This is a genomic window from Cocleimonas sp. KMM 6892, from assembly GCF_035798195.1.
GTDB classification, from domain to species: domain Bacteria; phylum Pseudomonadota; class Gammaproteobacteria; order Thiotrichales; family Thiotrichaceae; genus Cocleimonas; species Cocleimonas flava.
In genome coordinates this window covers 230,686-288,356 of sequence record NZ_JAPFBV010000006.1, presented here as the reverse complement: position 1 = coordinate 288,356, position 57,671 = coordinate 230,686, and the positions used below count along the sequence as shown (strand labels likewise).

The 57,671-nt window shown below is 40.6% G+C and carries 57 protein-coding genes (1 of these 57 running past the window's edge); 20 read left to right on the top strand and 37 right to left on the bottom strand.

The window, feature by feature from the left end:
• From OO007_RS17105 to leuC, 5 genes are all read right to left on the bottom strand, one after another.
• Window positions 1-2,745 carry the 5' portion of a FimV/HubP family polar landmark protein gene (locus tag OO007_RS17105; RefSeq protein ID WP_325809704.1) on the bottom strand. 201 nt of this gene lie to the left of the window's left edge, so only the first 2,745 of its 2,946 coding nucleotides appear in the window; it begins with the start codon at window positions 2,743-2,745; its stop codon lies off the left edge, out of view.
• A 397-nt stretch (window positions 2,746-3,142) separates the two neighbouring features.
• Window positions 3,143-4,168, bottom strand: a complete 1,026-nt coding sequence (locus tag OO007_RS17100) for an aspartate-semialdehyde dehydrogenase (RefSeq protein ID WP_131906450.1) — start codon at window positions 4,166-4,168, stop codon at window positions 3,143-3,145.
• 5 nt (window positions 4,169-4,173) lie between these two features.
• Window positions 4,174-5,259: a 3-isopropylmalate dehydrogenase gene (leuB, locus tag OO007_RS17095; protein ID WP_325809703.1), complete on the bottom strand. Its 1,086-nt coding sequence runs from the start codon at window positions 5,257-5,259 to the stop codon at window positions 4,174-4,176.
• A gap of 229 nt (window positions 5,260-5,488) precedes the next feature.
• Window positions 5,489-6,136 (bottom strand): 3-isopropylmalate dehydratase small subunit, encoded by a 648-nt coding sequence (gene leuD, locus OO007_RS17090; RefSeq protein ID WP_325809702.1) that lies wholly within the window; start codon window positions 6,134-6,136, stop codon window positions 5,489-5,491.
• A 2-nt stretch (window positions 6,137-6,138) separates the two neighbouring features.
• Window positions 6,139-7,569, bottom strand: coding sequence for a 3-isopropylmalate dehydratase large subunit (leuC, locus tag OO007_RS17085; RefSeq protein WP_325809701.1), 1,431 nt, complete (start codon window positions 7,567-7,569; stop codon window positions 6,139-6,141).
• Between the two features lie 171 nt (window positions 7,570-7,740).
• Between leuC and OO007_RS17080 the strand changes: the two genes are divergently transcribed.
• Window positions 7,741-8,628: a LysR family transcriptional regulator gene (locus OO007_RS17080; RefSeq protein WP_325809700.1), complete on the top strand. Its 888-nt coding sequence runs from the start codon at window positions 7,741-7,743 to the stop codon at window positions 8,626-8,628.
• Between the two features lie 147 nt (window positions 8,629-8,775).
• Here OO007_RS17080 and OO007_RS17075 read toward each other — a convergent pair whose 3' ends face one another.
• On the bottom strand, window positions 8,776-10,044 hold the full coding sequence (locus OO007_RS17075; RefSeq protein WP_325809699.1) for a leucine-rich repeat-containing protein kinase family protein: 1,269 nt from the start codon (window positions 10,042-10,044) through the stop codon (window positions 8,776-8,778).
• Between the two features lie 348 nt (window positions 10,045-10,392).
• Between OO007_RS17075 and OO007_RS17070 the strand changes: the two genes are divergently transcribed.
• Window positions 10,393-10,887: a hypothetical protein gene (locus tag OO007_RS17070; protein WP_325809698.1), complete on the top strand. Its 495-nt coding sequence runs from the start codon at window positions 10,393-10,395 to the stop codon at window positions 10,885-10,887.
• Window positions 10,888-11,023: 136 nt separating this feature from the next.
• On the opposite strand, the gene OO007_RS17065 is transcribed toward OO007_RS17070, so the two are convergent.
• Both OO007_RS17065 and OO007_RS17060 read right to left on the bottom strand, forming a co-directional pair.
• A complete protein-coding gene (locus tag OO007_RS17065) occupies window positions 11,024-12,205 on the bottom strand; it encodes an acetyl-CoA C-acyltransferase family protein (RefSeq protein WP_131906457.1) in 1,182 nt (393 codons plus the stop codon).
• A gap of 331 nt (window positions 12,206-12,536) precedes the next feature.
• Window positions 12,537-13,337, bottom strand: coding sequence for a MipA/OmpV family protein (locus tag OO007_RS17060; RefSeq protein ID WP_325809697.1), 801 nt, complete (start codon window positions 13,335-13,337; stop codon window positions 12,537-12,539).
• A gap of 238 nt (window positions 13,338-13,575) precedes the next feature.
• Between OO007_RS17060 and OO007_RS17055 the strand changes: the two genes are divergently transcribed.
• The 4 genes from OO007_RS17055 to OO007_RS17040 all read left to right on the top strand — a co-directional run bounded on the left by OO007_RS17055 (window position 13,576) and on the right by OO007_RS17040 (window position 17,261).
• Entirely contained in the window at window positions 13,576-14,058 is a 483-nt protein-coding gene (locus tag OO007_RS17055; RefSeq protein ID WP_131906459.1) for a hypothetical protein, read from the top strand.
• Between the two features lie 143 nt (window positions 14,059-14,201).
• The gene (locus OO007_RS17050; RefSeq protein ID WP_325809696.1) at window positions 14,202-14,960 is read left to right on the top strand and encodes a response regulator; all 759 of its coding nucleotides are present in this window, start codon (window positions 14,202-14,204) and stop codon (window positions 14,958-14,960) included.
• Window positions 14,961-14,963: 3 nt separating this feature from the next.
• Window positions 14,964-16,724, top strand: a complete 1,761-nt coding sequence (locus OO007_RS17045) for an ATP-binding protein (RefSeq protein ID WP_325809695.1) — start codon at window positions 14,964-14,966, stop codon at window positions 16,722-16,724.
• A gap of 165 nt (window positions 16,725-16,889) precedes the next feature.
• Window positions 16,890-17,261: a VOC family protein gene (locus tag OO007_RS17040; protein ID WP_325809694.1), complete on the top strand. Its 372-nt coding sequence runs from the start codon at window positions 16,890-16,892 to the stop codon at window positions 17,259-17,261.
• 22 nt (window positions 17,262-17,283) lie between these two features.
• Here the strand turns inward: OO007_RS17040 and OO007_RS17035 are convergent, their stop codons facing one another.
• Both OO007_RS17035 and fusA read right to left on the bottom strand, forming a co-directional pair.
• Complete coding sequence (locus OO007_RS17035) at window positions 17,284-18,039, bottom strand: 3-hydroxybutyrate dehydrogenase (RefSeq protein ID WP_325809693.1); 756 nt, start codon at window positions 18,037-18,039, stop codon at window positions 17,284-17,286.
• A gap of 119 nt (window positions 18,040-18,158) precedes the next feature.
• Window positions 18,159-20,252: an elongation factor G gene (gene fusA / locus OO007_RS17030; RefSeq protein WP_131906464.1), complete on the bottom strand. Its 2,094-nt coding sequence runs from the start codon at window positions 20,250-20,252 to the stop codon at window positions 18,159-18,161.
• 405 nt (window positions 20,253-20,657) lie between these two features.
• Between fusA and OO007_RS17025 the strand changes: the two genes are divergently transcribed.
• The 5 genes from OO007_RS17025 to OO007_RS17005 all read left to right on the top strand — a co-directional run bounded on the left by OO007_RS17025 (window position 20,658) and on the right by OO007_RS17005 (window position 24,793).
• A complete protein-coding gene (locus tag OO007_RS17025) occupies window positions 20,658-22,157 on the top strand; it encodes a leucyl aminopeptidase (RefSeq protein ID WP_325809692.1) in 1,500 nt (499 codons plus the stop codon).
• A 71-nt stretch (window positions 22,158-22,228) separates the two neighbouring features.
• Complete coding sequence (locus OO007_RS17020) at window positions 22,229-22,681, top strand: DNA polymerase III subunit chi (protein WP_325809691.1); 453 nt, start codon at window positions 22,229-22,231, stop codon at window positions 22,679-22,681.
• Between the two features lie 21 nt (window positions 22,682-22,702).
• Complete coding sequence (locus OO007_RS17015) at window positions 22,703-22,960, top strand: hypothetical protein (RefSeq protein WP_325809690.1); 258 nt, start codon at window positions 22,703-22,705, stop codon at window positions 22,958-22,960.
• A gap of 205 nt (window positions 22,961-23,165) precedes the next feature.
• Window positions 23,166-24,242 carry a hypothetical protein gene (locus OO007_RS17010; protein ID WP_325809689.1) on the top strand — a complete coding sequence of 359 codons (1,077 nt, stop codon included), beginning with the start codon at window positions 23,166-23,168 and terminating at the stop codon, window positions 24,240-24,242.
• Between the two features lie 275 nt (window positions 24,243-24,517).
• Window positions 24,518-24,793, top strand: a complete 276-nt coding sequence (locus OO007_RS17005; protein ID WP_325809688.1) for a hypothetical protein — start codon at window positions 24,518-24,520, stop codon at window positions 24,791-24,793.
• 70 nt (window positions 24,794-24,863) lie between these two features.
• On the opposite strand, the gene ispF is transcribed toward OO007_RS17005, so the two are convergent.
• The 6 genes from ispF to OO007_RS16975 all read right to left on the bottom strand — a co-directional run bounded on the left by ispF (window position 24,864) and on the right by OO007_RS16975 (window position 30,611).
• Window positions 24,864-25,358, bottom strand: coding sequence for a 2-C-methyl-D-erythritol 2,4-cyclodiphosphate synthase (gene ispF / locus OO007_RS17000; RefSeq protein WP_325809789.1), 495 nt, complete (start codon window positions 25,356-25,358; stop codon window positions 24,864-24,866).
• An 83-nt stretch (window positions 25,359-25,441) separates the two neighbouring features.
• The gene (ispD, locus tag OO007_RS16995; RefSeq protein ID WP_325809687.1) at window positions 25,442-26,173 is read right to left on the bottom strand and encodes a 2-C-methyl-D-erythritol 4-phosphate cytidylyltransferase; all 732 of its coding nucleotides are present in this window, start codon (window positions 26,171-26,173) and stop codon (window positions 25,442-25,444) included.
• Window positions 26,166-26,561, bottom strand: coding sequence for an FtsB family cell division protein (locus OO007_RS16990; protein WP_131906472.1), 396 nt, complete (start codon window positions 26,559-26,561; stop codon window positions 26,166-26,168). Before OO007_RS16990 ends, ispD begins: the two co-directional genes overlap by 8 nt.
• Before the next feature lie 122 nt (window positions 26,562-26,683).
• A complete protein-coding gene (gene eno / locus OO007_RS16985) occupies window positions 26,684-27,991 on the bottom strand; it encodes a phosphopyruvate hydratase (RefSeq protein WP_325809686.1) in 1,308 nt (435 codons plus the stop codon).
• Window positions 27,992-28,107: 116 nt separating this feature from the next.
• Entirely contained in the window at window positions 28,108-28,941 is an 834-nt protein-coding gene (kdsA, locus tag OO007_RS16980; protein WP_325809685.1) for a 3-deoxy-8-phosphooctulonate synthase, read from the bottom strand.
• 23 nt (window positions 28,942-28,964) lie between these two features.
• On the bottom strand, window positions 28,965-30,611 hold the full coding sequence (locus tag OO007_RS16975; protein WP_131906475.1) for a CTP synthase: 1,647 nt from the start codon (window positions 30,609-30,611) through the stop codon (window positions 28,965-28,967).
• A 428-nt stretch (window positions 30,612-31,039) separates the two neighbouring features.
• Here OO007_RS16975 and OO007_RS16970 point away from each other — a divergent pair, with 428 nt between their 5' ends.
• Window positions 31,040-31,744, top strand: a complete 705-nt coding sequence (locus OO007_RS16970; RefSeq protein ID WP_325809684.1) for a putative 2OG-Fe(II) oxygenase — start codon at window positions 31,040-31,042, stop codon at window positions 31,742-31,744.
• A gap of 20 nt (window positions 31,745-31,764) precedes the next feature.
• Here the strand turns inward: OO007_RS16970 and OO007_RS16965 are convergent, their stop codons facing one another.
• The 3 genes from OO007_RS16965 to OO007_RS16955 all read right to left on the bottom strand — a co-directional run bounded on the left by OO007_RS16965 (window position 31,765) and on the right by OO007_RS16955 (window position 33,777).
• Window positions 31,765-32,562, bottom strand: coding sequence for a substrate-binding periplasmic protein (locus OO007_RS16965; protein WP_325809683.1), 798 nt, complete (start codon window positions 32,560-32,562; stop codon window positions 31,765-31,767).
• A gap of 158 nt (window positions 32,563-32,720) precedes the next feature.
• Window positions 32,721-33,035: an AzlD domain-containing protein gene (locus tag OO007_RS16960; RefSeq protein ID WP_325809682.1), complete on the bottom strand. Its 315-nt coding sequence runs from the start codon at window positions 33,033-33,035 to the stop codon at window positions 32,721-32,723.
• Window positions 33,028-33,777 (bottom strand): AzlC family ABC transporter permease, encoded by a 750-nt coding sequence (locus OO007_RS16955; protein ID WP_325809681.1) that lies wholly within the window; start codon window positions 33,775-33,777, stop codon window positions 33,028-33,030. The genes OO007_RS16960 and OO007_RS16955 overlap by 8 nt, the downstream gene beginning before the upstream one ends.
• A gap of 240 nt (window positions 33,778-34,017) precedes the next feature.
• Here OO007_RS16955 and OO007_RS16950 point away from each other — a divergent pair, with 240 nt between their 5' ends.
• Entirely contained in the window at window positions 34,018-34,332 is a 315-nt protein-coding gene (locus OO007_RS16950; protein WP_131906480.1) for a DUF1330 domain-containing protein, read from the top strand.
• An 85-nt stretch (window positions 34,333-34,417) separates the two neighbouring features.
• On the opposite strand, the gene radC is transcribed toward OO007_RS16950, so the two are convergent.
• Window positions 34,418-35,089 (bottom strand): RadC family protein, encoded by a 672-nt coding sequence (gene radC / locus OO007_RS16945; RefSeq protein ID WP_325809680.1) that lies wholly within the window; start codon window positions 35,087-35,089, stop codon window positions 34,418-34,420.
• A 120-nt stretch (window positions 35,090-35,209) separates the two neighbouring features.
• On the opposite strand from radC, the gene coaBC reads away from it, so the two are divergent.
• From coaBC to argB, 4 genes are all read left to right on the top strand, one after another.
• Window positions 35,210-36,433: a bifunctional phosphopantothenoylcysteine decarboxylase/phosphopantothenate--cysteine ligase CoaBC gene (coaBC, locus tag OO007_RS16940; protein ID WP_325809679.1), complete on the top strand. Its 1,224-nt coding sequence runs from the start codon at window positions 35,210-35,212 to the stop codon at window positions 36,431-36,433.
• Window positions 36,434-36,537: 104 nt separating this feature from the next.
• On the top strand, window positions 36,538-37,005 hold the full coding sequence (dut, locus tag OO007_RS16935; protein WP_131906483.1) for a dUTP diphosphatase: 468 nt from the start codon (window positions 36,538-36,540) through the stop codon (window positions 37,003-37,005).
• Window positions 36,977-38,398, top strand: coding sequence for a phosphomannomutase/phosphoglucomutase (locus tag OO007_RS16930; protein ID WP_325809678.1), 1,422 nt, complete (start codon window positions 36,977-36,979; stop codon window positions 38,396-38,398). Before dut ends, OO007_RS16930 begins: the two co-directional genes overlap by 29 nt.
• Before the next feature lie 91 nt (window positions 38,399-38,489).
• Window positions 38,490-39,377, top strand: a complete 888-nt coding sequence (argB, locus tag OO007_RS16925; protein ID WP_325809677.1) for an acetylglutamate kinase — start codon at window positions 38,490-38,492, stop codon at window positions 39,375-39,377.
• A gap of 50 nt (window positions 39,378-39,427) precedes the next feature.
• Here argB and OO007_RS16920 read toward each other — a convergent pair whose 3' ends face one another.
• The 3 genes from OO007_RS16920 to OO007_RS16910 form a co-directional block, all read right to left on the bottom strand.
• Window positions 39,428-39,793 carry a hypothetical protein gene (locus OO007_RS16920; RefSeq protein WP_325809676.1) on the bottom strand — a complete coding sequence of 122 codons (366 nt, stop codon included), beginning with the start codon at window positions 39,791-39,793 and terminating at the stop codon, window positions 39,428-39,430.
• Window positions 39,794-39,952: 159 nt separating this feature from the next.
• Complete coding sequence (locus tag OO007_RS16915; RefSeq protein WP_131906487.1) at window positions 39,953-40,435, bottom strand: Rrf2 family transcriptional regulator; 483 nt, start codon at window positions 40,433-40,435, stop codon at window positions 39,953-39,955.
• Window positions 40,436-40,649: 214 nt separating this feature from the next.
• Entirely contained in the window at window positions 40,650-41,105 is a 456-nt protein-coding gene (locus tag OO007_RS16910; protein ID WP_131906488.1) for a DUF1249 domain-containing protein, read from the bottom strand.
• A 23-nt stretch (window positions 41,106-41,128) separates the two neighbouring features.
• Here OO007_RS16910 and OO007_RS16905 point away from each other — a divergent pair, with 23 nt between their 5' ends.
• Window positions 41,129-42,793 carry an alpha-D-glucose phosphate-specific phosphoglucomutase gene (locus tag OO007_RS16905; RefSeq protein WP_243651608.1) on the top strand — a complete coding sequence of 555 codons (1,665 nt, stop codon included), beginning with the start codon at window positions 41,129-41,131 and terminating at the stop codon, window positions 42,791-42,793.
• A 164-nt stretch (window positions 42,794-42,957) separates the two neighbouring features.
• On the opposite strand, the gene OO007_RS16900 is transcribed toward OO007_RS16905, so the two are convergent.
• Window positions 42,958-43,443 carry a DsrE family protein gene (locus OO007_RS16900; protein WP_325809675.1) on the bottom strand — a complete coding sequence of 162 codons (486 nt, stop codon included), beginning with the start codon at window positions 43,441-43,443 and terminating at the stop codon, window positions 42,958-42,960.
• 415 nt (window positions 43,444-43,858) lie between these two features.
• On the opposite strand from OO007_RS16900, the gene OO007_RS16895 reads away from it, so the two are divergent.
• Both OO007_RS16895 and OO007_RS16890 read left to right on the top strand, forming a co-directional pair.
• Window positions 43,859-44,719, top strand: coding sequence for an NAD-dependent protein deacetylase (locus OO007_RS16895; protein WP_325809674.1), 861 nt, complete (start codon window positions 43,859-43,861; stop codon window positions 44,717-44,719).
• A 153-nt stretch (window positions 44,720-44,872) separates the two neighbouring features.
• A complete protein-coding gene (locus tag OO007_RS16890) occupies window positions 44,873-45,793 on the top strand; it encodes a Rossmann-like domain-containing protein (protein ID WP_325809673.1) in 921 nt (306 codons plus the stop codon).
• Between the two features lie 35 nt (window positions 45,794-45,828).
• Here OO007_RS16890 and OO007_RS16885 read toward each other — a convergent pair whose 3' ends face one another.
• The 13 genes from OO007_RS16885 to OO007_RS16825 form a co-directional block, all read right to left on the bottom strand.
• Window positions 45,829-46,176 carry a hypothetical protein gene (locus tag OO007_RS16885; RefSeq protein WP_325809672.1) on the bottom strand — a complete coding sequence of 116 codons (348 nt, stop codon included), beginning with the start codon at window positions 46,174-46,176 and terminating at the stop codon, window positions 45,829-45,831.
• Between the two features lie 53 nt (window positions 46,177-46,229).
• Complete coding sequence (gene parC / locus OO007_RS16880) at window positions 46,230-48,650, bottom strand: DNA topoisomerase IV subunit A (protein WP_325809671.1); 2,421 nt, start codon at window positions 48,648-48,650, stop codon at window positions 46,230-46,232.
• The gene (locus OO007_RS16875) at window positions 48,619-49,407 is read right to left on the bottom strand and encodes a 3'-5' exonuclease (protein ID WP_325809670.1); all 789 of its coding nucleotides are present in this window, start codon (window positions 49,405-49,407) and stop codon (window positions 48,619-48,621) included. Before OO007_RS16875 ends, parC begins: the two co-directional genes overlap by 32 nt.
• Window positions 49,404-50,300, bottom strand: a complete 897-nt coding sequence (gene cysM / locus OO007_RS16870) for a cysteine synthase CysM (RefSeq protein WP_325809669.1) — start codon at window positions 50,298-50,300, stop codon at window positions 49,404-49,406. Before cysM ends, OO007_RS16875 begins: the two co-directional genes overlap by 4 nt.
• Window positions 50,301-50,447: 147 nt before the next feature.
• Entirely contained in the window at window positions 50,448-50,828 is a 381-nt protein-coding gene (gene acpS, locus OO007_RS16865; protein WP_131906495.1) for a holo-ACP synthase, read from the bottom strand.
• Between the two features lie 14 nt (window positions 50,829-50,842).
• A complete protein-coding gene (gene pdxJ / locus OO007_RS16860) occupies window positions 50,843-51,595 on the bottom strand; it encodes a pyridoxine 5'-phosphate synthase (protein ID WP_131906496.1) in 753 nt (250 codons plus the stop codon).
• A 165-nt stretch (window positions 51,596-51,760) separates the two neighbouring features.
• The gene (recO, locus tag OO007_RS16855; protein WP_325809668.1) at window positions 51,761-52,450 is read right to left on the bottom strand and encodes a DNA repair protein RecO; all 690 of its coding nucleotides are present in this window, start codon (window positions 52,448-52,450) and stop codon (window positions 51,761-51,763) included.
• Between the two features lie 37 nt (window positions 52,451-52,487).
• Window positions 52,488-53,429 (bottom strand): GTPase Era, encoded by a 942-nt coding sequence (gene era, locus OO007_RS16850; RefSeq protein ID WP_325809667.1) that lies wholly within the window; start codon window positions 53,427-53,429, stop codon window positions 52,488-52,490.
• Window positions 53,426-54,121 (bottom strand): ribonuclease III, encoded by a 696-nt coding sequence (rnc, locus tag OO007_RS16845; protein WP_442784348.1) that lies wholly within the window; start codon window positions 54,119-54,121, stop codon window positions 53,426-53,428. The genes era and rnc overlap by 4 nt, the downstream gene beginning before the upstream one ends.
• A gap of 74 nt (window positions 54,122-54,195) precedes the next feature.
• Window positions 54,196-54,687 carry a DUF4845 domain-containing protein gene (locus OO007_RS16840; protein ID WP_325809666.1) on the bottom strand — a complete coding sequence of 164 codons (492 nt, stop codon included), beginning with the start codon at window positions 54,685-54,687 and terminating at the stop codon, window positions 54,196-54,198.
• A 90-nt stretch (window positions 54,688-54,777) separates the two neighbouring features.
• Window positions 54,778-55,479 (bottom strand): signal peptidase I, encoded by a 702-nt coding sequence (gene lepB / locus OO007_RS16835; RefSeq protein WP_325809665.1) that lies wholly within the window; start codon window positions 55,477-55,479, stop codon window positions 54,778-54,780.
• A gap of 110 nt (window positions 55,480-55,589) precedes the next feature.
• Window positions 55,590-57,395, bottom strand: coding sequence for a translation elongation factor 4 (lepA, locus tag OO007_RS16830; protein ID WP_131906501.1), 1,806 nt, complete (start codon window positions 57,393-57,395; stop codon window positions 55,590-55,592).
• Entirely contained in the window at window positions 57,395-57,661 is a 267-nt protein-coding gene (locus tag OO007_RS16825) for a glutaredoxin family protein (RefSeq protein WP_325809664.1), read from the bottom strand. The genes lepA and OO007_RS16825 overlap by 1 nt, the downstream gene beginning before the upstream one ends.
• Window positions 57,662-57,671 lie beyond the last annotated feature (10 nt).

The following is a 57,671-nucleotide window of genomic DNA, read 5'->3' as shown; positions in this document are numbered from 1 at the left end:
ATCAAAATCTGCGAGTAAGTTATCATCATCAAGCTTGCTATCTAATGTTTCACTAGCAACTGCTTTGTAAGCATGCTCACCTGGCATTATTTTATCAAAGTCATCTGAATCTAATTCTAGATTAAGATTTGTTAGATCATGACTCTCAGCTCTATCTAAGCCTTCTTCTAGAGAAACTTCAGAAAAGTCTTCAGCATCTAGTAACTTATCTAAGGAATCATCATCCATTGAGAACTCTAGATCATCTGACTTATCTGTTGCCACATCTAGAATTGAATCTGATGCTTTTTCAGTCAAGTCATCCATGTCATCGTCAATGTCGATACTAAAGTCATCATCAAGATCTATCATATTCGTATCGTCTGTATCGATGATATCAGTTTCAAAACCTTCTAGATCACCTACTTCAGCAACTGGATCGATACTATCGTCTTCGCCTAAAATATCGTCTAGATCGAAATCTTCCAGATCATCCAAGTCAGTGTCAATATCATCTAAGTCACTAAGTTCAGACATTTCTTCATCAAAACTTAGCTTCTCTGATTCATCCAGAATAGTGTCTTCGATTAAGTCATCATCAGACAGTGCGTTTGCCATATCTCCTACAACTTCTTCGGCTTTGTCGCCTGCAGATGCTACTGCTGTCCCGGCTATCATTGCGACTCCTGCTGCAGCTGCTGCTACACCACTTGCCTTAGGTAACGATGAAGTTTCGTATAATTTGCTATCAGGAAGTAATGCTTTACCCCATTCACAAATTTCGTCCCAGTAATTTTGTTTATCATCTGCATCCAAATCCATGAAGACCTTAGTTGCTTCTTCAAATGCATCCTTCTCACCTGCCGCTTTGTAATTTTCTAGTAGCTTAGCGTGAAGCGCTGCATTATTCGGGTAACTAGTAATCGCACGTTTTATTTCAGATTCAGCTTGATCATGTAAGCCGTACACTATGTAAACATCCGCTTCCTGAATTAGATCATCTAATTCGTTATCAGATTCAGCGCTAGTTGGCTCAGGATGATTCTCTTCTACATCAGCATGTGCTTCGATATCTTCATCGTGCATCACAAACTCAGATTCATCAATCATTTCGTTGTCATCAACAAACGTTGTTTCATCGTTTGCAAAATCTTCGGCTTGATCACCATGCAGACCGCTATCAATCATGCTTGAGAAATCTTCTACTTCCTCACCTTTAGATTTACGACGTCTCATGAAGGCCAGTCCACCTAACAGTGCTAGTAATGAACCACCACCTATACCAAGTGCAGTTGGCGAGCTGATCATACCCATGATATCGAAAGCTGATTCTTCAGCAGCTTCATTCTTAAACGGTGGCGTTGGTTTTACCTTAGGAGTGATTGGCTCAACCACTTCCGGTACATTATCAACTACCGCAGGATCAGGAGTACGAATTATTTCACCGTTCTCATTCGCTAGACTACCTGCAACTTGTTCCTGAATATCAGTACCTTGATTTTCAACAACTGGTTGAGGTGTTTCTGATGAATTTACAGGAGCAGTTTCATTATTATTTTCTACTGCCGCATCAACTGTTTGCTCAGTACTCTGCACTGGAGCAGGCTCACCATTCAGGTTAGCTTGTAAACCAGCGAGTTGCTCACTCTTAAGCGTAATCAAACGATTCTTTTTACGTAATAAAGATTCAAGTTCGGAAACTCGTGACTTCAATTCTTCGTTTTCATTTTGCTTAGAAGTCAATGACTCCGTTAACATCGCTAACTGCTTATTAAGTTCTGCTACAGAACCTTTACCAGAACCTGATGACTCACCAGATGCCTTATTATTCTTACCCATTACTTCTAGGCGGGCTGACTGATTAACAGACTTTGAACTGCCTTTTGCTTTTGCAACTTGTTCAGCACGTGCCGCTTTCCAAGACCTTGCCTGAGCAACAATCTGAGATTTTGCTGTACGAACAGGAGTGGATCTCGCTTCTTGAATAGAAGGACGAGCCATCAGAACACCTGATTTCAGGTTATTCATATTACCTTGGCTAAACGCTCTTCGGTTTTTCTCAAACAAGGCAACCATCATCTGCTCTTTACGAACACCTTGATAACCTAACTTGCCAGCAATTTTAGATAATGTATCACCGCGTCTTACGCGATAATTTCTACTCTGTGAAGCTTGTGCAACTCTAGCAGGTGCAGCAGCCGGTCTTCTAACAGGAGCTCTTTGAGCTTGTGCGGGAGCAGCTGCTCTTACTACGCGACGTGGTTGTTGTTGAACCTGACGTGGTTGAGCAGCGGGTCGTGTAATGCGACCTTGTGCTCTTGGTTCTGCTCGAACACCTGCGTTGTTGTTTGCGATTGCTGTATTAGGTCGCATTAACACTGGTGGATCAAGAAGAACCGTATATTCTTTAAGGAGTTGCCCATTTGGCCAGCTGACTTCTAATAAGAAGTTAAGGAACGGCTCATTAATAGGCTGATTAGAACTAACCAGAATAACAGGTCGGCCATTTTGTACAGTTGTTTTAAAACGAATACTGTTCAAAAACGCTGGTCTATCAATTCCCACTCTATTAAATACATCAGGAGAAGCAACTCTAACGCGTAGACTTTTCGCTTCTGCGACGCTTGTTGAAAGTAAGTTAATTTTACCCTGGAAAGGTTGATTCAAACTGGATTTGGATTCAATCTCACCTAGACTGAGTGCGTTAGAAGCTGTTGGGATAGCCATTGCCATGCAGATGGCTAGACTTAAGGCTTTCTTATTCACTTGTTATTCCCCTTTTATTATTTTTATCAACATTCTGAATCCATTCATTGCTTCAACAAACTTACGAAACATTCCTGAGACTCATTGCTCTAAACAGAGCTAATGGTTAGTTATATTTATTGTTATCGTATCTACTCATAGGTCTTTTAATTATTATTAATACTATGATGTAAATACTCCAGACCCCTAAATACTGGATACTGTGCACAAATATATCAAAATAAGGATGAATCAAAACTGAACGATTCACTTTATTGTCATTTTTTGTCCTTATTTGTCCTTATACAAAAAAAACCTGTCAGAAAGTGACAATTTCTGACAGGTTTTAACGTTGTAAGCTATATAAACCCTACTTATATACGAAGGGTCTACTAACACAAACGACTAACAATCTTGTTTAAATATAATCTCTGATGAGAACTTCAGCGATCTGAATGCTGTTTAATGCAGCACCTTTTCGTACATTATCTGCAACAACCCACATATTTAAACCGTTTGAATGAGAAATATCTTCACGAATTCGACCCACATACACAGGATCGTTATTCGCTCCTTCTGATACAGCTGTTGGATAACCGCCATCTTCACGACGATCAATGACTTCTACACCCTCAGTATTCTGTAACAACTCAGTCGCATACTCCGCCGAGATTTTGTCACGTGTTTCGATATGTACCGCTTCAGAGTGCCCAAAGAAAACAGGAACACGAACCGCTGTCGGATTCACTAAAATATCATCGTCCTCCATGATCTTGTTAGTTTCCCAAACCATTTTCATTTCTTCTTTGGTGTAACCGTTATCCTGGAAAACATCAATCTGAGGAATAACATTGAAAGCAATCTGCTTCGGATAAACCTCAACTTTCGCTTCTTTACCGTTTAATAACTGCGCTGTTTGTCCCGCAAGCTCTTCAATCGCAGGTTTACCGGAACCTGAAACCGCCTGATAAGTGCACACATTAATACGCGTGATTTTTGCCGCATCATGAATCGGTTTTAAAGCGACCAGCATTTGAATCGTCGAACAATTAGGGTTCGCAATGATTCCACGGTTGGTATATTCAGCAACCGCATGAGGATTAACCTCTGGAACAACCAATGGAATATCGTCGTCATAACGGAATTCAGATGTGTTATCGATAACAACACAACCTTGAGACGCTGCGATTGGCGCATATTCACGAGAAATTGCGCCACCTGGTGAAAATAAACCGATTTGCACTTTTGAGAAATCAAACGTCGCCAGATCTTCAACAACCAGACTTTTGTTTCCAAACTTTACACGTTTACCTGCAGAACGCTCACTTGCTAAGGCGTAAACTGTTCCCACTGGGAAATTACGCTCAGCCAGAATCTCCAGCATTACTTCGCCTACTGCGCCAGTTGCACCAACTACCGCTACATCGTATGTTTTATTAGACATGTTAATTATCCTTTTAGGGCAGCAACTACTGCATCGCCCATCTCACTTGTTGAAATCTTTTTCAGACCTTCGCTTTCTACGTAAATATCCGCTGTGCGTAATCCTTGCTTTAATACAGCTTCTACCGCTGCATCGATCTTGTCTGCCAACTCTGCTTTATCTAAAGAGTAACGTAACATCATGCTCACAGACATAATTGTCGCCAATGGGTTTGCAATATTTTTTCCTGCGATATCAGGTGCTGAACCATGAATCGGTTCGTACATGCCTTTGCCATTTGCATCTAAAGAAGCCGATGGAAGCATGCCGATTGACCCTGTTAACATTGCCGCCGTATCAGATAAAATATCACCAAACATATTGCCCGTGACCATCACGTCAAACTGCTTAGGATCTTTAACTAACTGCATCGATGCGTTATCCACATACATATGACTTACTTCAACTTCAGGATATTCCTTCGCAACACGATCAATCACTTCATGCCACAACTCCATCACTTCAAGAACGTTAGCTTTATCTACTGAACAAAGACGTTTACCACGCTTCATGGCAATCTGGAATGCAGAATGAGCGATACGCTCGATCTCAGACTCTTTATAGATCAGTGTGTTGTAACCTTGGCGCTCACCATTTTCCAATGTGCGAATACCACGTGGCTCACCAAAATAAATACCACCGGTTAATTCACGAACAATCATCATATCCAGACCAGCAACAATCTCAGGACGTAACGACGAAGCATCTGCCAACTCTTCATTAAGAATCGCAGGACGAAGGTTTGAGAATAATTGCAGATCAGCTCGAATTCCCAACAAGCCGCGCTCAGGTCTAAGGTCACGAGGTAACTCTTCGTATTCATAACCACCTACAGCACCCAATAAAATGGCATCGGCTTCTTTTGCTAACACTTGGGTAGCTGGAGGATAAGGATGACCAGCAGCGTCATAAGCTGCTCCACCGATATCACCGTTGGTAATTTCCACATCCAAACCAAAATCTGATTTAAGGGTGTCGATTACTTTGATTGCTTCTGCAACAATCTCTTTACCGATACCGTCACCGGGAAGTACTAAAATCTTCTGTGTCATTTCTCTATCCTTTCCAATCTTTAAAATTCTTTAATTAGTCGTTTGCTTTATCAACTAAACAACAATATTCAAAAAGTGCCTATAAGTAGGGGGGGGTGGCTTTTCAAGGCTCACCAAGAGCCAGAAAAGTCCATCGTAGATTCCATAAGGAATCGTCGATGTACTATGTGGGAGCTGGGTTTGTAGTCATTGAATCTCCTAATACACCCCCCTACTTTTGAAGTGTTTTTTAACTAAACAACCAAGGTGCAGTCTGTTTACGCTTCTCTTCATACGCTCTGATTTCATCGGCATGTTGTAAAGTTAAACCAATATCGTCCAAACCATTCAACAAACAATGTTTGCGCACCGGATCAACCTCAAAACTGGTAGCTTCAGCATGCAAATCATCTTTCTCGATCACTTGTTGTTTTTCAAGATCAATCGTTAGACTGTAGCCTTCCATTATTTCTGTTTCTGAAAATAGCGAATCAACTTTCTCTTCTGATAAAACAATCGGCAAAATGCCATTTTTAAAGCAGTTATTGTAGAAAATATCAGCAAAACTCGGCGCTATTACCGCACGTATTCCATAATCTTCCAGAGCCCAAACCGCATGCTCACGTGATGAACCACAACCGAAATTTTCTCGCGCCAATAAAATCGAACCACCTTGGTAACGCGGCTGATTCAAAACAAAGTCTTTCTTAAGTGCACGCTTGGAATGATCCATTCCTGGCTCGCCCGTTTTTTCATAACGCCAATCATCAAATAATGTCGGTCCAAAGCCTGTACGGCTAATCGACTTTAAATATTGCTTAGGAATAATCGCGTCGGTATCCACATTCGAACGATCCAATGGGATCACTAAACCTTTATGTACTGTAAACTTTTCCATGACTATACCTCCGCTCTTTCTAAGTCGCGCACATCAGTAAAGTGCCCGTTAATGGCAGCCGCCGCAGCCATAGCTGGACTTACCAAATGTGTTCTTCCGCCTTGTCCCTGACGCCCTTCAAAGTTTCGGTTTGACGTCGACGCACAACGCTCACCTGGCTCCAATTTATCGGCATTCATCGCCAAACACATGGAACAGCCCGGCTCTCGCCATTCGAAACCGGCATCAGTGAAGATAGTATCCAAACCTTCATCTTCCGCTTGTTTTTTGACTAAACCAGATCCCGGAACAACCATCGCCAAGGTTACGTTATCCGCAACTTTATGCCCTTTAACAACCGATGCCGCCTCGCGCATATCTTCGATGCGTGAATTGGTACAAGAACCGATAAAAATCTTATCGACAGCAATCTCATTGATTGATTGCCCTGCTTCAAGCCCCATGTATTTAAGTGCAGAAGCAATGCCCTGACTTTTAACCGCATCATCTTCTGCCGCTGGATCAGGCACTTTCGCATTAACCGACAGCACCATCTCAGGTGAAGTTCCCCAAGTTACTTGTGGCTCAATACTACCTGCATGAATACGAACGATTTCATCGAATTCTGCATCATCATCTGATTTTAAGTCTTGCCATGCTTCAACGGCTTTATCCCAAGTCTCGCCTGTCGGCGCATAAGGACGACCCTTGACGTAATCGATAGTTTTTTGGTCTACCGCAATCATGCCCGCACGCGCTCCACCTTCGATAGCCATATTACAAACCGTCATACGACCTTCCATAGAAAGATCCATAATGGCTTCACCAGCAAACTCGATCGCACAACCTGTGCCTCCCGCTGTACCGATTTCACCAATAATCGCTAGCACGATATCTTTAGCAGTGACACCAGGGCCAACTTTGCCGTCGACACTGACTAACATGTTCTTCATCTTCTTTTGAATCAAACACTGAGTTGCCATTACGTGCTCAACTTCAGAAGTTCCGATACCGTGTGCCAATGCACCAAACGCACCATGCGTAGACGTATGTGAATCGCCACAAACAACCGTCATACCGGGTAAAGTTGCACCCTGCTCTGGGCCGATAACATGAACGATTCCCTGACGGATATCATCCATCAAGAATTCATTGATTTTGTATTCTTCACAGTTCTTATTCAGTGTTTCAACCTGAATCTTGGCAACAGGATCAGAGATACCCGCCGTACCATTGCCGCGATGGGCTTTAGTCGTCGGTACATTATGATCAGGTACTGCAACAATTGAATTGGTGCGCCATAGATCACGATTTGCCAATCTCAAACCCTCGAAGGCCTGTGGCGATGTAACCTCGTGAACCAGATGTCTATCGATATACAATAATGAAGTACCGTCTTCTTCACGGACCACATGGGAATCGAATATCTTGTCGTAAAGTGTTTTTCCTGACATAAAATTTACCTTTCATTAACTAGTCGTAGGGCATTTAAACGTATAAAAAACCAACAGCGCCCAACTTATCTATCATTCGGGCGAGTTTACTCTTAATACTTATATAACTATAATTGTATATTTTCATAATTTTCATTCCAATTAGTTATATAGGATTTGCATTTCACTTTTATGGATATTTCAGCCTACAAAGCCTTCATCTCAGTTGCCGAATTAGGTACCTTTTCTAAAGCGGCGGAACACCTTTATATAACGCAACCGGCGGTTAGTAAACGTATAGCGCTATTAGAAGACCAACTCGGTAGCAAATTGTTTGACCGTGTTGGTAAACGCGTGATGTTAAACGAAGCGGGTCGCGCACTGTTACCAATTGCTGAACGCATTCTGCAAGACATGAAAGAATCACAACGCGTTATCGACAACCTCAATGGCCAGGTCAGCGGTGAACTATCACTGGTCACCTCACACCACATCGGCCTGCATCGTTTACCCGATATCTTAAAAAACTTTACCGAAAGTTACCCACAAGTGCGATTAGATTTAGCTTTTATGGATTCTGAAGACGCTTGCCACGAAATTGAAAAAGGCCATTTCGAATTGGGTGTCGTGACCCTCCCATTAAGTAATTCAAAACGTTTAAAAATCACGCCACTGTGGAATGATCCATTAACGATTGCCGTATCTCCCGATCATCCGCTAGTAGCAATATCCAAAGACAAGGCTATTAATCTTTCTGAACTTGCCAAACACAGCGCTATTCTTCCTGCGGTAGGCACTTACACCAGAAGTGTTATCGAGAAACCGGTGATACAGAAACAAGGTGCGTTAGATGTGATACTGGAAACCAACTATCTCGAAACTATCCGCATGATGGTCACCATCGGCTTAGGCTGGAGTGCATTGCCCAAAACCATGCTCGGCGATGATTTAACGGAGATAAAAGTAAAAGGTCTTAAAATTGAAAGAACACTTGGTATTGTGCAACACGCTAGTCGCAGCTTATCGAATGCTGGTAAAGCATTTATAGAGATACTGGAAAAGCATACGCCCGACAATTAGTGTTAAGTCACCCCTACTTTTGAAGGATATTACGTTTTTGTTTTTTTAAAAACGTAAATAGAATTTATTCAAAGCTAGGCTTTTTTTACAAAATAGTTTTTTACAGAACAGTTTTGTTAAAGATAACTTATCAAGCAAGAATCTAAATTAACCAGTAATCTTTCGCTCAAGATTCTTGTAAGTTTCACTGGCTTTATCTTCTTCCTGACACACACTCAATAAATCCTCAATAAAATAATTTAAAGCACGATGTTCAATCTGCTTAATTTGAGCCTGTTGTTTTTCATTCAGCATGTGATACATCGTCGCAGCACCAAAGTCTCCAACAATAATATTCGCTTTTTCATCAAACAAAGCATTGTGCGCATACAAGTCTCCATGACACACCTGACTGGAATGCAAATGGTGAAAGACATCTTCCATTTGCCCCACTATTTTCTGAATTTGCGCTATCGACAAGAAAAAATCATCAGGAAAGGTATCGCGAGTACACGTTTCAAAATTCGGTGGTTGACCCAGATTATCAAAATGCGGCGGAATCAAACTCATGATTAAAGCGAGATAGCTTTTTCCATTCAACCCGATTTCATTTACTTGAGCCAAAGACTCCACCAGATTTGGATGATTGCCTACTTTCAAACAGGCATTCAATTCATCTTTTGGATAACCATCACTAGTGACTTCGCCTTTAAATACTTTAACCGCAATATCGTTTTGAAACTGTATATGATACTCAGTTTGCTGCTGATTCCAGCGCGCTTTGGAAATCACGCCAGACGCGCCACGACCAAGTTCTTCTAGCAACTCATAACTATTTGAAGGTATTTCGGGAGCTGACTTGATCTCAATATCCGAATAACTAAATGGATTGCCCGAAAATGCAAACCACGCAAGTTTCGGCAAACCCAGCAATTGATCAGGACACTCCGTCAATTGATTCGCTGAGATTCGGACTAATTCTAAATTAGTAGATTTCGCTAAAGTTTGCGGTAACTCTGTTAACCGATTACCTGCCAATGCTAATTTTTGGAGTCGAGGTCGCTCGCCCAAAGAATCAGGCATTTTAGCAATCTGGTTATCCGTTAATATCAACCAACGTAATTTTGGCGGAAATGCGTTCTCAGGAACGTGTTTTATTTTATTCGATTTGAAACCAATCATTTCCAGATTCAGGCATTGCCCAAGCACTTCTGGTAATTCTTCGAAGTCATTATCTGAAACAAACAGGATTTTAAGCTTCTGCAATTGCACCAATTCTTCGGGTAATGAAGACAAGTTATTGTTGGTTAAATCAAGGATTTCCAAACTATCCGCCAGAGATAGAATCTCCATAGGAAATGACGTTAGATTTTCTGACAATGATAGACGTTGAATGCCTGAAAGTTCACCAGATTTTAATTGGGAAAGGGTATGCAAAATAATGAATCCAGAAATGGGTAGATACGAAAGGGCGGGAGTTTACTAGAAAACAGAGTAAATAGTGATAGCAATCAAAAAGGTCTCTATGCTAATTATCAGCTTAGATGTTATCCACCCCCCCCTACTTATAGCGGGTTTTTCATTCATCTGGCATAAATAGTGAATCTGTTAAATTACTGCTTACATTAATTTGTATACTAATTAAACAATTTCAAAGAAACAAAAATGCTAATTCTTTTTGTCGTAAGTCTGTTTTTCTTCTGGATGATTTATCGGGAGATCAAAAGCCATCAAGCACTGGATACCTTTTCCAAAGGTTATATAGCCGTGTTGTTTATACTCGGCGTGCTCTCGTGCAAACCGATTCTCGATCACTGGCGTTTTGAAAGTCTATTATCTTCTAAAGCCACGTTACTGGCTGATGGCAAACCCGCCCATGTTAAATGCGCTACGGTATTTCAATCGGTCTATGACAAGTTTGGGCTTGCCGGCACAGGCAATCCAGTAACGGGGGAAATCGTACTGCAATACCCCACCTGTAATGATTTACGTGATTATCTGGAAGATCCTGAAACGGCAAATACAAGAGAAATCACCAGCCTCCATGTGTTCACCCACGAGGCTATGCACGTTCGCGGCGAAATGAACGAACAAAAAACCGACTGCCAGGCCATCCAAAGAAATGTCAGAGCAGCCAGAATGCTAGGTGTGCTGCATCACGTCGCTGAACAAAATGCGCGAGATTATTACGATGGTGCATATAGGTTTCATCCCTATTTTAGTGACAAATGCGCGAAGGGTAAGGAGCTGGATGAAAACCTGAGTGAAGCGATTTGGTAATCTTTTCGTACTAAAGACAAAAGTCACCCCCCTACTTTGGGGTACTTTTTTACGAGTTTCCAAAAATATTAAAGATCACCCATAAAAAAGGGCAAACTATTGTTGCCCTTTTTTGATCAGTTGATATTGAATGTTATTACAAACGTTCAAATACCACTGCAATTCCCTGACCACCACCGATACACATTGTCACTAGTGCATGCTGGCCATCAACACGCTCAAGCTCGTAAAGTGCTTTAGTTGCAATGAAAGCGCCTGAACAACCGACCGGATGACCTAGTGCAATCGCGCCGCCATTTGGATTGGTCTTATCCATATCTAGCTCTAAACCTCTTGCCACTGCGATAGCTTGTGCAGCAAACGCTTCGTTTGATTCTACAACATCCATATCCTGAATCGTCAAACCTGCTTTTTTCAACGCTAATTTAGACGCTGGTATAGGACCTTCACCCATAATCTCATTCGGCACACCTGCAAGGGCGTATGAAACAATTCTTGCGATAGGTTTCTGTCCCGCTTTTTCTGCGGCTTCTGCTGCGGCGAGCACGAAGAATGCAGCACCATCATTGATACCGGATGCATTACCCGCGGTTACTGTGCCGTCTTTTTTAAATACGGTACGCATTTTACCCAGCGACTCCATGCTGGTACCCGGTCTTACATGCTCGTCGGTATCAAACGTCACTTCACCTTTACGTGTTTTCATGGTGATCGGAACAATCTGCGATTTAAAGCGACCTTCTTCAATAGCCTGCGTTGCACGACGATGTGATTCCACAGCCAATGCATCTTGCTCTTCTCGAGTGATACCCCATTTTTCTGCAAGGTTTTCTGCGGTTACACCCATGTGCCCCACACCGAATGGGTCAGTCAGTGCCGATGTCATCATATCAACCAGATGCGTATCACCCATACGCGCGCCTGTACGCATCGCAGGAGACATATAAGCGCCGCGTGACATAACCTCTACACCACCACCAACGCCGTAATCACAATCATCGAGCATGATGGATTGCGCGGTTGAAACGATTGCCTGAAGGCCAGAACTACACAGGCGGTTAACCGTCATCGCGACAGAATCCATCGGCAAGCCAGCTTGAATCGCAGCAACACGGGATACATAGGCATAACGTGAATCGGTAGGAATACAGTTACCTACGGTGACATAATTAATATTTGCAGGATCAACCGTTGAACGGTTAACCGCTTCTTTCATGACCTGTCCGGCTAATTCATGAGGTTCTATCTGGCTTAACGAACCACCAAAACCACCTACGGCTGAACGAACGGCACTTAACACTACGACATCACGACTCATTTTTGATTCTCCTCTTTGTTATTTATTGTCTTAAGTTTCAGTCAAAACTTGGCTGTAAATAAACCATAGCAAACAAATCATAAAAAAATTGGATTAACAGCTGATTATAGAGATAAGCACAAAAGCACTGTTTTCTTTTTAATCATTAAACAGCGCTATGCTAGGCTCGGTTAACGTTTAAACTCCGCAATATAAGAAAAAAACAAAAAATATGAATAAGAAATCAAAACAAGAAAAATAGATAAGAAAAAAGTAGGCTTCATGTTTCAAAACCTACTTAACTACTTAATATTTTTATCAAACGAACATGCCGCGCGTGTCAGTTTTTGAATTAAAACCAGTATGTCACACCAAGGTTAGCCACTACGTCATAATCCTTATCGTTGGTTAATGGACTATTACGCATCGCGTCATCTCGCTTCTCGTATACAAGCCCCGCATCAAATGAAAAGTGCTTGCTGAGATTCAGTTGTGATTCCACTCCAATATAAGGTGTCGTCGTAGCTGCCGCTTTATAGGCCGCCCGAGATGCTGTCGTTTCAGATGCCTTAACACCGTAATAGTAATCGGCGGTTTTGTTATTCTGATATTTAACACCGGCTACTCCTGCAACCTTAAACTCACGCTTACCATTCCAGTGATCTGCATGAGGCTCAATACCCCCAAATTTCAAATCAGCAGAAAAGCCTTTACTCGCGTATACATCACGGGTCGCCTCAAGCGCCAGTGGACCGTATTTGGTTTTGAGCATGGCACGTGCGCCAAGGTCGAGCGATGCTTTGCGCTTATCCATTCCTTTAAAGAATTTCAGATCTTTGGGATCGATGGCACCATTATTACTTTTGCCGATAATTTCGACGGCGTATTTATCTGTCTCCAACAGACTATAAGATAGCGCTTTGTTATCGATATTAAACTTCTCGCCACGATATTGAAGCCCCAAGGATGCGAAGGCATCGGTATCTTTTTGTTTATAACGACCGATTTCATTATCTACATTGAGTGACACACCCCAATCAGCAGATGCGTGAGTTGTCAGTAGGCACATGCAACTTGTAGCGATGATTAAACGTCCTTTTTTCGCGATAGCTCTAGTAATGCGTTGGTCGATGTTTTTTCTAAAGTGTTTCATGTTTTTTCCTCGTTAATAGTTTTGGATAAAAGTTAAATCTGAATTAAAAACTTCGAGGAAATAATAAGATGAAGCACACCCCTGATCTGTTGCTGCATGGTTATGCTTTTGTTGTGATTTGTAGCCGAGCAAGGGTGTTTGTTACAAACCGATACATTTCAATAACATTCTATAAACAGACGTTTTGATTGAGTTTTAGCATTATAAGGTTTCACTTTATTCGCTTAGGAAACCCAAAATGAAAACTCAAAGAATACTCATCTGCGCTGCACCTGTTATCGCTCTGACACTGGTTGCTCTATGTTTAACCGCGTGTTCAGGACAATCGCCCAGGGTAACCCCGGGTAAATTAGAGATATCAGAAAATGTCACGACGCATAAAGGCAAAATAACCAATATCATTCAATTATCCGAGAAAGAAGCACCGCCAGAAAAAGTACTAGTAGGCGTTATCTCAGGTGCTGTCATCGGACACGCGATTAGCGAAAATGGATCTGACGAAGCGCAGGAATTGGTTACGGCTATTGGCGCAATTGTGGGCGAGCATGTTGTTATGAACAACTATGGGAAAACAATTTACCGTTTACAATTACTTCTCGATAACGGTACGATCAAGGAGGTTTATGTACGTGGTGGCTCTTATACTATTGGAAAATATACCAAAGTAACCGTGCATAAACACCATGGAGATATTACTTCGCTCGTATCGTTACAATCATAAAAAATACGTGCCTATATTAATTCTTATTTACACCCCCCTACTTACGGGCACTTTTTTATTATACGAATACTCCTGTACTCTTATGGTAATAATTGTAGTAATAATGAATCGGTTTACGTAACTGTAACTAGCAATAACCAACAATGAATACTGAAAGCAAAACGATCAAACCCTATAACGACATCTTACTGGTAGAAGATGATGTCAGGCTGTCTTCATTAATCGCAGAATACCTTAGCCAGAATGGCTTAAAGGTTGCAACGCAATTGCGAGGAGATGATGCGGTTGACGACATTATTCAACAACAACCGGATTTAGTAATACTGGATATTATGCTACCAGGACTAGATGGTTTTGAAGTCTGCAAACAAGTGCGTGGAAAATATTCTGGCCCCATCTTGATGATGACCGCTAAAGACGAAGAGATCGATCAAGTAGTTGGCCTGGAAATTGGCGCGGATGATTATGTGGTAAAACCGGTACAACCCAGATTGTTGTTAGCGCGTATAAGAGCTTTATTGCGCCGAAGTGCACCCCTCGCTGAGACAGAAAAACATCAAAATAAAACGGCAAACAAACTCGATTTTGATTCATTGGTAATTACCAAAAGCTCGCGCAGCGTCACCATCAACACAAAATCTGTTGAGCTCACCACTACCGAATTTGATTTGCTCTGGTTATTGGCGAGTCAGGCTGGAGAAATTCTAAGCCGAGATCAAATTAGCGAAGCGCTTTCTGGTATCGAATATGACGGTTTAGATCGATCTATTGATATACGCATTTCACGATTACGTAAGTTGCTTGGTGATAACACCAGTAAACCACAAGGCATAAAAACAGTCCGTGGCCAGGGTTATCTTTTTGTGGCTGATGGCTGGGCGTCACTGCACAGCCAGGCTTGATCAATGATTAAATTATTCATCACTCTGTACATTATGGTACTGGCGTCTTTTGGCCTTTTCATAGGCTCTGGTGTGATGCTGGACTATTTGGGCGATAAACTCATCGCCAGCAGCAATATCGAAAGAGATATAACGCAGGGTACTTTTAATTTACTCGATCAATCTATTCATGGATTAAACGAAGGTCAAACCAGAGACTTGATTAAAGAGTATCAACGCGAATTTGGCGATGAGTTTGGCATAACAGATATTTCACAGATCACGCTGGATAAGAAACAAACCGTTAAACTTCAAAAAGGTGAAATCGTAATCCTCGATCATTCGACACATTCTGATGATTCATCTGACCTTGTAGAAATGGGAACTGATGAAGATATTAAGAATAAAAATGAGAACGAAGACGAAGACGCTCATAATATCCTGTATCGAAAAATACCAGAGTCGAACAAAGCCTGGAGAATAAATCTGGATATAGACTCTGCAGTTGCCATTAATGACCAAGGAGTAAGTACCACAATAAAAGGCGGGCAATACGCTGAAGGCATGCTGTATTTGATACAGAAAGAACTTTCTCAAGTTCCCTTAAAACAGTGGCCCGATGTGATCAAAGAGATTCAAATGCACTTTGGTCTTACGCTTAAATTAACTAATCTTGATGACATCAAAAAATCACTTAGCAACCCTGCTGAACAATTAGTAAATTTATTAGAAGGAAAAGTTATAAACAGCACCCAAGGGAGCAATTACACAACTTTTGTACAAAAAATAAAATCTGACATCCTAAGCAAATATCCAGACAATGGATCAAGCGCTAATGAAAATTTAGCGATTCAGGTCGGCCCCATAGAAATCCCGTGGTTTATCCGTAACTTGCCAACTCTGATCATACTTGCATTTGTTTTATCCATTGCAACAGCATTGTTTCTTTGGCTGTTGCCGCTTTGGTCTAATTTACAAAAAATCAAAAAGGCTGCCATTGAATTTGGAAACGGCAATTACGATACCCGTATTCCTACACGTAAACGCTCATCGATTGCTGATGTTACGACTGCATTCAACAGCATGGCAGAACGTACTCAAGACAGTATTCGATCGCAAAAAGAGCTCACTTCTGCGGTTTCACACGAGCTAAGAACTCCCGTAGCACGTATGAGATTTGCTCTGGAAATGCTGGAAAACACGGATGATCAAAAAGCCAAACTGCGTTACAGCTCTGATATCAATGATGATATCGACGAACTAGATCAACTACTCGAAGAGCTTTTAAGTTATGCCCGCTTTGACCAATCAACCACACGCTTAAATGTACGTATGGAAAAATTATCTCACTGGCTTACGGAGAGTATGAATAAGCTCATGCCATTAGCTAACGATAAAAAACTTAATTATCAAATTATTGGCATAGGCGCGAACGAAAGCGCATCTTTTGAACCACGTTTATTGTCCAGAGTCCTAGATAATTTGGTGCAAAACGCCATTCGTTACGCGAAGCACAACATTGAAGTGACTTTGTGCAAAGACAATGACCATTACTTGCTTATCGTCGAAGACGATGGTTGTGGCATCCAAAAGCAACAGCGAACAAAAGTGTTCGAAGCTTTTTCACGTCTGGATGCAAGTCGAGACAAAGCCACCGGAGGCTTCGGTTTGGGCTTAGCGATTTCAGATAAAATTATCAAAGCCCATAATGGAGAAATCAAAATTCGAGAATCTGCATTGGGAGGAGCCAGATTTGAAGTCTATTGGCCACTTAAGATACAGTAGACTAAATTCAATTTATTAGTGTCTAATTTCTAGCTATTTTAGAGATTAAAAAGCCACCCCCCTACTTTGAGGCACTTTTTTTACGCTATCTAAATATAGTTAAAAATATAGTTAAAAATATAGTTACAAATATAGTTACATTAGTTATTAAACCGAGGAATTCTCATGATCATCGACCACATAGGTATAGCAATATCGGATTATGAAAAAAGTCTTGCTTTTTACACCAAGGCCTTGGCGCCTTTAGAACTCTTTCTGGTAATGGAAGTTGAAGGTTGGGCAGGATTTGGCAATAGCAAAGAAAAGGCAGAATTCTGGTTTGGTCCAGACGAGAAAGCGCAGAACCCAATGCATATCGCATTTTTAGCTGAGAGTCGCCAAAAGGTGGACGAGTTTTATACTGCTGCAATAGAAGCAGGAGCAACATGCAACGGCGAGCCAGGAATTCGAGAAATCTACCACCCCAATTATTATGGTGCGTTTGTGATTGATCCTGACGGGCATAATATCGAGGCTGTTTGTCACAGCCCCGAATAGTGATTTACCAGAAGACAGGCTTCTATTTAGCCGTCCAACCGCAATCGATTTTCCAGTTAGATCCGGTAATTGATGAGCCTTTATCAGAACACATAACAAGTACCAGATTAGCTACTTCATCAGGCTCTATCAAACGTTTTATTGCAGCAGGTTCGAGCATGACTTTTTCAACCACTTCTTCTGCCGTTATATTGCGTGTTTGCGCCTGATCTGCAATCTGGTTTTCTACCAAAGGCGTACGCACATAAGCAGGGCTAAGTGCATTAACAGTAATACCGTACTCCCCACCTTCTAAAGCCGCTGTGCGCGTTAAACCAATCAAACCATGCTTAGCCGATACATACGCCGATTTAAACGGTGAAGCAATCTCACCATGCACAGAAGCGATATTGATAATACGTCCCCATTTTTGCTTTTGCATGGTTGGCCATGCATAGCGCGTTAAGAGGAAAGGTGCAGTCAGTAAAATATGAATCATTTCATCCCAGGTATCTTCGGGAAAATCTTCAATAGGTGAAATATGCTGATAGCCACCGTTGTTTACCAGCACATCAATTCGACCAAATGTTTTTAAGGTTTCATCGATAAGGTTTTTACAGGACTCACGGCTAGCTAAATTAGTCATAGTAAAATGACAGCCTAAATCAGCCGCCAACTGGTGACCAGTATCCTCATTTAAATCTGCGATAACGACATCATAGCCTTCACCAATTAACGCCTCGACACACGCTTTACCAATACCGCTTGCTCCGCCCGTAACTATTGCACATTTTTTCATTATTAAATCCCTATAAGACGTAAATTATTTAATTGCCATAAAAATATAGCAAAAAAAAGCCCCGACGAATCGGGGCTTTATTAATACAAACTATATAAACACGAATGTTTAAGAGTGTATTACTTCTTCTTTGCTTCAGCTCTTTCGTGAGCTTCTTTGATAACTTCTTCAGCAACATTCTTCGGACAAGGCATGTAGTGTGAGAACTCCATAGAGAACTGACCACGACCAGATGTCATTGTACGTAAATCACCGATGTAACCAAACATTTCAGATAGAGGCGCATCAACTTTGATACGTACACCTGTTGGACCTGGCTCTTGTGACTTGATCATGCCGCGACGACGATTCATATCACCAATAACATCACCAACGTGATCTTCTGGAGTGAATATATCGATCTTCATGATAGGCTCGATTAATTGAGCACCCGCTTTAGGCATAGTCTGACGGAAAGCACCTTTTGCTGCTAATTCAAATGCCATCGCAGATGAGTCAACCGCATGGTAAGCACCATCCATAAGCGTTACTTTTAGGTCCAAACAAGGGTAACCCGCAAGTACACCATTATCCATCATACCCAAGAATGCTTTTTCGATTGCAGGCCAGTATTCACGAGGAACATTACCACCTGTTACTTTAGATTCGAACACATATCCTTCACCAACTTCTGCAGGCTCAAGGATGTAGTCGATTTTACCGAACTGACCAGAACCACCAGATTGCTTCTTGTGTGTATAGCTGTCTTCAACGCGCTGTGTAATTGTTTCACGGTATGCAACCTGTGGCTTACCTACTTCAACATCTACACCGTGAGTACGCTTAAGGATATCGATTTTGATATCTAAGTGAAGCTCACCCATTCCTCTAAGAATTGTTTCACCTGAATCTTCGTCAGTCTCAACGCGGAATGAAGGATCTTCTGCAACCATTTTACCAATCGCAACACCCATCTTCTCAGAACCACCTTTATCTTTTGGTGATACTGCGATAGAAATAACCGGATCAGGGAAAACCATTGCTTCAAGTGTAGAAGGATGCTTTGGATCACAAAGTGTGTGACCTGTTTGAACATTCTTCATACCAAGAACAGCAACGATATCACCTGCTTGTGCAGATTCTAATTCGATACGATCATCAGCTGACATTTCAACGATACGACCAATTCTTTCAGTCTTACCTGTGAATGAATTCAATACAGTAGAACCTTTCTCTAGTTTACCTGAGTAAACACGTAAGAAAGTTAATGCACCGTAACGGTCATCCATGATTTTGAATGCTAAAGCACGTAATGGCTCATCAGCGCTAACAATTGCATATTCGCCTGTCTCTTCACCTTCTTCATCCGTTAACGGCTGAGGATCAACTTCAGTTGGATCTGGAAGATAATCAACAACTGCATCAAGCACTAACTGAATACCTTTGTTCTTAAATGCAGAACCTGTGTAAGTTGGGAAGAATGCTAGATCACGAGTACCTTTACGGATACATTTTTTGATAACGTCCATATCAGGCTCGTTGCCTTCAAGGTACTGTTCCATTGCATCATCGTCTTGCTCTACAGCAGTTTCAATAAGCTTTTCACGGTATTCTTCTACCTGATCAACCATATCTGCAGGAACATCCTGGATCTCGTATTTTAATGGATCGTCAGAACCATCCCATACCCAGGCTTTACGTGTAAGTAAGTCAACAACACCTTTGAAGTTGTCTTCAACACCAATAGGAAGAACCATCACTAAAGGATGCGCACCCAGTACGTCTTCAACCTGCTTTACAACTCTGAAGAAATCAGCACCAATACGGTCTAATTTATTTACAAAGATAATACGAGCAACTTCTGATTCATTTGCATAACGCCAGTTAGTTTCTGACTGAGGCTCAACACCACCAGATGCACAGAATACACCTACGCCACCATCTAATACCTTAAGTGAACGATATACTTCAACCGTAAAGTCAACGTGACCCGGGGTATCGATGATATTCATGCGGTGATCTTTCCAGAATGCACTTACCGCAGCTGACTGGATTGTAATTCCGCGCTCTGCTTCTTGTTCCATGAAGTCGGTAGTTGATTCACCATCGTGAACCTCACCAATCTTGTGAATTTTACCTGTAAGACTCAGGATACGTTCTGTTGTAGTTGTTTTACCAGCATCAACGTGTGCGAAGATGCCGATATTACGATATTTTGATAGGTCTGCTGACATGACTATACTCTGTGTTATTACTCTTAATTAAAAGTTGTAGTCAGGCTGTATATGAATCACAGCAATAACTACGCTTTGTTTAATGCTTATATTTTTTAGTGGCCGTATCAAATCAGCACACCAAATTATAGGCGAGTCGAAAAAACGCGATATTATATAGTAAAGCACTTATATGACATAGGAAAAAGAACAATCATTTTCTGTTTTTTTCTAACGGGTTTACTTCACAGAAAACTTATCCAGATAGCCAACTCAATATTAGCTTCATTATTCAGTTTATTCTTGAGCTTCGCTCCTTTAGAATTCCCCAATAAATAACCACCAAGCATTGTCGATTTTAAACATGAACTAGATTCATATTATGATTGATTAACATCTAAATAACATCAACTCACCGGATAAAAAATGCAATACACAATAAATAATTCTGACTCTCCAGCAAACAATCAAGACGATTGTATTGTCCTGCCTGTCTTTAGCGCCGATGAGAGCGCCGAACTTCACCTGGCTGCGAAAAAAGTAGATATAGCCTGCTCTGGAAAAATAAGCAAATTCATTGATACTGGAGACTTCAAGGGAACCCTTGAAGAGACTCATATATTTTATGCACTGGATGGCGTTAAAGCTGCAAGAGTAATGCTCGTGGGTTGCGGTGATAAAGATAAGTTTGATACAGCAAGTCTCAATAAAGCAACCAAGGCAGCAGCAAAAGCACTCAAGTCATCAACCCTATCTTCTGTAAGTCTTTATCTTGCTGATGCCTTCAAAGCGAAAGAAGTACAAAACGCGGTTACTCAAATTATCATTGCCTACGCAGACAATGAATATCAATTACTTGATTATAAAAGCGAGAAGAAAGACCCAAGCAAATTAGATAAAGTTAGCATCGCATTTACCAAACCATCAGATAAACTTTCTGAAAAAGCAGAGCTTGGTATCCAGCATGGAGCATCAATTGCGAAAGGCATGAAGCTATCACGCGATCTCGCCAATCATCCGGGCAACGTTTGCACCCCTACCTATATTGCCGATGAAGCAAAAGCTGTCGCTAAGGATTATTCATCAATCAGCATTGAAATCCTCGAAGAAGCTGACATGGAAAAACTTGGTATGGGGTCATTTTTATCTGTCAGCAAAGGCAGTGACCAACCTGGAAAAATGATTGTTCTTGAATACAAAGGCGCTAAGGACAAAAAGCAGGCACCTATTGCGCTAGTTGGCAAAGGAATAACATTTGACACAGGCGGAATTTCTTTGAAACCTGGTGCAAACATGGATGAAATGAAATTCGACATGTGTGGCGCTGCAGGAATGTTAGGCACTTTAAAAGCCTGTGCTGAGATGAAATTACCTTTAAATGTTGTTGTCGTTTTAGCTGCGGCAGAAAATATGCCGAGTGGCAGAGCATCTAAACCTGGCGATATCGTTACGTCCATGGCTGGAAAAACGATCGAAGTATTAAACACAGATGCTGAAGGTCGATTAGTCCTATGTGATGCCCTCACCTATGTTGGTAAATATAAGCCAGAAGTTGTAATTGATGCTGCAACACTTACCGGCGCCTGTATCGTAGCGCTAGGACATCATATTTGTGCGGTTCTATCAAACGATGATGATTTAGCCGGAGACATCATAGACGCAGGAAACTCCATTAATGACCGCGCTTGGCAATTACCGATGGGAGAAGACTACAAAAAGCAATTAAAAAGCTCTTTCGCCGATTTAGGCAATATTGGTGGACCACCAGCGGGAACAATTACAGCTGCATGTTTTCTAGCAGAATTTACTAAAGATTATAAATGGGCTCATCTGGACATTGCAGGAACAGCCTGGTCAGGAAAAGACTCCACCGGAAGACCTGTTCCATTGCTATCACAATATCTTATTAACAGAGCTTTCAATTAAACAGACTGCTACCTATTCTGTTACTTATTTAAAGTGATTCATTTGAAACAAAAACATAGCCTCGAAAATACATGACCGAAATAAACTTCTACGTCAGCAAAGAACAAGGACTAGAACATAGACTTGCTGTTGCATATCGTTTAATTAATCTAGCGATAAATAGAAATCTTTGTGTTCATATTCATACAGGCTCTGAATCACTGAGTAAGAAAGTAGATGATTTTTTATGGAGGAATGAGGCTACAAGCTTCATTCCTCATTCAATTATTTCTACCGAAGACAGCTCTACAGATGCTGATAAGAAAAATAGCAAACTAGACAAAATAAGTATTTCTCACAATTTTGAGCCAATTGAAAACTGTGACTATCTAATAAATATGTCGACAGAACGCCCTTCATTTTTCTCAAGGTTTACTAAAGTTGCTGAAATATTGGACACTGAGGATGAAATAATAACCGCCGGTCGCAAACGATATTCCTTCTATCGAGATCGCGGATATACTCTTGGATACCATAAGCTATGACTTTCGATTTATCGATTTATAATGAAAATAACCCTAAATATACCAATGGTGACCAACCTGGTTGTCGCTGGTGATCCCAGACTCAAAGCTAAAGCTGTTGCAGCTAAAAAAAAGAGTATGCGTTCGAGCACCTTACATATTGATGAATTAAATCAAAGAATAGACGAACTTGAGACAGCAATTGGTCAGGATAAGTCGGGACCTATTGGCAGAGCTTTTGCTATAAGGGCAGAAACTAATAGAAAGCCTAAATCCAAAAGAAAAGTTAACACTGAATAAATAAAAAAAATGATAAACCAATTTTCATATACCAGACATAAATCAAAAAAATATAATTACATTTTAGTTACAATAAATGCCTAATTTTATAAGATTAATATGAACATTTTACCCCAACAAGCGCACTGATATTAAACCATAACTTTTGAAATCAAATAGATTTCGAATAGTCATTTATAAGCAAATTTGATAGGATATCACTGCTATGAAAAATCTTGCCATACATCAGGCTTTACGTCTGGACAAATACCCTGAAGAAATGGCATGGCTTTGTTTTCCCGATTCCGAACTACCAGAAGGCACTACTGAGCTACTCCGCTTATGTACCTCAAAAAAACAATTAGAAGAATTTGCGAACGTACATAACCTGGAAAGTGATGAACTTCATCATGCCCTGCTTAACTTTGTAGAAAAAGCGATGGTAATAGATGGAAACAGTGACGAGAAAATACTGGGAACGAAATTAGTCAATTCTACATTTACCAATCGCAACCAATCAGAAGAAACATTAAAGCTGCACTATCAACTTTTAATGAAAATTTTTCACCCCGATGTAAATTCAGACCCTAAAGCTACTCACTTTTCAACGCTAGTTACCAATGCCTACACAAATTTAAAACAAAAGCGCAGCGATCAAGAAGAATTAATCACCGTATCTGAATACCGAAAACCACCTAAAAGTTTTTATAATGCAACTCAGAAAACAGAGATGCAAATTTCCAATACAAGAAGTGCAATGGCCGTACTTTCAGCCATCACCATCTTCACTTTAGTGGCAATGGTAGGACATTTTTATGATCCTGCAAACCCTGAACTTATCACCACTAATATAGAAAACCCAATTCAAGATCCAGAATCTATCGGGCAAACTAATCCAATTAGAAAAGCAGCGATTAACACGGCAATTGAAGTTTCTGACAGCAATTTGCAGTCTATGCTTCGAAAGCTCGAAAGTGCCTATGAAGATGGTCGCGTTGATATCATCAAACCAATACTTGCCAATACACCTGAAATAAAGAATCAAACAGATCAGCAACTCACTGATAAATTAGAAACGCTTTTTGAAATCACCAGTGAAAGAAAAATGGTGCTATTTGATTTTGACTGGAAAAATACTTCTGGTGAAGTCCAAGGCAAAGGAAAATTTCTTTCTCGCTACCACCTAAAAGGTGAAGAGCGATGGTTAACCAGAGAAGGCATTGCTACAATTACCCTTTTAAAAGACGGAAATAAATTAAGCATTAATCAGCTAGAGCTAGAAAACAGTTCGATTGAACAGTAATTCATTTTCCCACCCTCGTTTAGATATTTTATTATTAACTTTTTCAGTTACAGCGGCATATTATCAACGTTTTATATATTTCTGACATCCAGGTCAACTCACTTCAAAAGCTCCTTAGCAAGTATAAGCTAGAGCTTAGAATCACCAGCTCTTCCGAAGAAATACCAGGCAGTTACTGGGGAGACTCTGAAGCCGGTCTAATCAACAATCAACTGTTTGTTCGTAACGACACTCCGCTGCACTCAGCCCTTCATGAAGCTTGTCATTTTATTTGCATGGACCGCCAACGTCGAGAAAACCTCGATACAAATGCCGAAGGTGATTATGATGAAGAAAATGCAGTATGCTATTTACAGATACTGTTAGCCGATGAAATACCAGAATTGGGCAGACTAAAAATGATGTCGGATATGGATGAATGGGGCTATACATTCAGACTTGGTTCCGCTAAAAACTGGTTTGAGAAGGATGCAGAAGATGCTCTTGAATGGTTAGTTTCATTCCATTTATTAGATTCTTCGAATCAACCTAATTATCAGTTACGACAATAGAACCGCACGACCTTTCCTAATCAGGAACAGAAAAATACTCGATACATGCTAGCAACATACTCGCACTTTTCTATTTAGTATCTCTTTCGAATTTTTGCAATAAAGCAGAGGCATACACTGCAATACCCTCCTCTCTACCTGCAAAACCCAAACCTTCAGTAGTCGTTGCTTTGATGCTAATTCTATCAAGTGATACACCAAGGTCTTCGGCAATAACTTGTCTCATCGTCAATATATTCGGTGCCATTTTTGGGCTTTGCGCCACTATCGTACAATCACAATTTGATAGCTTATAGAATCGTGAAGTTACCAACTTGTAAACACTCTTAAGTAGCACTCGACTATCAATATTTTTAAAATCAGAATCATTATCCGGAAAGTGCTGACCGATATCGCCCAACGCTAGTGCACCAAGTAAGGCATCACACAAAGCATGAATAAGAACATCACCATCCGAATGCGCTAAAAGCCCACGTGTGTGCTCTATTGTTACACCACCCAATACAATGTGATCGCCTTCTGTAAAAGCATGTACATCATACCCATTACCAATTCTCATCATCAGCCATTACCCGTAATTTATTGTGCTTTTATCTATATGTTTCTGTTTATGTGTTTTTTATTTGCAGTACATTCTTTTAAATTAAGTTACTCGTCATCTGCACACCTATCTCTAAGGATAAAAGCGGCATACTGCATGTCTGAAGGATAGGTCACTTTAATATTTTCATGTCCGCCATTCACCAACTGCGGATGTTCACCAAGCGCCTCAAATGCAGATGCTTCATCGCTAACGGCAATAGATTTATTTTTACAAAATTCTAAAGCTCTCATTAAAGGACCAAGCTTAAATAACTGAGGTGTTAATGCATGCCAGAGGTTTTCTCTTGACTCTGTGTGTGAGATTTTTGCTTGATCAGAAAAACTTCGTTTCATCGTATCACGCACAGGTGTCGCCAAAATGCCGCCAACACTTTCACCAGAACGAATTTCAAGCAAAGCATCAATATCCAACTGTGACACACAAGGTCGAGCCGCATCGTGCACCATCACCCAGTTATCATCATCGAGTTTTTCTAACACTCTTAGATATTCAAGTGCCTGTTCAACCGAATCACTTCGCTCTGCCCCACCTTCAACGGTATAGATAGGCGTAGTTGTTGATTTGATGTTTAATTGATTCCAATAGGGATCATCCGAACTCAAGGCAACGATGATACCTGCGACATGCGGATGATTGATAAAACACGAAAGCGTATGCTCGAGGACCGTTTTACCTTCAATTTTCAGGTACTGCTTGGGTGTCTCAGCCTCCATTCTGGAGCCTACACCTGCAGCAGGAATCACTACCCAAACAGATGAGAGACTTGTATCAGTCATTACCTGTTTTGATATCTATACTAGAAGAGTCATTTCCAGAGTGTTTAGTAGTTGAATCTTTTTCAGCGCCATCTTCTGCTTCACCCTTAACATTCTCAGATTTTTTCTTAGGCTCCGGCTGAAGCACTACTTCGAAAAAAGTTTCACCCTTTTTAGTCATCCCGAGTTCACTACGTGCTCGTTCTTCCAATGCATCTTTCCCAGAAGCGACATCATCTAGCTCTGCCTGGATTTTACGAATCTGTTCTTTCTTCTCAGCATTTGATTGTTCTTGAACTACTTTGCGGTTTTCCAGCTTCCACAAATGCGGATAACTACCTGGACCAACCCATAAGCCAGCCAAGAGCAGCACAAGAAGCAATGAAAAGATAATTAACAAGGCCTTCATAGATCGGTTTCTAATAGTAAAATGGGAAATACTTTAACGCAGTATAATCTACCCCGGTTTTTTCAACAAACACGGGGTAAATTAATGATTTTTAGTTCTTAAACTAACGCTTTATTTAACGATTAAGAAAGGTATTTAAATGCAGATTTCCCTGCATATACACCATTGCTTCCTAACATCTGTTCGATACGAATCAATTGGTTATATTTTGCGATCCTGTCTGAACGAGACAACGAACCAGTTTTTATTTGACCAGCATTAGTCGCAACAGCAAGATCAGCAATTGTAGTATCTTCTGTTTCGCCAGAACGATGAGAAACAACCGCCGTGTAATTTGAGTCATGAGCCATCTTGATAGCTTCGAGTGTTTCAGTAAGCGTACCAATCTGATTGAATTTAATAAGAATAGAATTCGCGATATTCTTTTCAATACCTTCAGCAAAGATTTTAGGATTAGTCACATACAGATCATCACCCACTAACTGGATTTTATTACCTAAGCGTTGAGTAAGTACAGACCAACCATCCCAATCAGCTTCGTCCAGGCCGTCTTCGATGGTAATAATTGGGTATTGATTCACCCAGTTTTCAAGATAATCGACCATGCCTTCTGCATCAAAGCTTTTACCTTCTGAAGATAAAACATATTTTCCATCTTTATAATATTCAGAAGCCGCGCAATCCAGACCTAGATAAATGTCTTTACCTGCGCTAAAGCCAGCATTTTCAATCGCTTCAAGAATTACCTCGATAGCTTCTTCATTTGATGACAGGTCAGGTGCGAATCCACCTTCGTCACCAACGGCTGTATTCAATCCCTTTTTTGAAAGCACGGATTTCAAATTATGGAAAACTTCAGTTCCATAACGAATGGCTTCTGCAATGCTATCTGCACCCACAGGCACAATCATGAATTCCTGCATATCTACGCTATTATCAGCGTGTTCACCACCATTGATGATATTCATCATTGGAACTGGCAATTGAAACTTATTCTTACTTTCTTCACCAGAAGCAAACTCATTTCCAAGATATTGATACAGAGGCAACCCATTATCGTTAGCTGCTGCATGCGCTACCGCTAGAGAGGCACCCAAAAGTGCATTAGCGCCAAGGCGTGATTTGTTATGAGTACCATCTAGTTCGATGATTGCTTTATCGATGCCTTTTTGATCATTAACGTCCATGCCTTTAATGCAATCAGCAATCTCGCCCTCGATATTAGCAACCGCTGTTAACACACCTTTGCCCATGAATCTCGACTTATCACCATCACGCAACTCAATGGCTTCACGTGCACCCGTAGAAGCACCAGAAGGTACGATCGCACTTCCCTGCACACCATTGGCCAGCGTAACTACCGCTTCAACAGTTGGATTACCACGAGAGTCAATAACCTCTCTTGCTATAATATTTGAAATCTCAGACATGACGTCTCCAATTAATTATTAAATTCGAATTCTATTAATGGAAAAAAAGTGCCCACAAGTAGGGGGGTGTCTTTTTATTCTCTTATTTGGCTTATTCGTTTTTGCAAGACTTTAACTTAGAGCGTTTCTTCCAAAAACGGCGCAGACTTAACAGCCTGATCAATCTTGAGTAGCATTTCTAGCAATTCACGCATACGACCTGTTGGCCATGAATTGGGGCCATCACTCAAGGCTTCATCAGGGTTTGGATGTGACTCCATAAATACGCCGGAAACGCCTGCTGCTATAGCAGCTCTTGCTAACACTGGCACATGCTGACGTTCGCCATCAGACCTATCGCCTTTACCACCCGGCTGTTGTACAGAATGTGTTGCATCAAATACCACTGGGCAACCTGTTTCACGCATCGTCGCTAAACCGCGCATATCAGACACTAAAGTATTGTAACCAAAAGTGTATCCACGCTCGCACACCATGATCTGTTCGTTGCCCGTCGCTTTTGCTTTATCCACGACATTTTTCATATCCCAAGGTGCGGTAAATTGACCTTTTTTGATATTCACAGGTAATCCCTGTTTTGCCACATTTTGAATAAAGTTTGTTTGGCGACACAGTAGTGCCGGTGTTTGTAACACATCGACAACTGAAGCAACTTCATCCAGCGGCGTGTCTTCATGAACATCAGTAATGATAGGCAAGCCAAGCTCAGTTTTTACTTTTTCGAGGATGCGTAAACCCTCTTCCATACCAGGACCACGATAGCCATTGATGGATGAGCGATTCGCTTTATCAAATGACGCTTTGAATATATAAGGAATGCCTAGCTCGTCTGTCATTTCTTTTAAACTAGCCGCAATTTCCAGAGTTAGTTTTTCAGATTCGACAATGCAAGGGCCCGACAACAAGAAAAAAGGCTTATCTAGTCCAACGTCAAAATTACATAATTTCATATTATTTCCTAGCTTACCTTGTATTAAGTAGAGCTTTTCTTAGGTTTTGAGTCTCGATATTCTATTGCCGCCGAAATAAACCCGGTAAAGAATGGATGCCCAGTACGTGGATGCGAGGTAAATTCAGGATGCGCCTGACATGCAAGGAACCATGGATGATCAGGCAATTCAACCATCTCCACCAAGGTTTTGTCATGTGAATAACCAGAAATTACCAACCCATTATCGCTGAGCACTTTACTGTAATTATTATTGAATTCGTAACGATGACGATGTCTTTCTACAATCTCATCCGTCCCATAGGTTTTATGCGCCAAGGTGCCTTCTGTTAGGTAACACGTTTGGCCACCCAAACGCATGGTGCCACCCATATCAGAGTCTTCATCGCGAGTTTCTACTTCACCTTCTTCGGTTTTCCATTCGGTAATCAAACCAATGACAGGATCAGGGGTATTTTGATCAAACTCGGTACTGTTCGCATTTTCAAGGCCCGCTTTATGACGTGCATATTCGATAACAGCCAACTGCATACCCAGACAAATCCCCATGTACGGAATATTATTTTCTCGTGCATGCTGGATTGCGGTAATTTTACCTTCAACACCACGTGAACCAAAACCACCGGGTACTAAAATCGCATCGACGTTTTCGAGTTCACCTAAACCTTCTTTTTCAATTTTCTCAGAATCGATGTATTTGATTCTAACTTTTGATTCGGTTTGAATACCTGCGTGACTTAAGGCTTCATTCAATGATTTATAAGATTCTGTCAAATCTACATACTTACCCACCATCGCAATGGTTACTTCGCTTTTCGGGTAAGCCATACGATTAACCACCAACTCCCAATCAGAAAGATTAGCTTCTGGAAGGTTCTCGAGCTTTAGTTTTTCTGCAACTATCTGATCAAGATTTTGTGAGTGCAACCACAATGGAATCTTGTAGATATTATCCATATCAATCGCTGGAATGACCGCACGTTCTTCTACATTGGTAAATAATGAGATTTTACGGCGCTCATTATCTGGAATCGGCTGCTCACTTCTGCACATCAAGATATCTGGCTGAATACCAATCGAACGTAACTCTTTTACCGAGTGTTGGGTCGGCTTGGTTTTTAGCTCACCAGCGGCAGCTAAATATGGCACTAAGGTTAAGTGCATAAACAAGGCATTACTGCCCTCTTCTACACCCATTTGACGAATAGCTTCCATGAACGGTAACGATTCTATATCACCAACCGTTCCGCCAACTTCAACCATGGCAATATCGTAACCTTCTGCTCCAGCGCGTACAGAATTTTTGATTTCATCGGTAATGTGAGGAATAACCTGAACCGTTGCACCTAAATAATCTCCCTGTCGTTCTTTACGAATAACGGTGCGATAAATTCGGCCTGTGGTGAAGTTATTTAATTGAGTCGCAGTGAAGTTTACAAAGCGCTCATAATGCCCCAGATCCAAGTCCGTTTCTGCTCCATCTTCGGTAACAAAAACTTCACCATGCTGGAATGGACTCATGGTGCCGGGATCAACATTAATGTATGGATCAAGCTTCATCATGGTTACTTTTAAACCACGTGCTTCAAGAATAGTGCCTAGAGAAGCGGCTGCAATACCCTTTCCTAAAGAAGAAACAACACCACCGGTGATGAAAATATAACGAGTCATAAAAAGGTTTTCCGCATCTGATTAATTTTAGTGAAATCTTTGTGTGAGAATAATGTTAGTCAAGTCGTGCTCAAACCAGCTATTTTCTCACAAGATGTTTTCACTATATCTAGTAAAATATCAGGGGCGAATCGTATCATACCGTGTTGACAGTAGACAGTTTTAGCAGCCACTAAATGTGCTTCTTTTAAAAGAAATTATGAATACCTTATATAAGAATAGTCACCCCCCTACTTATAGGCGTTTTTTCCCTATTTTTACTGGTTAGATATTCACTGTGAATCATTCTCATCACCTTACTAACAAAACCTCAAGGTTAACTTTGACTAGCCTTGACCCTGACTTTTTTATACAAGTGCGTTGAGTTAAATTCCATTAGCTATTATTCTCACGATTCGTTTAAACAGATTAATCAGGCTAAACACCCCATGAAAAAACGCGCTCCACAAAAAAAGAATCCCAATCTTCATTTGCTCTGGCCAACTCCTATCCTGATTAAGAAATTCGGCCAACACCAAAAAGTAAATAAAGAGCTACTAGAACTGTTCGGCAAACATCGCAGCGCGCATCAAACAGTTAAGTCAGATATGTATGCCAGCTCTGATGATATCTACGCTCACTACAAGGATAATCCCGCGATTCAAAAACTGGTTAAATTCATTATGGACGGCGTTTTTGAGATAGCCAGTGAAGTGAATGCACCTTATTGGGGACAACCCAAAGATATTAATATCGAAATCACGGGATTATGGTTTCAAGTGGCGAATGGACACACTTTCCATGAAACACACGTTCATGGAAACTGCGCTTGGTCTGGCGTCTATTATGTACAATCCGGAGATGCAGACAAATCAGCGGAAGATGTAGAGAAAGGCAAAATGCCGAACGGTGTTACCCGTTTTTATGGTCCTAATATGGAAGCGACCGCAGGCGGTCATGGCGAATTTGGCAATGTTTACTTACAAGACACGCATTTTGACTCATACCCGGAAGATGGCAAACTGGTTGTTTTTCCGCCGCATATCAAACATATGCCTTTTCCTTATTCTGGTGAAGAAGATCGTGTCATTGTCTCTTTCCACGCACGAATTCATAACCCAGACGGATTTAAATATGGGTATACAAACGCTTAGAAATAATTGCTAAGCCACAGTTAAACTTTTTCAGGCAGCCAAGGTGGCAGTCTCACATCCCATTGTTTAAAAATTGCGCGTAATTCTCCGCTTTCGACAAGGGTCTTCATTCTTTTTTCGTAAATCTTTATTAACTCTCTGGATCTTTTAGAATTGTTGAATCTGGGGTATGTATCTATGGTATAGGCGACTTCTTTTCCAATATTGCTCATATCCGGGTTATTTTCTTTTATATAATTATCAGTCGTTAGTGAATCATCCAGAAAATAATCTACCCTGCCCGCCCTCAACAGTTCCCAACCCTGTTTTAACGTACCAATTTCACTCCATTCGACTTTTACATCAAGGTATTTGTGGAAACCGTAACCATACATCCAGATAACTTTTTTGTTTTCAATCGATTTTTGACCGTTCCAGTCAAATTTGTTTTTATCAAAAAGAGCAAGTGTATAGCTCATGTTCATGGGTTGCTTAGGATAAATAAAATCAGACAACTGAGGTGTTAAATAGGCATTCACCATAAAATCATAGTGACCTGATTTTACCTCATGGGTAGCTCTCCTCCATGGCGCAATGATAAATTCTAGTTGAATGCCTTCAGGCTCATAGATTTTCCTGAAGAGATCAAAATATAATCCAGTGCCATCCTCATTGGTATATCTATCCCAGGAAGGCGTGATCATTTTGACGGTTTTTATAACAGCGCTGTTAACAGACTTGTTATCAGCAGTACGTTCCAAAGCAACACTAGAGGCAAACGAAGTATGAATAAACTGGATAAAAATAAATAAAACAATATGGGAGAAACGTAGTTTCATTTAACACTCTTGACTCATAGTAGGAATATAAAATACTGTAAAAAATTTATTTTATAATCTTTGAACAACATTTTCTATTTTTACCAGAGATATAATGGCTTTTATGACAGATAAATCAATAACTAAGAAGTTATTAGTAAGATAATAAGTTCTTAAGGTTAATTTAAAACAAAAGCAATCGCATAGACCACTAAGCCAATGACAATTGTTTTAAACGTATGCTTAGTCACCCATGCCGTAATGACAGCAGCTACCAAGGCATACAAATAAGAATTAGTAAAAGCCAAATCCAGTTCCCCCTCATGAACCAGACTTGTTTGTGAAATAATCGCGGTAAGCACGGCAATAGGAACAAACTCTAATGCACGCCCCAACAAAGGTGGTATTTTAAATTTTCCCGCCATGGCGATTGGTAGATATCTGGGGATAAATGTTAGCGCCATCATGCCAATAATTAGCAACCATTCATTCATTCGCATTGTCCTTGTTAGGTCTTATTTCCACACTATCGTGCACGACTTTTGCATACTCATCGCGAGACAAAAACAACCCCACTAAAATCGCCAACAAAGATGAGAACAACAAGCCTGTTTGATGCGGCCAGTTAAAGGTCAGCAATGCAGAAATAAACGCCGTTCCCGCACACGCCCATTGTGCTTTGTTTTGCAAAATTGGCACAACAATACCCACAAAAGCCACCACCATGGCAACATCCAAACCCCACTTTGTAAGATCTGGGACCTGTTGCCCAAGAAACACGCCAATCAAAGTGCAGCATTGCCAATTAAAATACATGGCAAAAGCGGCACCTAAATAATATCGGTGAAAATGTGCCATTTTGGGTTCGTCTAGCAATCGCTTACTCAAGGTTGCATAAGCTTCATCAGTTAACCAAAACGACATAATTAAGCGCAACTTTTGTGGTAGTTCACCCACTAAAGGCATCATACTAATCGAGTACAACATGTGCCTGAGATTAACGATAAATACTGTCAGTAAAATAACAGGTAAGGCTGCACCTACACCGACTAATGTTGCCGCTACAAATTGTGAAGAGCCAGCGAAAACGAACAGCGACATGCCAATAGTTGCCAGAGTAGAAAGCCCATTTGCCTGGGCCAATGCACCATAGACAATACCAAAAGGTGCGGCAGCTATGAGTAACGGAATGATATCCCGCGCACCTTGCCAAAATAATTTCTTGGTTTCTTTCATAGAGCGCAAGTGTAGTGCATGAGAACGATTCAACAAGGTACAATTTTAATTTTTTTGAATCTGACAGTTCAATCTTAAATAGCTAAGCCACCCCCCACCTTTGAATGATATTAGGTTTTTGTTGTTTGAAAACGAAAATAGAATTTATGCTTTGCGGGGGCTCTTTTTTAACAATCATGAAAAATAATCAGATTTTTAGACTAGAATCTCCTAAACAATTAAATAAAGACGAGGTTGAGGATGGCAGATGTACCTGTATATATGGTGGTGAATTTACATATCACTGATAAAGATGAATACCGGAAATATGAGAAAAGCTTTTTCCCTATTCTGAAAAAATATGGCGGAGAGTTTTTAACCTATGATGATTCTGCAGAAACGCTAGAAGGCACTATACCTCGCGAAGGGCGCATGATTCTTTTCACTTTTCCCTCAGAACAAGCTGCCAAAGACTGGTACGCCGATGCGGATTATCAGGCAATTTCTGAACATCGCCGTGCGGGTACCAATATGGAATTTTTAACGATGGTTAAGGGATTACCACCTCGCGATTAAACACACCGCTTGATGAAAAATAAAATGGTCACCCCCCTACTTATAGGGGGTTTTTAGTTTATATCGACGCTACATTTATATTGCTTCAAAGCAGTCCACGCTCAGCAAATGAAACAATGTCATCACCAATAATAAAGTGATCGAGCACACGAACATCTATCAGCTGGAGCGCATCTTTAAGTTTTTGGGTAATGAGATTATCGCTTTGACTGGGTTCAGCCACACCTGAAGGGTGATTATGCGCGAGTACAATTGCAGCAGCATTATGATGCAATACCCGTCTAATCACTTCTCTAGGGTGAACACTAGCTGCATCAATCGTGCCTCTAAACAGCTCTTCGTATTCAATGACTCGATGTTTATTATCTAAAAACAAACAAGCAAAAACTTCGAACGGATATTGCTGAAGACGAGATTGTAAGTACTTTTTAACATCGCTGACATTGCTCATCGCATCGCCGCGATGAATTTTTTCTTCAAGGTAACGACGGCTCATCTCGACTACTGCCTGCATTTGTACAAACTTCGCTTGACCTAGTCCTTTCCCCTGACAAAAACTTTTTTCATCAGCACTCAATAGTGGACTTAAACCACCACTTTCGGCGAGCAAGTCACGAGCAAGATCGACCGCTGTTTTTCCTTTTATCCCCGTACGTAAAAATATCGCTAACAACTCAGCATCTGTTAATGCAGCAGCTCCTTTAACCAGTAATTTTTCACGAGGTCTATCTTCTACAGCCCAATCAGTTATTGCCATAAGTACGAGGGTATCCTTTTACTTTGCGTTTTAAACGAATCAAGACAAACAAATGAATTCAATTCATCTCGTCATGTAACATGCAAAATTCTCAGGTAATTTGGTATAATTAGCGTAATTATGTCATTTATAACGAATAAACAAATACTTATAGGGATAAGCGGTGGTATTGCCGCTTATAAAACTGCTGAATTAGCGCGCCAGTTGATCAAAAATGGGGCTGACGTCAGGGTGTGCATGACAAAGGCAGCCTGCGAATTCATCACGCCACTCACACTTCAGGCACTCACCGGCAATCCTGTACATACTGACTTGTTAGATGTCGATGCAGAAGCGGGAATGGGTCATATTGAACTCGCACGCTGGGCTGATCTCATTATGATCGCTCCCGTCAGTGCAGATTTCATGGCGCGCATTACCCACGGTCATGCCAATGATTTGCTCTCCACGATTTGTCTGGCGACCGATGCGCCAATTCATCTGGCGCCAGCAATGAATCGATTAATGTGGGCGAATGCAGCAACTCAACATAATGCTCAGATTTTGCAATCACGCGGCATGACTTTACACGGACCCGCTGAAGGCGAACAAGCTTGTGGTGAAACTGGCGCTGGTCGTATGCTAGAACCGCAACAGCTAACTGATATATTACTCTCCTTAGAAAATATAGAAGATTCAAAAGACCTAACGGAAAAGCCCCTTGCTGGTAAAACCGTTTTATTAACAGCAGGCCCTACTCGTGAAGCAATCGATCCCGTGCGCTACATAACTAACCGGAGCTCGGGAAAGATGGGTTATGCCATCGCCAGCGCTGCACAGAACATGGGAGCAAAGGTTATTCTGGTATCAGGTCCTGTTGCTTTAGAAGCGCCAAATGGAGTGGAAAGACATTTAGTCGAGTCTGCCAAAGAAATGCATGCGAAAACATTATCGCTGGCAGATAAGGCAGATATTTTTATCGCGACCGCTGCTGTGGCAGATTATTCACCTGCCAATATAGCCGATCAGAAAATCAAAAAATCTGAAGATGATTTATCGTTAAAACTGGCTTACAACCCTGACATTTTATTTGATGTATCTCATCAATTCCCTAATCTATTTAGTGTAGGCTTTGCTGCAGAAACCGAGCATTTAGTTGAGCATGCAAAAGCAAAAATGCAACGTAAGAAACTGGATATGATTGTTGCGAATCAAGTCGGTGCAAACAAAGCATTCGACAAGGACACCAATCAGGTAGAAATTATTCTAAAAGATGATGACCACGACAAGCAGATTTCTATTCCAGAAATGGACAAGTCAGAATTAGCATTCAAAATCATGAATGTGATTGCAGAAAATGCTTAACCTTATTTAACTATCGTTAAAGTTTTATTAAACCAATTTTTAATTTTCGACACTAAGCTTTACAAACATGTCGAAAAGCATGCAAACAAGGGCTAAACACAAAAATGCACGAACCAAATTATATCGTAGACTATAAAATTCTTGATGACCGTATCGGAGATACAATCCCTTTACCTTCATACGCAACATTGGGTTCTGCAGGAATGGACTTAAGAGCCTGTATAGACGAAGCGTTAGTGGTTAAACCTGGCGATACGCATTTAATTCCAACCGGTATAGCCATTCATATCGAAGATCCAACGCTGGCTGCAACTATTTTACCGCGCTCTGGTCTGGGTCACAAACACGGCATCGTATTAGGCAACTTAGTGGGTCTAATAGACTCTGATTACCAAGGTCAACTTTTTATATCTTGCTGGAATCGTGGTGACACTGAATACACCATCGAATCTGGAGATCGTATTGCGCAGTTAGTAATAATTCCCGTGATTCAGGCAAAACTAAATCTGGTTGAGTCTTTTGACGATAGCGAACGAGGAACTGGTGGCTTTGGACACTCTGGTCAAAAATAACGAAATCAATAAAGACATTTTCAAAGCCTATGACATTCGCGGTCAAATAGGCAAAGAATGGTGTTCAGGAAATAATTTTCATGACGCCTTTCTGATTGGACAAGCAATTGGCAATCAACTTTTAGAATTCGATTCACCCAATATCATCATAGGCCGAGATGGCAGACTATCCAGCGAGGCTATCGCCCAACAATTAATCAAAGGCCTTCTAGGCTCTGGCTGCAATGTTATTGATATAGGTTTAACGGCAACACCTGTTGTCTATTTTTGCTTGAACCAACTTGATATTACCAATGCTATTATGATCACTGGCAGTCATAGCCCATCTGATCATAACGGTATAAAAATCGTTTACGATTCTCATCCTTTATCCACTGCAGCGATTGAGTCTTTATATGTTGATATTACAGAAAACGATTACCCAAGAGTCACTCCAGGAAAGCTGAAAACATTTGAATCAGCCAATGAGCAATATCAACAGGCAATCAGCGAAGATATATCAATCCAGCGAAAACTGCGGGTTGGTATTGATTCAAGCAATGGCGCCACCTCGCTTTTTTCTGAGAATCTTTTTAATAATCTGGGTTGTGACGTCTATCCCCTATTTTGTGAATTGGATGGAACATTTCCCAATCATTCACCTGACCCTACGACACCTGAAAATCTTACCTATTTAATTCAACACGTTAAAGAAAACAATCTCGATGTTGGTATTGCCTTTGACGGCGATGGTGATCGCATGATTGCTGTAGATAATCTGGGCAATATTTTATGGCCGGATAGAATCATGATTTTACTGGCACAACATATCCTGCAATCCTTTCCGGGTAGTCGCATAGCCTACGAAATCAAGTGTAGTTATTTACTCCCCAAAGCCATTCGTACAGCCGGTGGACAAGCAGCAATTTGTGCTAATGGCCACTCAAAAATAAAACTTGAGATGAAGCGTTTAAATGCGATTATGGGTGGGGAATTTAGTGGGCACATTATTCTACGCGATCGCTGGAATGATTTTGATGATGCTCCTTATGTGGCAGCCCGACTTCTAGAAATTCTATCAAATACCACACAAAGCAGCGCTGAAGTATTTGCTGAAATCCCTAATCAATTTGCTACAGAAGAATACAAACTTAAATTTTCTAACTGCGCTGAATCAAATGCGCTAATTACAAAGTTTATTCAACATGCATCTTTTCCTGGCGCTGAACTCAATCTTATTGATGGCCTAAGAGTCGAATATGAGGACGCCTGGGCTTTCATTCACGCCTCAAATACCAGTTCCAGTATTGGGTTACGTTTCGAAGGCGCGACCGAACAAAGATTGCTTGAAATAAAAAACCAATTTAGAACAGTATTTACGCTGATTGAATATCACCATCCCCTGCCTTTTTAGTTATAATCCTGATCTATTACTACCTTCCCGTACTGTAGATACATTTCAACAGTATTTAGAAATGATTTAACCAAGAAGCGAATTTCATATTATGTCTGTCGAAGATGCCAATCAAACCGCCCATATTTTAACTGAAGCCCTACCCTATATTCAGCGCTACGCTGGTAAGACGGTAGTCATCAAGTATGGCGGAAATGCAATGACGGATGAAAATCTCAAGAAAAGTTTTGCCAGAGACATCGTACTGTTAAAGCAAGTGGGCATCAATCCGGTTATTGTTCATGGTGGCGGCCCACAAATCGGAAAACTGCTTGAGCAAATAGGCAAAGAAAGTAAATTCATTGAAGGCATGCGAGTGACAGATGGTGAAACCATGGATGTCGTTCAAATGGTTTTAGGCGGCCTAGTAAACAAACAGATTGTTAGTAATATCAATCAAGCAGGCGGAAGAGCTGTTGGATTAACGGGAAAAGATGGCAATTTAATTTTAGCTAAAAAGCTCGAAATGAAAAGCAAAGCCACTGAATCACACCCTTCTGAAATCATTGATTTAGGACTCGTAGGTTCCGTTGATAAAATTAATCCTGGCATCGTCACTTTGCTGGATAATGAGAAATTCATTGCTGTTATTGCTCCCATTGGCGTTGGTGAAGATGGCGTTTCATACAATATCAATGCCGACATCGTTGCGGGTGAAATGGCGGCGGTCTTAAACGCAGAGAGATTATTATTACTCACCAATACTCCCGGTGTTCTCGATAAACAAGGTGAGCTATTAACGGGCCTAAACAAACAAGATGTCTCAAAATTAACTGACGATGGAACAATCAGCGGCGGCATGCTGCCTAAGATTCAATGCGCGCTGGATGCGGTAGAAGCCGGCGTAGAATCAGCAAGTATCATTGATGGTCGCGTTCCTCATGCCGTTCTGCTCGAATTGCTGACTGATGAAGGCAAAGGCACGTTAATAAACAGGTAAGTTAACATCAGTTAAATGCAAGCGACACTATCAAAGACCTTTTTGATTGATTATCTGGGAGGTCTATCTGAAATCAACTTCGCTTCAGGCACTGACTCGATTATCGCGCTAACAATATCGAGCATTATTCCTTTAACCGGACGTACTGATATCCAGAGTAGATTCATTTTAAGGTTTAAATCCGCAAAAACGACCACTTCCTGATAACGATGCAAAACAGCGTTTAGTTTATCCAGAGTTTGTTTTTGATGATCAGAGGATGCCGCTTTTAACTTCGGAATCATAATCATGAAATCCCCCAGATAATTCCCATATTCATCTTTTGTGGGAACACGTTTCCATAACGGTGAATTAGGCTTTAACTCTAACGTTTGTTTGAGATTATGCTGCTGTTTATGATTAAGCGAATTGCTCATATATTTAGTATAAAAGCAGATTAGTTTAATTTCAGAAGTTTTTTGAAGAACTCAAAAGAATATGTATTTAACCAGGATTAATGGGTTAACTACATAAAGACCAATGCATCGCGACTATTGATCGAGATGCATTGTTGTATATTATGGATTAAGACGGCCTTAACTTGCCTTTGAAACAGGCGGGAACATATTAGCAATACGACTTGCTGTCGAATCCATTCTTCGCGAAATTTTACGCACTTCAGGATCTTTTATAAATTCCGACAAGCTAATTCCATCGAGAAATTCGTAGAGTCTTTCGCTCAAATCATTCCATAAATGATGGGTTAGACAACGCTCACCTTTATTGCAATCAAGATTTCCTTTGCAACGTGTGCTATCAATAGATTCATCAACAGCGACGACAATATCTGCAACACTGATTTGGTTAGCGGGTTTACCTAAACGATATCCGCCACCTGGGCCGCGAACACCTTCAACCAGACCTGTCTGTCGAAGCTTTGCAAAAAGTTGCTCTAAATAAGAAAGTGAGATTCCCTGGCAGTTTGAGATGTCGGCTAATGTCACAGGGCCATCCCTGTCGTGGATAGCCAAATCCATCATTGCGGTAACTGCATAACGCCCTTTTGTTGATAATTTCATGTCGATCTCCGGGTTGGTGTAGGACCTTAACGTCAGAAAGACTGCAAGAGATGCATTCGAACTGCACTAATACCCTACTAATTTACTAAGGATTTTAAACAACCAAGGATTTTTGTCAAGTATTAGCGCTGACCATTTGCTCAATTAATTTGATCTACTAATCAATTAATTTTCTGGATTAATTCAATATTATTAAATAAAAACTATTTTTATGTTAAATATTATTATTAGATTTAAATGAATGACCTTGATGTTCTAGGTAGCCTAACCACTTATATAGAAAACGATTTAAACGCCAACGGCATAATAAGACATTATCAAACTGTTTTTCCCATAGACGAATATCACGTCCTGTAATTCTACAATTACGGCTAACAACGTCGGCCTGTCGGGAGTCATGGTAAATTTGCACTTTTAAATCCGGACGCCTGTCCTCATCTTCGAACAGATAAGTAATCATTAAAAGTGTGGTATGACGAGAACGTTCAAGGACCTTTAAACTGACTGGAACGCTTCCCTCAACTCTGGAAATTGTTTCGTCAGGTAATTGTCGAATATCACCACAGAAGAGCCGAAGACGTATATAATTACCTTCATACATATTCATTAAATCAATGAATGAGTGCGGACGCGGGGTAAATGCGTCTGTATTTTTATTTTTTACTTCCATTCAATTATTTTAACATAACAATCATGTACTACAGCAAACCAATTAAACTTCAGCCAGTAAAAACACAACCTTTTACTGATCAAAAACCGGGCACATCCGGTTTACGAAAAACAGTTAATACGTTTAAACAAACTGACTATTTACAAAACTTTGTTCAGTCCATTTTTAACTGCCTGCCTGACCTCGCTGGATCAACGTTAATTGTTGGGGGAGATGGTCGTTATTATAACCGCGAAGCAATCCAGATTATTCTACGTATGGCGGCGGCTAACAGTGTTGGCAAGGTTATTCTAGGACAAGGTGGTATTTTTTCTACGCCAGCTGCATCCCACATGATTCGAAAACACAAAGCACTTGGCGGAATCATATTATCTGCCAGCCACAACCCTGGTGGCATGGATGGTGATTTCGGGATTAAATACAATATCAGCAACGGTGGTCCGGCTCCTGAAGAGTTTACCGAAGCCGTTTTTGAAGCCTCTAAAAAGATCACTGAGTATCACATCGCAGGGATAAAGGGCATTCCACTCGATATCATTGGTGAATATACGATTGATCGATTACAAATCGAAATTGTTGATTCTGTCGCTGACTACGCGGAATTGATGGAAAGTTTATTCGACTTCCCTAAAATCAAACAACTACTCACATCAGATAAATTCACGATGTGTTTTGATGGCATGTACGCAGTATGTGGCCCTTATGCAAAAAAGATTCTTGAAGGTCAGTTAGGCGCTAAAGAAGGCACGGTTATTCGTGGTGAAAGCTTGCCCAATTTTGGCGGCTGTCACCCTGACCCTAACCTTGTACATGCTAAACAATTAGTCGATTTAATGTACGATGCCGAAGAAACTGGCTCTTCTCCAAACTTTGGGGCGGCCTCAGATGGTGATGGCGATCGCAATATGATTATGGGTGATTATTTCTTTGTAACACCCAGCGACTCACTGGCAGTCATTGCAGCAAATGCTCACCTGATTCCTGCTTATAAAGGTGGCTTGAAAGGTATTGGACGTTCGATGCCAACCAGCCAGGCACCTGATCGTGTCGCGGAAAAATTAGAGATACCTTGTTACGAAACACCCACTGGCTGGAAATTCTTCGGCAATCTCTTAGATGATGGAAGAATTACATTATGTGGCGAAGAAAGCTTCGGTACAGGTTCTGACCACGTAAGAGAAAAAGATGGTTTATGGGCTGTTTTATGCTGGTTAAATATACTTGCTGAACGCGGTCAGAGTGTCGAAGACATCGTACGTCAACACTGGGCAGAATTCGGCCGTAATTATTACACCAGACATGACTATGAAAACATCCCTAGCGAAGCTGCTGACAAACTGATTCTCAACCTGCAGAATAATATGGACTCTTTGGTAGAGCGTGAATTCAATAACCGTAAAGTTATCACCGCAGACAATTTTACATATCACGATCCGGTTGATGGCAGCGTCAGTAAAAATCAAGGTATTCGCATCTTATTCGATGATGGTTCTCGTATTATTTTCCGACTTTCAGGAACAGGAACCGGTGGCGCTACCTTGCGTTTGTATATCGAGCGTTACGTTAAAGACATCAAGGAACATGATCTTGATACTCAGGAAGCGCTTTACGACTTGATTGAAACCGCTGAGTTGATTGCTAACATTATTGGTTTTACAGGCCGTGACGAGCCAACTGTAATTACTTAAGACAGTATTACTGAAGACAAACCTACAGTATTAATAGATAAGGACCTAAAAAAACGCCCGTAAGTAGGGGGGTGCCTAAGCAAGTTAGTATTGAAGCTGAGTAGTTTACTACCCAGCTTCAAATCACATTAGTCGATGAAACAAGCTAATCATCACGCTTATAATCAAGGCTTGATGTAAGTGTAACCTTGCATTTGTAGCTTTGATAATTCTGCAACACCACTCGGTACTATCTCCGACTCTTCAACGTTGTACAAATCATCACTGACGCTAACTTTTCTGCCTTTCACGGTATTGTTACACACATTAAACACGACACCCTGATCTTTTAATCCATCAATTCTGGCGGTCATTTTATCCGTTGCATTTGCATGTTTGAATTTAGGTAAACCTTCGAGTGAATCTGGCTCCAACAATAACGCCAATCCATTACCGTGCAAAACTACTTTAATATCCATATTTTCTGCACCGACAGCATTAATATGATTCTGAATATTCACTAATGCACCTCTTTGCTGTTTTGGATTATCATAATTTATATGGTAAACCACTTTTTGCTTTCCATAACCATTTTCTGCCGCATTGACTGTAGTAAAACTGGTTATCGTTAAAAATACTAAAGCTAAAATACTGGTCATTATTTTTTTCATGGTTGTTCTCCTAACGGGTTAATTTTCATTGTTTGAGTAACTAAATCTAAGCGAGCTTCGGTATTTATTATTGATGGCATTTCACTCTACCGATAAGTAAAAAAGCCTTCATACCCTATTTTTTGTATAGATAAAGCCTGAATATACGCCAAGCCCTACTCCCATATCAAATGACTGAAGCAACACCTGAGCGATCAAAATGGCTTTAGAAACATTTACCAGGGTTGATTCAACATCACTGTCTGCAAACATTCTGTATGAATGTACGTTTAGAATTTGTTTTTATATGCAGAAAGTCGTAAAAGTCTTCATAAAATTAGTCATGTTTCTATACTTTTAAACCTGTCTCTATACTATAGACGTATAAGCGACTGTTTTATTCCATAATTTTAATAATTAAGACTCATTTTAATTTATGCCTCAAGAAAGCACGAAAACCCAATATTCAAACACTGATCAGCTCATTACTGCGTTAAAAAACAAACGCAATATCTGGGTACTCAGTGGCGCAGGAATTAGTGCTCCATCCGGAATTCCTACCTATCGAGATAACAAAGGCAATTGGCAGGCCGGAAACCCTATTCAACATAATGAGTTTATAACCCAGGAATCATTCAGAAAACGCTATTGGGCACGAAGCATGGCTGGCTGGATTATTACGGGGCATGCAAAACCAAATGCGGCTCATCAGGCTATTACCCAATTGCAAGAAAGCGGACGTGTATCAAAAATTGTGACTCAGAATGTTGATAGACTTCACAGCAATGCTGGCGCTAAAGAAGTTATCGACTTACACGGACGGATTGATCAAATAATTTGTCTAGATTGTAACGACATCAGTAGACGTGCAGATTATCAACCAAGATTAGAAGAATCCAATCCCGCGTTAAACAGCTATATTGAACGAATCAGCAGCAAAGCATTGCCTGATGGCGATGCGAATATCGATGACTATGCGACCGATACGGTGAACATTCCACCTTGTGAAAAATGCGCTGGCACATTGATGCCCGATGTTGTTTTTTTTGGCGGCATTGTACCTAAAGAACGCGTTGAGCTAGCCTTTAAAACCTTGGCAGAAGCTGATTGTTTATTGGTGATTGGCAGCTCACTGAAAGTATTTTCCGGTTTTCGATTCCCGCGTTGGGCACATCAAAATGATCTGCCGTTATACGCTATTAATCAAGGCGAAATGCGAGGTGAAGAAATGTTTGATCTGGTTGTTCCAGAATCCTGCGAAGAGATTCTGCCAGAACTGGTTAATCAACTAATCTAAATACTCTGATTCACCCCCCCCCCTACTTTCAGCGGTTTTTTTTTGTTAAGACGAAAAACTAAAACAGCTGAAACGAGACAACAACTTTGACTAGTCGAATACCTGTTTACTTAATCTACTGTCACTTCTGTTTTCTTTTTTACGGACATTGTTATGGACATTAACAGCGAATACATAGAACTATTCACAGACATAGCTCAGCAAATCGAGCTGCCAAAGATTGAAGGTTTCTGCTTACCGCAATCGGATAACGATTACGAAAATACAAATCAAGAACACAATATAAAAGATATCGTTACTATCGATAAGAATCTAAAAAAGAAAGACGAATTTGGTGTGGTCATTTTAGAAGATGGCAGTGCCGGCGCTTTTTATACCAGTTTAGATGACACGCTCATTCAACTGGAAAACCACTTGGAAAACATCTATTCAAACATCAAAGACGAAAACCAAAGCACACTGAGTCTTATCAAAAAGTTTAATAGTCATTCACTGCATGAAAGAGCAATCGCTTTGGGCGCAATTAATGCGGTTAGCCAATTTATTATGGATAAAGCGGGTTATATTCCAACCAATAAAAATAACACCAGTACTGGAATTGATCAGGCCAGACAGGGAGAACGGATCGGCATGATTGGTTACTTCTCACCGTTAATCAAAAGATTGACCGAAAAAGGTATTGAGGTACTCGTACTTGAAAAAAATCCAGGTCGTGTAGAATTACAGGCAGGTGTGGTTTTAACCGAAAATGTAAAAGACCTGACCAGCTGCCAGCATATTCTGTGTACTGCTTCTACGCTCATCAATAACACGCTGGATGAGGTGTTATCACACAGCAAACAAGCAAAGTCGTTCAGCCTTATTGGCCCGAGCGGCAGTAGCCTTCCTGATATTTTATTTGAGCTTGGGGTAGATGCCATTGGCGGATATCATTTCACCGACATTCCCTCTTTGAAACAGGCATTAGCTCACAAAGAATCATGGGGTCATGCCGGTAATAAATACCAGTTAACCCCTGAAGATTATCCAGGTGTTGAAACGCTATTAAATAGGATTAAAAACAAGGCTAAATAAAATTGTAAGTCACCCCCCTACTTACAGACCTTTTTTTACAGATCTTTTTTGTTGCGCATAAATAGCAAGAAAACAAGAATCAAAACGATATTGAGTATATTCAAACCCACCAAAGCAAAGAATAAACTGGTGATTGGCAATGTTTCAAGCTGGGCGCTTGCTACACTGTTTTTATAACGAAGTTTTAACGCTAACTGCCTTTCTTGAAGCTTCTTGGAGTCTATTTCATCCTGACTGATTAAATCGTCTAACAACTGCAACTGGGATGATTGGCTTATCATCGCTCCCGACCTTTCACCTATAGGCAAAAAATCTGGAGCTTTGAATACAATCGCCATAGATAACAGGGATGTAAATAGTATCCAGCCCAGTAATATCTTCATAATTTATCTATCGCTATCAATATAGGTATTGCGCTACTCACTTGTATCTAGCGCTATTCAGCCTCTAAATGACTCACATTACGATAACCTTGTGGCAAAAGTTTACCCCGCTTACCGCGTTCAGCCTGATATTCAATGACTTCGGCACCTTGTATAGTTTTATGCTTTTTGCCCGCATGAATAATCAATTTAGCACCTTGTGGGAAAGCTATCATCGCCACCACACTTTCTTCGCCTTCTTTAAGGCGCTTGCTCGGCACATTGATGATTTTATTGCCTTTTCCGCGAGGTAGTTGTGGCAATTCATTGGCATTAATAATCAATAAATAACCTTCGCTAGTGACAGCCGCAATCATATCCGTTTCGATATCACTAATTACCGAAGGGTTAATAATTTTTGCACCTGCATTACCCAAACTTACTGTCGCCTTGCCTGCTTTTGCGCGACTTAGCATGTCTTCGAACTTACAGATGAAACCGTAACCGAAACTGCTTCCTAGTAAGAAATATTCTTCATTTTTTCCCATTAAGGAATAATTGAAAGTAGCGCCTTCTGCGGGTTTGAAACGCCCACTGAGTGGATCACCCTGCCCGCGCGCGGATGGTAAGGTATGGGCTGCTAGCGTATAGCTTCGACCCGTACTATCAAGCAAGACAACTTGTTGATTTGATCGCCCTTGCGCTGAAGCTTGATATTTATCGCCTTGTTTATAGCTCAAGGAATGCGGATCAATATCGTGACCTTTGGCCGCACGAATCCATCCCATTTGTGACAATACAACTGTAACAGGCTCTGAAGGGATTAATGCATTTTCATCAAGAACTTGTGATGCTTCACGTATAACAATCGGCGAACGACGATCATCGCCGTATTTCTCTGCGTCTTCTTTGAGTTCTTTCTTGATTAATGAAGTCAGCTTGTTAGGAGAATCCAATAAGCCCTGTAGCTCATCACGTTCTTTAATTAACTCATCTTGTTCTGCGCGAATCTGGAATTCTTCCAGTTTTGCCAAATTACGTAAGCGTAAGTTAAGTACTGCTTCTGCCTGAATATCACTGAGAGAAAAGCGCTCCATCAGGATTGGTTTAGGCTCGTCATTCTCTCGAATGATTCTGATGACTTCATCTATATTAAGGTGAGCCGTTAATAAGCCTTCTAATATGTGTAAGCGTTCAAGAACTTTGTTTAAGCGCCATTCGATTCGCTTGATAACCGTAGCACGACGGAATTCTAACCACTCAGACAATACGGCTTTCAAGTTTTTGACTTGTGGCTTACCGTCAATACCGATCATATTCATATTGACGCGGTAATTGCGCTCAAGGTCGGTACTGGCAAATAGATGTGACATTAATTGGTCGATATCGACACGATTCGAACGCGGTGTAATCACTAATCGCGTTGGGTTTTCGTGATCTGACTCGTCGCGTAAATCTGCCACCATTGGCAATTTCTTTGCACGCATTTGTTGTGCAATTTGCTCTAAGACTTTACCGCCTGAAGCCTGGAATGGAAGCGCGGTAATAATCACATCTCCATTTTCTTTTTCCCAGACTGCACGTTGTTTTATGCTTCCTTTGCCCGTTTCATACATTGAAGCAATTTCTTCAGGCGTACTGATTATCTCTGCATTCGTTGGGTAATCAGGCCCTTTGATGAATTCGCTTAGCTCTTCAATGGAAGAGGTTTTCTTCTTCAGTAATTGCAAACAGGCATTAACCACTTCACGCAAGTTGTGTGGCGGGATATCGGTCGCCATACCAACGGCAATTCCTGAACCACCATTTAGCAAAACATTAGGTAAACGTGCTGGTAATAATGATGGTTCTTTTAAAGTACCATCAAAATTATCAGCCCATTCAACCGTTCCCTGCCCTAATTCCTGCAACAAGACTTTTGCATAAGGTGTTAATCGAGATTCGGTGTAACGCATAGCAGCGAAGGATTTTGGATCATCCTGCGAACCCCAGTTACCCTGACCATCAACCAATGGATAACGATAGGAAAATGGCTGAGCCATCAGCACCATCGCTTCATAACAGGCAGAATCGCCATGCGGATGAAACTTACCCAACACATCACCAACGGTACGTGCTGATTTTTTATGTTTGGAAGCGGCAGATAGGCCCAGCTCCGACATCGCATAGACGATACGTCGTTGAACAGGTTTTAAACCATCACCAATATTGGGCAGAGCTCGATCCAAAATAACGTACATGGAATAATCGAGATAGGCTTTTTCAGTGTATTTTTCTAGCGACAATCTTTCTATACCATCGTCGAAAGAACCTCCGCCACTACCAGAGCCTCCATTCCCACCAAGGCCATCTCCATTATTGCCAGCGATGCTTTCGTCGTCTATCTTTTCGCTATCGATCTGTTTGTCTTCCATATCTTCTACATCAGCGCCTAATAGGTCCAATTGTGTTTCATCTACCATTTCAAATATTTTTCCAAGATTTTGAAAATTCAAGCAAGTGTTCTTTGCCAGAGTTATCTAACTTTTCTTTTAACAGCGTGTACTCAGCATCTAATTCATCGTTATCCAACTCTCCGCGCATCAGTTGATAACGCAAATAAACCAGATAGGTGTTGAGAACATCTGTTTCACAATAGTTGCGAATCCCACTCAAATTACCCTTTTGATATTCATCCCACACCAAAGAGCCATCCATACCCATTTTTCCGGGAAACCCTAAGAGCATCGCAATATCTTGCAACGATGCCGCCGCATTATGATTATAACTAGCAAGCACATCCATTAAATCGGTGTGACGCTCGTGATAACGACTTAGATAGTTGTCGTAACGAAACGCACTATTGTTATCCCCCTTTTCCCAGTACCCGGGGGCACTAACTTTATTTTTTAACGTTCTGTAATGAATCACGGGTAAATCGAACCCCGTGCCATTCCATGAAACTATCCTCGGAGTTCGCTGCTCTATTTCTTTAAAGAACAATGACAGTAAATCGGCTTCGCTACTATTTTCATCACCCAGACTTCTGACCGATACTTCATGCCCCTTATCATCGCCCATACCACGATAAACGACTGAGATAGCCACAATTTTTTGTAAATGAAGCGGTAAAAAGTCACTGCCTGTTTTTTGTTTTCGTAAGTGAAATAACGCTTTTGCAGTACTTTCATCATCCAGCCCTTGAAGGTCATGGATAATTTTTCCACCTGCGATATCGGGTACTGTCTCTATATCAAACACCAGTACATTCATGAAGGAAAAACTCCTGTTGATATGTATCGATCACCTCTGTCACAGATTATGGCAACGATGGTGGCATTGCTAACTTGCTCTGATAATTTTAGGGCTGATGCAACCGCTCCACCTGAAGAAACGCCGCAGAAGATACCTTCTTCGGTAGCCAGTCGAAGCATAGTGGATTCTGACTCTTTCTGGGTGATGTCGATTTCAATATCTACCACGCTAGCGTCGAATATTTCAGGGAGATATTCTGGAGACCAGCGTCTGATTCCAGGAATTTCTTCATCATTCGTTTTGGGACGGACTCCTACAATTTTTACGTCTTTATTTTGTTCGTGCAAATAACGACCAGTACCTGTAATTGTCCCTGTTGTTCCCATTGCACTGACAAAATGTGTTACTTCGCCTTGAGTATCTCGCCAGATTTCAGGGCCTGTTGTTTCGTAATGCGCTAAAGGATTATCTTGATTGGCAAATTGATTCAGCAACAGGCCTTCTCCATCCTGTTGCATCTGCATGGCTATATCTCGTGCGCCTTCCATGCCACCTTCTTCTTTGGTGACTAATCTGAGTTCAGCACCATAAGCTTTCATTGATGCGCGTCTTTCGGCACTGAGACTCGCAGGCATCAACAATTTCATTTTGTAACCACGCATAGCTGCAACCATTGCCAAGGCAATGCCTGTATTGCCACTGGTCGCTTCAATCAACGTGTCGCCAGGCTTTATATCACCACGCTCTTCTGCACGCTTAATCATGCTGTAAGCCGCTCTGTCTTTAACTGAACCTGCTGGATTATTCCCTTCTAATTTTGCAAGAATCGTATTCGAAGTGTTGCCAGGTAATCTTTGCAGTCTTACCAACGGTGTGTTGCCAATAAGGCTTTCAATAATTGGATATTCCATCTGTGTTTCCCTGTGCCCCTCGTTAAAACTAGGAGTATAAATAAAAAGTGCCTATAAGTGGGGGGGTGTATTTTAAATAATAATGCTGATCTGGTTTCGGTTCGCCTAACTTAGCTAAACGTGTCTTAATCGATAACTAATGTTTATCTAGCTTTCTAAGATAACATAAGCAACTGCATATTTTTTCTCATCGCTGAGTGTAATATGGTGCTTCTTTACACCGAGCTTGTTGGCAATGGCTAATGTTTCCCCATAAAGCGTTAATACTGGCTGACCATCTTTTGTGTTGCTAATTTCAATATCATGAAATGACACCCCGCCAGCGATACCTGTACCCAAAGCTTTGGATACTGCCTCTTTTGCGGCAAAACGCCTTGCGACATACGAAACAGGGTTTTTAAACTCCTTATAAACCTCTAATTCGTTTTCATGCAGAATTCGCTCGATAAACCCGGTCGGAAACTTATCCATCAATCGTTTGATTCGTTTGGTTTGAACGATATCTGTACCTATACCTATAATTCCCATACGTGTACGACTATTTAACCTAAATCTCTTGCTTCTCGCATAATTTGTAGCATTTGACGGGTTGCTCGACTAATACCCACAAAGACTGCGCGCGAGACAATGGAATGCCCAATATTTAATTCTCTTATCTCGGGGATTTTAGCGATCACGGTTGTATTCGAATAGTCTAATCCATGACCTGCATTGACTTGTATACCTAGTGAGTGAGCAAATTCTGCTGCTTCAACAATCCGATCAAACTCACGAGCTTGTGCATCACCTTGCGCATTTGCATAGGTTCCTGTGTGCAGTTCGATAACGGGGGCACCCACATCATTAACACGTTTAATCTGCTCGATATCAGGTTCGATAAATAATGAAACACGGATTCCTTGCTCTGATAACGTTTTGGTACATTTTTGAATACGGTCAAATTGTCCAATGATATCCAGACCGCCTTCAGTAGTTAGCTCCTCTCGCTTTTCAGGAACAATACATGCATCTTCCGGGTTAACGTCACAAGCAATACCAACCATTTCATCAGTTGCAGCAAGTTCTAGATTCATGCGGACATTTATCTGTTTACGGATATCGTAGACATCTTGATCCTGAATGTGACGGCGATCTTCTCTTAAATGAATAGTAATCGCATGAGCGCCTGCTTCTTCTACTAAAAAAGCCGCCTCTAAAATATCAGGATACGCTGTTCCTCTAGCCTGTCGTAACGTTGCGATATGATCGATATTTACCCCAAGCTCTAATTCTTCGTGTATTGCCTTATCCTGCATCACATTCCTTCTTTTATTTAATCTAAGTATTTTTTAACTTTTTCTATACGCTTATATAAGATGAGACACGACAAAGTCAAAGCTATCGATTCGTCTACGCTTATTTGTGTTGAATTATAGGTTAAATCCTTCAAAGGGTGAATGTTTTCGGTATTTCTCTTATTGCTATAGTTTCAATAATTTACGCGTATTAATGACTCGAGGAGACAAGCTAGAAATTACCTTATCTAAAAAGGGCCTCAACTCTGCCCAATACTTGACGTCCATTGATTGCATATCTTTTATTTGATGTAGTAATTGGGCATGAATAATCGGGATATCTGAACTTACGGGATAATTCATATCTATTTCTGTAATGCCTTCTGCCGAGGAGAACGAATACTTAACATTCTGCTTAATCGCTTCCTCTGATAATTCGATATTATCAATTGGAAAACCCATGATATGTAACATATATACTTCAAATCGCATCAGTATTTGACGGTTTATTTGAGTATCACCGAGTTTATGCAATGTGTATTTATAAGCTGAAAAAAGCTCACTCTGGGGGACATGCTGCTGTGTGAGCAACAATAGGAGTTCATTCAAATAAAGTCCCATCATCAATTCTGAGGGAGGAATCTCATGTCTGCCACGTTCATCTGCTTCAACTAATGTCTGAACATCCCCTTTGCCTATCCATTGCAAATGAAGATATCTAAATGGCTCTGTATTTCCTTTAACAATTTTACCGCGTTTTTTTGCGGGTCGAGCGACACAACAGATACGCCCATAATCTTCCGTGAATATATCGAGCAATAAACTAGTATCACGAAATGGGCGTCTATTTAATACATAACCAAAAGATTTTTGCATTTCAAATACTTAGAAATCAGTATTTGAGAAATACTGGTTATAATTCACGATTAGAAATAATACCTAATTCGTTTAAATGCCTTGGGTTGTTTTGCCAGTTTTCTTCAACTTTGACCCATTGTTTGAGCATTACTTTTTTCATCAAAAACTCTTCCAGTGACCGACGAGCTCCCTGACCAATACGCTTTAAGGTTTCTCCTTTTTTACCAATGATGATGCCTTTCTGATTTTTCCTATCCGTCCAAATAACCACTTCAATTGTTACCAAGTCGTCAGTCTCTTCGTATCTCTCAATTTCAACAGCTGTGGTGTAAGGTAACTCTTCGTGTAAATTGAGCACCAACTGTTCGCGAATTAATTCTCCACAGATGAAGCGCACTGATTTATCGGTAATATAATCTTCAGGGTAGATAAACTCAGACTTTGGTATTACTTTTAGCAATGATTCAATAACAATATCGGTATTGATCCCTTTCGCCGCAGATACTGGAATCAATTCGGCAAAATCTCTTTTTTTAGACACCATTTGCAAGAACTCAAAGAGTCTTTCTTTCTCTTTGATACGATCCACTTTATTGATTAAAAGTAACACCGGTTTAGTTGTATGCTTTAGTCGGCTGATGACAAAATCATCTTCTTCTGTCCACTTCAGCGCTTCAACGATAAAAATAATAGCATCCACATCTTCTACAGCGGCAACGGCCTCACTATTCAGCGTTCTGTTGAGTAGGTTTTTAGAATTTAAATGGATACCCGGGGTATCTGTAAAAATGATTTGGTAACCGGAATGAGTGTCGCCTTGTACCTCCGTCACAATCCCGCGAATATTAGTTCTCGTGGTTTGAGGCTTATTTGCGATAGCTGAGATTTTATATCCGACCAAATGATTAAGTAGCGTGGATTTGCCAACATTTGGACGACCTATAATAGACACGGTTCCACATTGCGTATCTACAGGATTTATCACTTCACGACTCACTTGGTTTTTTCCTTTTTCTTAGAGAATAGTTCTTTCACGATATCATACGCATTTTGAGCGGCTTGTTGCTCTGCTTTCCGTCTGGAACTAGATATCCCTTTAGTCTCAATATCCAGAGATTCTATAATACACTCTGCCGTAAATACCTGACGATGGTCATCACCACTTGTATCTATCAAAGCATAACTTGGGATTTCTAATTTACGAGATTGCAAAAGTTCTTGCAGGCGACTTTTAGGATCTTTTAACGAATCCTCGGAAGGTAGCTCATCAAAACGGTTAGTATATATTTTCAATACAAAACGTTTAGCTTCCTCAATACCCTTTTCAAGATAGACGCTGGCAATAACAGCTTCCAGAGTATCAGATAAAATAGACTTTCGCCTAAATCCCCCACTCTTTAATTCCCCTGCACCCAAACGCAAAAAATCGCCCAACGATAACTCGTTAGCGATTTCAGCTAAAGTATTTTCATTCACTAAAGAAGCGCGAAGGCGAGATAGATAACCTTCAGAAGCACGAGGCATTCTTGCATACAGCTCATGCGTAATAATAACGCCTAGAACGCTATCACCCAAAAACTCCATCCGCTCGTTATGTGTATTATTAGCACTTCTGTGGGTCAACGATTGCACAAAGCAATCAGTTGCCATGTGTTTATGACCTAAAAGGTCTATAAGTTTTGATCTCATAAATATCAGATTTATACAAAAAAATGATATTTATCTTAACACGCGTCCTACAACACAACTAAAACATAGTTTCATTAAAACTTAATTGTATCTTTATCACGACTAGCCTTTAAATCATTAGAATCAATATCAACTTTCACATCAGGTTCACCTAATATTACAGAGTGTTTAAACTTGATTAAAAAATTTAAATTATAAAACCAGTTTTCTGGAACATCATAAGTGACAGTGAGTACTTTCCTATTGTTACCTTTTTTTAATTTTGTCAAAGTAAATGGGTTCTTGACTCTCTTTGATTTATCTTTACTGCCATAATAACTATACTCCAAGCTTCTTAGACTATTTAGATTTAAATACTTTTCAACTTTTGAATAAATCACCCTCTTATCAGCATTTTTTATACCAGGCTCTGAAGCAATATTCTTCATCAAACCCTTAACGCTATTAAATTCTACATAATAGGGTGCGACTTTAACGACCGCACTAGCCAAAAGTATTGCAACTCCAGCTGCTAACAACCAAGAAACCATTGTTGCACCACGTTGCTTATTTTTATTAATTATCATTTTATTATCTCTTTTAAATTACAACTTTATTCGAAGATAATATGACATAAACATAGTGAAGCTAAGCTTAACCATTTTACAATGATGGAATTAATCGACAGAAGCACCGATACGAGAGGCTTTAAAACCATCGCCACCGTCTGACCAGTCCCAATGCATCCAGACAAATGATGCTTTGCCTACTAAATTCTGCTCGGGAACAAACTTCCAGAACCGACTATCGCTACTATTATCTCTGTTATCCCCCATCATAAAGTAATGACCTTCAGGGACTTGCCATTCTCCAGCTTGAGAAAAACCAGGAAAGTTTATTAATTTATGTTCGACGGAGTTTTCCTCCGATTTGTTTGCTGAATTATTAACAGGTAAAAACTCTTTTAATTGGCTGACGTTTATATCTCTTCCGAGCCTGTCCTTGGTTAGATATTCTCCATCATTTTCATAGATAACAGGCTTATCGTTTATGATAATTTTCTTATCTGCAGTCCAACGGATTTTATCGCCGGGTAGACCGATTAGTCTTTTAATATAATTGATTTTTGGATCAGGAGGGTAACGAAAAACAACTACATCGCCGCGCTCTGGCTCGCCTATATCTAATATTTTCTTATACGTAATAGGAAGTCTCACCCCATACGCATATTTCTTTACCAAAATGAAATCGCCGATTTCCAAGGTTGGAATCATGGAACCAGAGGGAATACGAAAAGGTTCTGCCACAAATGATCGTACAACGATAACAATCAATAAAATTGGGAAAAATGACCTTGAATAATCAAGTAGTAAAGGCACCTCCCCACTTTCATCGTCTTTTTTAGGTGCAAAAAAATAATAAAGTAAAACTATTCCTGTAAATAAGGTAAGGCAAACAAGAATTACTTCTAAATTAAGATGAACGCCCATCAATTTTCATCTCGTTTAAGAACTGCTAAAAATGCTTCTTGGGGTATCTCTACATTCCCCACTTGTTTCATTCGTTTTTTACCAGCCTTCTGTTTTTCTAATAATTTTCTTTTACGAGAAACATCTCCACCATAACACTTGGCTGTAACATTTTTACGTAAAGCCTTCACATTGGAACGAGCAATAATATTCCCGCCTATAGCTGCCTGAATCGCAACATCAAACATCTGACGCTGAATTACTTCACGCATTCGTTCTACTAATACTCTTCCGCGCGACTGAGAAAAATCTTTATGTACGATAATCGACAATGCATCTACCGGCTCACCATTAATCAAAATATCCACTTTAACTAGAGGAGCTGGTTCAAAGTGATCGAGTTCATAGTCAAAAGAAGCATAACCTCGGCTGACTGATTTGAGGCGATCAAAGAAATCCAACACGACCTCACTGAGCGGTAAAAGATAATCAAGCGTAACTTGGTTACCTAAGTACTTCATTTCTTTCTGAATACCGCGCTTCTCAATACAGAGGGAAATCACATTACCCACGTATTCTTGTGGCACCATGATAGTGCCACGAATGATTGGTTCGCGTATTTCTTCAATATAGTTAACCGCTGGTAATTCAGCCGGATTATGAATACTAATTGTTTCGCCTTTAGTCGTTTCCACTTCGTAAACTACTGATGGTGCTGTGGTAATCAAATCCAGGTCATATTCACGTTCGAGGCGTTCCTGAACAATTTCCATATGCAACATACCGAGGAAACCAAGGCGAAAACCAAAACCAAGTGCCTGTGATGTTTCTGGCTCATAATGTAAAGATGCATCATTTAAATGCAACTTATCCAAAGCATCACGCAAATTTTCGTAATCATCTGCACTGACAGGAAACATACCGGCAAAGACACGAGGTTGAATTTCTTTAAAACCATCCAAAGGCTTTTCTGCCGGATTTTTGACCGTTGTAAACGTATCACCTACTTTAGCTGCTTCAATATCTTTGATGCCTGCAATGACATAACCTACTTCACCAGCAACCAATTCATTTTTTTCAACGCGTTTAGGTGTAAATATGCCAACATTATCTACTTGGTATTCTGCCTTAGTTGACATTGGCATCACTTTAGATTTTTTGCCAATCTTACCGTCAATGACTCTGACCAATGAAACAACGCCGAGATAATTATCAAACCAGGAATCTATAATTAATGCTTTAAGTGGCGCTTCAGGATCACCTTGTGGCGGAGGAATTCGTTCCACTAATTGCTCTAACAGGTCTTCAATACCGATGCCTGTTTTACCACTGACATGAATAGCATCAGTCGCGTCGATACCAATAATCTCTTCGATTTCCTGAGATACACGAAATACATCAGCAGCAGGTAAATCAATTTTATTTAGAACCGGAACGACTTCCAAATCAAGATCGATCGCCGTGTAACAATTAGCCACACTTTGCGCTTCAACACCTTGAGATGCATCGACGACTAATAATGCGCCTTCACAAGCAGATAAGGAGCGAGAAACCTCATAAGAGAAATCCACATGACCTGGTGTATCAATAAAATTCAGATGATATGTTTCGCCGTCTTTCGATTTAAAGTCCAGCGAAACACTTTGCGCTTTGATTGTAATACCACGCTCACGCTCGATATCCATCGAATCAAGAACCTGATTATCCATTTCACGCTCAGTTAATCCTTCACAAACCTGAATGAAGCGGTCTGAGATGGTTGATTTGCCATGGTCGATATGGGCGATTATGGAAAAGTTACGAATATTCTGATTTGCTAAAGCCATTATGAATTCTTTGCTAGTGCTTGTCTTACGGCAATTTCATCAAAAAAATGATAAAAAATCACCTCATCTTGGTAGGTTACCACTGGAATGTCAGCATGATATTGCTTACGCATCACCTCCGTTACCTGAGGATCATTATCGATATCAATCTGCTTAATTTCATACCCCAACTCTTGTTGTAGAGTGATTAAAGAGTCTGTTGCTTGATCACACAGGTGGCAGCCATCGCGATAATACACTATTAATTCTTTAGAGAGTATGGACATTTTGATATTA

Excerpts from the sequence above, each read along its gene's own strand:
- kdsA (WP_325809685.1), bottom strand. The coding sequence starts at position 28,941 with ATGAAATTATGTAATTTTGACGTTGGACTAGATAAGCCTTTTTTCTTG.
- OO007_RS17065 (WP_131906457.1), bottom strand. The coding sequence starts at position 12,205 with ATGAGTCGTGATGTCGTAGTGTTAAGTGCCGTTCGTTCAGCCGTAGGT.
- OO007_RS16900 (WP_325809675.1), bottom strand. The coding sequence starts at position 43,443 with ATGAAAAAAATAATGACCAGTATTTTAGCTTTAGTATTTTTAACGATA.
- acpS (WP_131906495.1), bottom strand. The coding sequence starts at position 50,828 with ATGGGAATTATAGGTATAGGTACAGATATCGTTCAAACCAAACGAATC.
- OO007_RS16965 (WP_325809683.1), bottom strand. The coding sequence starts at position 32,562 with ATGAAACTACGTTTCTCCCATATTGTTTTATTTATTTTTATCCAGTTT.
- OO007_RS17100 (WP_131906450.1), bottom strand. The coding sequence starts at position 4,168 with ATGTCTAATAAAACATACGATGTAGCGGTAGTTGGTGCAACTGGCGCA.
- OO007_RS17080 (WP_325809700.1), top strand. The coding sequence starts at position 7,741 with ATGGATATTTCAGCCTACAAAGCCTTCATCTCAGTTGCCGAATTAGGT.
- pdxJ (WP_131906496.1), bottom strand. The coding sequence starts at position 51,595 with ATGCAGGATAAGGCAATACACGAAGAATTAGAGCTTGGGGTAAATATC.
- OO007_RS16970 (WP_325809684.1), top strand. The coding sequence starts at position 31,040 with ATGAAAAAACGCGCTCCACAAAAAAAGAATCCCAATCTTCATTTGCTC.
- OO007_RS17010 (WP_325809689.1), top strand. The coding sequence starts at position 23,166 with ATGAAAAATCTTGCCATACATCAGGCTTTACGTCTGGACAAATACCCT.
- fusA (WP_131906464.1), bottom strand. The coding sequence starts at position 20,252 with ATGTCAGCAGACCTATCAAAATATCGTAATATCGGCATCTTCGCACAC.
- OO007_RS16910 (WP_131906488.1), bottom strand. The coding sequence starts at position 41,105 with ATGGAAGTAAAAAATAAAAATACAGACGCATTTACCCCGCGTCCGCAC.
- OO007_RS16960 (WP_325809682.1), bottom strand. The coding sequence starts at position 33,035 with ATGAATGAATGGTTGCTAATTATTGGCATGATGGCGCTAACATTTATC.
- OO007_RS17055 (WP_131906459.1), top strand. The coding sequence starts at position 13,576 with ATGAAAACTCAAAGAATACTCATCTGCGCTGCACCTGTTATCGCTCTG.
- OO007_RS17060 (WP_325809697.1), bottom strand. The coding sequence starts at position 13,337 with ATGAAACACTTTAGAAAAAACATCGACCAACGCATTACTAGAGCTATC.
- OO007_RS17045 (WP_325809695.1), top strand. The coding sequence starts at position 14,964 with ATGATTAAATTATTCATCACTCTGTACATTATGGTACTGGCGTCTTTT.
- OO007_RS17015 (WP_325809690.1), top strand. The coding sequence starts at position 22,703 with ATGAAAATAACCCTAAATATACCAATGGTGACCAACCTGGTTGTCGCT.
- coaBC (WP_325809679.1), top strand. The coding sequence starts at position 35,210 with ATGTCATTTATAACGAATAAACAAATACTTATAGGGATAAGCGGTGGT.
- OO007_RS16915 (WP_131906487.1), bottom strand. The coding sequence starts at position 40,435 with ATGAAATTATCAACAAAAGGGCGTTATGCAGTTACCGCAATGATGGAT.
- OO007_RS16895 (WP_325809674.1), top strand. The coding sequence starts at position 43,859 with ATGCCTCAAGAAAGCACGAAAACCCAATATTCAAACACTGATCAGCTC.
- leuD (WP_325809702.1), bottom strand. The coding sequence starts at position 6,136 with ATGGAAAAGTTTACAGTACATAAAGGTTTAGTGATCCCATTGGATCGT.
- recO (WP_325809668.1), bottom strand. The coding sequence starts at position 52,450 with ATGCAAAAATCTTTTGGTTATGTATTAAATAGACGCCCATTTCGTGAT.
- leuB (WP_325809703.1), bottom strand. The coding sequence starts at position 5,259 with ATGACACAGAAGATTTTAGTACTTCCCGGTGACGGTATCGGTAAAGAG.
- OO007_RS17025 (WP_325809692.1), top strand. The coding sequence starts at position 20,658 with ATGCAATACACAATAAATAATTCTGACTCTCCAGCAAACAATCAAGAC.
- OO007_RS16885 (WP_325809672.1), bottom strand. The coding sequence starts at position 46,176 with ATGAAGATATTACTGGGCTGGATACTATTTACATCCCTGTTATCTATG.
- OO007_RS16990 (WP_131906472.1), bottom strand. The coding sequence starts at position 26,561 with ATGAAGGCCTTGTTAATTATCTTTTCATTGCTTCTTGTGCTGCTCTTG.
- cysM (WP_325809669.1), bottom strand. The coding sequence starts at position 50,300 with ATGGAATATCCAATTATTGAAAGCCTTATTGGCAACACACCGTTGGTA.
- lepA (WP_131906501.1), bottom strand. The coding sequence starts at position 57,395 with ATGGCTTTAGCAAATCAGAATATTCGTAACTTTTCCATAATCGCCCAT.
- dut (WP_131906483.1), top strand. The coding sequence starts at position 36,538 with ATGCACGAACCAAATTATATCGTAGACTATAAAATTCTTGATGACCGT.
- OO007_RS16875 (WP_325809670.1), bottom strand. The coding sequence starts at position 49,407 with ATGAATGTACTGGTGTTTGATATAGAGACAGTACCCGATATCGCAGGT.
- OO007_RS17035 (WP_325809693.1), bottom strand. The coding sequence starts at position 18,039 with ATGAAAAAATGTGCAATAGTTACGGGCGGAGCAAGCGGTATTGGTAAA.
- argB (WP_325809677.1), top strand. The coding sequence starts at position 38,490 with ATGTCTGTCGAAGATGCCAATCAAACCGCCCATATTTTAACTGAAGCC.
- OO007_RS16905 (WP_243651608.1), top strand. The coding sequence starts at position 41,129 with ATGTACTACAGCAAACCAATTAAACTTCAGCCAGTAAAAACACAACCT.
- OO007_RS16950 (WP_131906480.1), top strand. The coding sequence starts at position 34,018 with ATGGCAGATGTACCTGTATATATGGTGGTGAATTTACATATCACTGAT.
- eno (WP_325809686.1), bottom strand. The coding sequence starts at position 27,991 with ATGTCTGAGATTTCAAATATTATAGCAAGAGAGGTTATTGACTCTCGT.
- OO007_RS17040 (WP_325809694.1), top strand. The coding sequence starts at position 16,890 with ATGATCATCGACCACATAGGTATAGCAATATCGGATTATGAAAAAAGT.
- rnc (WP_442784348.1), bottom strand. The coding sequence starts at position 54,121 with ATGAGATCAAAACTTATAGACCTTTTAGGTCATAAACACATGGCAACT.
- OO007_RS16975 (WP_131906475.1), bottom strand. The coding sequence starts at position 30,611 with ATGACTCGTTATATTTTCATCACCGGTGGTGTTGTTTCTTCTTTAGGA.
- ispD (WP_325809687.1), bottom strand. The coding sequence starts at position 26,173 with ATGACTGATACAAGTCTCTCATCTGTTTGGGTAGTGATTCCTGCTGCA.
- OO007_RS16955 (WP_325809681.1), bottom strand. The coding sequence starts at position 33,777 with ATGAAAGAAACCAAGAAATTATTTTGGCAAGGTGCGCGGGATATCATT.
- leuC (WP_325809701.1), bottom strand. The coding sequence starts at position 7,569 with ATGTCAGGAAAAACACTTTACGACAAGATATTCGATTCCCATGTGGTC.
- OO007_RS17005 (WP_325809688.1), top strand. The coding sequence starts at position 24,518 with ATGGACCGCCAACGTCGAGAAAACCTCGATACAAATGCCGAAGGTGAT.
- OO007_RS16840 (WP_325809666.1), bottom strand. The coding sequence starts at position 54,687 with ATGATAATTAATAAAAATAAGCAACGTGGTGCAACAATGGTTTCTTGG.
- OO007_RS17050 (WP_325809696.1), top strand. The coding sequence starts at position 14,202 with ATGAATACTGAAAGCAAAACGATCAAACCCTATAACGACATCTTACTG.
- OO007_RS16825 (WP_325809664.1), bottom strand. The coding sequence starts at position 57,661 with ATGTCCATACTCTCTAAAGAATTAATAGTGTATTATCGCGATGGCTGC.
- OO007_RS16890 (WP_325809673.1), top strand. The coding sequence starts at position 44,873 with ATGGACATTAACAGCGAATACATAGAACTATTCACAGACATAGCTCAG.
- radC (WP_325809680.1), bottom strand. The coding sequence starts at position 35,089 with ATGGCAATAACTGATTGGGCTGTAGAAGATAGACCTCGTGAAAAATTA.
- OO007_RS16920 (WP_325809676.1), bottom strand. The coding sequence starts at position 39,793 with ATGAGCAATTCGCTTAATCATAAACAGCAGCATAATCTCAAACAAACG.
- OO007_RS17020 (WP_325809691.1), top strand. The coding sequence starts at position 22,229 with ATGACCGAAATAAACTTCTACGTCAGCAAAGAACAAGGACTAGAACAT.